The organism is Tenacibaculum sp. SG-28 (assembly GCF_002954385.1).
Taxonomy (GTDB): domain Bacteria; phylum Bacteroidota; class Bacteroidia; order Flavobacteriales; family Flavobacteriaceae; genus Polaribacter.
On the sequence record NZ_MQVY01000002.1, the window covers coordinates 571,389 to 629,059 of the forward strand.

Below are 57,671 nucleotides of genomic sequence, written 5' to 3' on the forward strand. Positions count from 1 at the left end.
TTATAAGTATTCTTTTATTTTTTAAAAATAATCGCATTAAGTTAGGTCTTGCATTCTTTATCGGTGCGGTAATTGGTTTACTTGTTGAATTGAAGGAAGAAAAGGAATTTGGCTCGAATCTTTTGGTACAAACCAACTTTGACAGCGCTAGGCAACTTTATAACAATATAGATTTTTACGATGATTTGGTGCAGCAGAAAAACTATGCAATGTTGGCAAAAATTTTCAATTTAGAGGAGGAGGCTGCTGCATCCCTTAGACGCTTTACTATTGAACCAATTAAGAATGGTAACGATATTATTACCAGTTTTGATGCCTTGGTACTATCGATAGACACTACTACGGTTAAAAGTTATTCTTTTCAAGATTTTAAACAGCAGTTTACCAAGTTTAATTACAAGGTGCATACAATAGAGGTACAAGCAACTAAAAATGATGTGTTTTCAAGTATAGACGAAGTTATAATTGCGGCGATCACAGAAAACAGCTATTTTAATAAACTGAAAGAGTTAACCAATGAAAATTTAAACAGAACCAATACACTACTTCGAAAAAATTTAGCACAAACGGATTCTTTACACCGTATTTATAAAAAAGTACTGTTAGAGGAGGCTAGAAATCAGAATCAAGGCACTAGTATTGACTTTGGAAACCAGGTAAAAACTAATAAAGAATTGGCTTTGTTTGAAACCACTTTGACGCTTAATGAAGAATTAAAATCTGTGAGTGAAGAGATCACAGAAAAGTCTGAAATAATTAATGTTATATCAAATTTTCAACCAATTGGATATGAAATCAAAGGAGTGTCGGAGAATAGAGGTGTGCAATTTGCTTTGGCTTCTTTCTTCTTAATGATTCTGTATTTACTAGTGTTAAAACTAAATGTTTATTTAGAAAATTACAGTCAGAAAAAGTAAACCCTATGAAGATTATACAAACCCCATTGGAGGGGTGTTTTATTATAGAACCCAAACTATTTGAAGACGGAAGAGGATATTTTTTTGAGAGTTTTAACCAACAACTATTTGAAAATAGCACTGGTATAAAAGTAACTTTTATACAAGACAATGAGGCATTTTCTAACCGAGGAATTATACGAGGGTTACATTATCAAAAGGGTAAATTTGCGCAAGCGAAGTTAGTTAGAGTTGTACGAGGAAAAGTAAGAGATGTTGTTGTAGATCTGCGAGTAAATTCTAAAACATTCGGACAACATTTTGCAATTGAACTATCTGGAGAAAATAAAAAACAACTCTTTATTCCACGTGGTTTTGCACACGGCTATGCCGTATTAGAAGATCATACCTACTTTGCGTATAAATGCGATAATCATTACCATAAAGCATCGGAGGCAGGAGTAGTATATAACGACAGTTCTCTAAAGATCGATTGGAAAATACCCGATGATGAGGTGGTTTTGTCGGATAAGGATAAAATACTACCTAATTTTAAAAAACTATTATAGATTTAATCGATAGACCTTTTAAGGCACCTAGTAACAAATATGGATTTATTTTTATAGGATGTTATATGTTTTGAAAATGTGTTGATAATGAATTTGAATTTTTTTTCTTTAGTAATAAAAAACGGATTCAAAACTCTGGTTTTTAAAATCACAGGTTTACTGTTGAGTTATTTAATGATTTTATTTGTTACGAATAATTTTGGTGCAGCTATATATGGTAAATTTTCAATATCCTTAATTTTTTCGCAAATAATAGCATTAGTTTTTACCTTAGGTTTTCCGAGTTTTATGGTTACCTTACTTACCAATAAACTTCACTTTGAACAACAACACAAGACTAACTTTTTTAAAAAAATTCTATTTCTTATTAGTTGTTTAGGGATCATTATATCCTTGGTTATCTATTTTTTTTCGAACGTAATTGCGAGTTATATTTTTAACGATGTAAGTTTTGTACCCTTTTTAAAAGTATTGAGTTTTTTAGTACTGCCAATAATGCTTCACGAGATATTTCTTGGATATTTAAAGGGAATGCAAAGTTTTACACTCCATAATTTATTTCTGTTTATATTACCGCCGGTATTTTTCTTTCTCGCATACTTTCTATTACATAAGGTATGCGAAACCGATGCCCTAGTTTTTATTGCTTATACCATTGGTATTTTTTGTATTGTTGTTTTGGAAATTATTCTGACAGACAGAAAATATGTTACTAGGCTAAAGGACATTCCTACTTCTTTTTTATTGAAAAGATCTTTACCAATGATGTATAGTGGTGCGTTAATATATGTAATTGGATGGACCGATGTTTTAATGTTAAAAATATTTAAATCCTCTGTTGAGGTCGGTATTTACAACGCTACTTTTAAAGTGGCGTCTTTAGGCCTTTTGGTAATTACCTCCATCAATATTGTCATAACGCCAAAAATTTCAGAATTATTTATCAAAAAGGATTTGGAATCCCTTCACAAACTTATTTTTCAAACTACTTGGTTAACCACGCTTTTGTCACTTCCGCTGTTTGTGGGATTGTTAATTTTTAACAAGGAAATTTTAAGCCTATTTGGACCTGAGTTTATTGCAGGATCAACTGCAATGGTATGTATTGTTTCCGGTATTTTTATTAACGTTTTTTCCGGTGTTGTAGACCAACTATTGAACATGACAAATAATCAGAATATTTTAAAAAGAATAGTTGTTTTTAGTCTTTTACTGAATGTAATTTTTAATTGTATATTAATCCCGAAATATGGTATAAATGGGGCCGCGTTTGCAAGTTTAGTAACCAATATTATTTTAAACTTTACTTGTGTTTTTTTTATAAAGAAAAAATTAGGATTTTACACATTTCTCCGAGGAACGTAAAAAAATAAACCAGAGAGAAAATGTACGTATGAAAAATGAGATAATATGTCTTAATTCGTAAACACTTAATGAAAGAAAGTAAAGTATATATAATTATTTTGAATTATAATTCTTATGAGGATACGATAGAGTGTTTGGAAAGTGTTATGAAATTGAAGTATTCTTCGTACGAAATAATTCTTGTAGATAATGCTAGTACAAATAATGCATTACATTACATACGAGAATGGGCTGCGGGAACATCTGGTAATACCATTTCATCTAAACATCAAGAATTAGTATATCCCTTAGTTGCTAAACCAATTCCATATAATTTGTTAGAGGAAAAAGAAATAGAACCTTCTGAGCATCCCTTCACTATTATAAAAGCAGCAAAAAATCGAGGGTTTGCAGCAGGGAATAATATTGGTATTCGGTATGCGATATCCAAAAAAGATAGCCGTTATTTTTGGTTGTTAAACAACGATACTGTAGTGGATAAAGATTCGCTTTTTTACATGGTGAAATACCACGAATCGAAGAACATTATAGGTATACTAGGCTGTAAATTGCTCTATTACGACTACCCTAATACTTTGCAAGCTGTCGGAGGAATATTTAATCCGCTGTTGTATACCTCCAAACATTTGGGGGAAGGAATGGGGGCCAATATTACCAAAAGTGATTTTAGAAAAATTGACTATGTAATAGGTGCCTCTATGTTTGTTCCATTAGGTTTTATAAAGGAAGTTGGGCTTTTAAACGAAGATTATTTCTTATACTATGAAGAGTTAGATTGGGTATTTAGAGCTAAAAATACAAAATGGGAAATAGATTGGTGTGCTGACGCAGTGGTATATCACAAAGAGGGAAAAACAATAGGGAGTTCTAGCAATTTTAAAAAAAGAAGTGACTTTTCTGAGATTGAGGTTTTTAGAAGTAGAAAGATATTCTATACTAATTTCCCAAAAAATACTTTTTCTTTTTGGGTTTCGAGTTATCTAATTATAGGTAACAGAATCAGGAGAAGACAATGTAAACTTGCCTCAACGTTTTTTAGAATATTGCATAAATAAGGGAATATGAAAGTAAAAGTAATTGTTTTATTCTTAATACTATTAGCTGCAGTATATCAAGATTTTCCAATGGTAAATTATTTTGGAGAAATTGCGAAAAGTCCAATTGTTTTTTTAGTACCTTTTTTTCTTTTTTATCTCTTGAAAGAAAGAAAAATGCCGCTCACAAATTATGTTAAAACCTATGTAGTTTATTTATTATACATAGCATTGATTTCTTTAATTTACACAATATACCTTGTTGTTAAGAACAAATCGTTTTACGTTTTTGATGAAAACCTTTTGGTAAAAAATATAAAAATGTTTTTTTATCCATTATGCTCTTTGATATTTTATCAGTTTATTTATGTATTTCTAAAAAGGACTTCCAATCTTTATTATGTGTTCCAGGCAGTTTTTTACCTGCAAATTCTCTTGGTGTTATTGTTAATTTTTGAGGTTAATGTATATAAAACTAAAGAAGTATTTTTACCATTCTTACATTCTAGTACTGAAAAATATTGGAGAATTAGACTGCTCACCTTCGAGTCAAGCTGGTCGGGTTCCGTAGTAGTTATTTTCACTTTTCTTCCCATCTTTTTGGCGGAATATTTACAAGTTTCTAAAAACAAAAGATTAGCCATTTATACATTATCTGTATTTTTCTTTTTTTATTACACGCTACACTGTGAGTCGAAAGGGTATTTATTCTTAGTTTTAATTTCTCTTTTACCAATGCTTATTCGATATGTTTATGCTAACAAAAGATTGCGATATGTACTTTTTATATTACTTGTTCCAATTGTTATTACTTTTGTATTCGTATATAATTCGTTAAAAGAGGAAGTGATTTCACAATTGTATACAAGCATCACATTTGGAACTAGATTCACAGGGTATTCAGCCGCTTTAAAAACCTTTTTATTTAATCCATTTGGTGTTGGTTTCGCACCGTATATCGAAATATATACTCATAGTATTTTAGATGTAGTCTCGTCGGATTTTATGCAGCAATTTAATCTTTTAGAAGTAAAACAGTATTTAGAGTCTCCTAAATTCTTATCATCAAAAACATATTTTTTGATCATTTAATTTATGGAGGTATTCCTTTTTCAGTGTTTTTCTATTTGTTCTTTATTAGAAGATTAAACTATTTATCGAGATTTAAAAATATTTATTTGTTAATAATTGTGCTAGTTTATATAATTTTAGCGAGTATATTTTATCTAACATTTCATATAAAATACGAAATATGGTTTTTCTTGGCTTTTTTAGATTATTTTGAAAAACATGAACTCAAAACGTAAAATTTTAATTGTTTCCGGATTTTTTCCATATCCAACTTATCACGGTGGTATGGTAGATGTTTGGCAAAGAATTATTGGTTTAAAAGAGCTTGGTTTCACCATAGATTTATTGTATACCAGTAAGTTTGTTGTTGAACAAGAACACATCGATATTGTTTCCGAATATATAAATTGTTTTTACAAGGTCGATAGAAAAAATAGAGCTATTGATTTTTTTAATTTTTCACCGCTTCAAGTTATTTCTAGAAATAATTTACAAAACGTAAGTATTAATAAAAGTTACGATTATTTAATTTTAGAGGGAGACTATGTCGGTAGTGTAGTTCATAATTATACCATCAAAGCAAATAAACTAATTGTAAGGAGTCATAATGATGAATCTCATTACTTTAAGAATCTTAGCAAAAGTTCTAAAAGTTTATTGCGCAAAGTTTTTTATACCACCGAATCGTATAAATTTAAAAGATATACAAAGAAAATATACGATAAAGCCGATAAAATTTGGTTTATCTCCAAAAAAGAAGAGTCTATTTTTAAAACAGGGAATTCCTCTACTAAAAGTATTCACTTACCTGTACCATTTTCTATTTCTGATATAAAGAGGCCAGTTTTAAAATCTAAGAGTGTTCTTTTTGTTGGATCTCTTTTTATGGATAATAACATGGAAGGGATACTTTGGTATTTAAATACAATTCACGCTAAAATTTGTAAAGAAGTAAACGAGTATAAACTTATCATAGCAGGAAGTCTTGGAGAGAAAAAAGAACAGGAATTAAGGAAGGTATTTGATGCTTATACAAATATAGATTTGCACTTTAATTGCAGTAATCTTTTGGAATTGTATGCTGGGGCTACTGTTTTTATTAACCCTATGTTACACGGTGCTGGGGTGAAAATTAAGTCGGTTAATGCCATCGTTAACGGTCTTCCATTAGTATCCACAAATGTTGGCGTAGAAGGTATAGGATTGACTCCTCGTAAGGAATTTTTGTTAGGAGACACCGCAGCTGATTTTAGGGAAGCAGTCATCATGTTATTACTTTACCCTGAAAAAGGTCATTCCCTGGTGCAATACGCACAACAGTATTTAAAAGAGAACCATTATTTAGAAATTCTTAAAAATGAATTATGTACTTAAAAAAAGCATATAATTACAGTTTTTTGGGCATTGCAACCTTCCCTTTATTCAGTATAAAAACCGCAACAAAATTTATAGCCTTATGGGTACTATTTTCTATCATTATCCTTCTAAAAGAGAAAAGTTGGCGCTCTTTAAGAAAGACGGATATTAAATCTATTTTTATATTGTCGACCTTTTATTTAGTGTTGCTTGGTAATTATTTTTTTTCTGGATTTGATGCTTCTGTTTTAAAATTTTTAGAAACAGATGCCTTGTTTATCGTTTTTCCGTTATTTATATTTATAAATCGAGAATATTTTGGAAAAGAAACACTTCAAAGAAGTCTCGTTGTGTTTTTTTTAGCAAATACCATGCTTGCTTTAATTTGTTGGGCGAAAGTATACAGTATTGGGTATACCGAATTGGCGGCAGAAAATAATTTTTATAAACCAACATTTAGAAACTTATTTTCAGATACTTCAGGCATTCATTTACCGTATCTAGGTTTACTCTTTACCTTTTCTATTTTTATTGGTATTTTTTGGGTACGTAAAGCAAAGGGGAAAGTATATGCCAAGGCTATGGTTATTTTAATTTGCTTAGTACTTTTACTATCCATTGCTACTTTTTCGGCGCGAATGTCGCTTATTTCTTTTCTAGCAATTAGTATTTATATTTTACTGTGCACTTTAAGCGGTATTAAGCAAAAAGTTTTAGGAATAGTAATAATGCTATCACTTGGTGCTTTAATCGTATTTACAACCCCTATTAAAAGTCGAATTGATGGTGCTTTAGATAATTTTTCTTTACCTAGTCTTGCACAAAATGACACCCCACATGAGGTTAATTTACGATATGGAATTTATTATTGTACCATTCAAAACATAAAAGAGAATTTCTTTTTTGGAGTAGGGAAGCAAAATTCACAAGATAAATTACAGGCGTGTTACAATACATTTACCTATTCGGGAGTTAATGATTTTACAAAAGTTACTTATAATTCCCATAATCAATATTTGGATGTATTTTTAGCATATGGATTTTTCGGTTTCCTAATTATAACGGTATCTTTTTTCTGTGGTTTTTTTGTAAGGCCAAATTTACTTTATTCCGTATTTTTACTCCTTATAGCTATGGCTTTATTAACTGAAAATATATTTGATAGACAAGTTGGTGTGATGTTTTATACACTTTTCAACACCTTGTTTTTTTTGAATCAAAATAGAATACATAATTAGATGAAAAAAGCATTGGTACACGATTGGTTTTACACTTACGGTGGCGGCGAAAAGGTGGTGGAATCTATTACCAATATTTGGGAAGATTTTGACTTTTTTTCTATTGTAGATTATCTGTCGGATTCAGATCGATTAGAAATCCTTAAAGGAAAACACAGCACCCCAAGTTTCATTCAAAAATTACCCACTGCCAAAAAGAACCATCGAAAGTTCCTTCAATTGTTCCCTTTGGCTATTGAGAGTTTTGACTTAAGCAACTATGATTTGGTAATTTCTTCCTCTTCTTCTGTTGCAAAAGGAGTTTTAACACACCAAAACCAATTGCATATTTGTTATTGTCACTCTCCAATGCGATATGCATGGAACCTTCATTTTGATTATCTCAAGAGTAAAGGACTAACCAAGGGAGTAAAAGGGTTTTATGCAAAATATGTTTTGCATAAAATGAGAAGCTGGGATTTTATGAATAGTAATAGAGTGGATTTTTTTATTGCGAACTCGGAGTATATTGCAAAAAGAATCCAAAAAATATACAATCGAGAGGCAACAGTTATATATCCACCAGTAGATACGGACGCCTTTCAATTGCACACCGAAAAGGAAGAATATTATGTCGCTGCATCCAGACTGGTTTCTTATAAAAAAACAGATGTAATTATAAGAGCTTTTAACAAAATACCAGATAAAAAGCTACTAGTTATTGGCGATGGACCAGAGATGAAATACCTAAAAAAATCGCCAAAAACAATGTTTCTTTTTTAGGAAAAACAACACGAGAAAAGATGGTTACACTTTTACAAAGAGCGAAAGCCATAGTGTACGCAGCCGATGAAGATTTTGGGATTTTACCAGTAGAGGCACAAAGTTGTGGAACTCCAGTAATTGCCTTTAAAAAAGGGGGGCTCCTAGAAACAGTAATTGAAAACAAAACTGGTGTTTTTTTTAACAAACAACACGCAGACGCTATTGTATCAGCAGTTGAGGTTTTTGAAACCAAAGAGTTTTCTCCTACATTGATACGTGAAAATGCTCTTCGGTTTAGTAAAGATCGTTTTGAAAAAGAATTGAAGGTATTCGTAGAAGAAAAAATTACTGAATTTTACCATTGAAAAAGCGCTATTCTAAATACATAAATTTACTATTCCTTCTAGCGGATATACTTACGATACTTGTTATTGGCTACAGTATCCATGAACCAGAGTATTTTAATCGCTATTTTATAAGTTACGCGATACTATTTTGGCTTATTGCTGGCTTTATTACTAAATTTTATAAAGTATTTAGGTTTACCTCCACCTTTAAAGTTATAAGTCTTTTAGCAACCCAGTTTTCTTTGTTTGCATTGGGGTATTTTTCTTATTTTACGATTTTTAGAGAAGGTGTTGTAATTAATAGCCAAACCAAGGTGCTAACCTTACTATTTACGGTAGTAAGCTCTGTAAAGTTTATCGGGTTTTTTCTTCTGAGAAGGTACCGAACTTTTGGAAATAATTATCGAAAAGTTGTTGTTTTAGGGCAGGATAGTTCTGTAAAAAAAATGACAACCATGTTTCAAGAAGACAAAGAGTTAGGTTACCAATACGAAGGCTATTTTTCAGATGAAAAAAGAAAAGTAAATTTTACTTAGGAAAGATCGCTACCGTGCCGACTTATGTTTTGGAAAAAAATATAGATGAGATCTATTGTTCCCAAAAAGAAATATCTCCGGAGCAATTAAAAAAAATAACCCGATTCGCAACAAAATACAATAGAGTTGTAAAGATAATTCCTAATGCAGATGAGCTGTTTAATAAGAATGTAAAAAACGAATATTACGGAGATACAACTTTGGTGCTTAAAGTTAAACAATTGCCTTTTGAGGTGATAGATAATAGAATTATAAAGCGCATATTCGATATCATTTTTTCTATTTTTATCTGCATATTTGTGTTGTCATGGTTATATCCTATCATATTTTTATTGGTAAAAATAGAATCTAAAGGTCCGGTAATTTTTAAGCAAGTACGGGAGGGTTTAAACGGTACTTCCTTCGTGTGTTATAAATTTAGGTCTATGTATGTAAATTCCGATCAAAATACGATGCATGCCAGTGTACATGACTCTAGAGTAACAAAAGTAGGGGCATTTATGCGTAAAACAAGTATCGATGAATTCCCGCAATTTTTGAATGTTCTTTCGGGAGCAATGAGTGTAGTGGGTCCTAGACCTCATATTGAAAAATTTGCATTAGAGTACCAGAAAGATGTCGATAACTATATCGCAAGGCACGATGTGAAACCAGGGATAACAGGTTTGGCGCAGGTGAGTGGTTACAGAGGTGAAATACAGAAAAAATCGGATATTAAAAACAGGGTTCGACTCGATATTTTTTATATTGAAAATTGGTCTTTGGCGCTAGATCTTAAAATTATATTTAAGACAATATTTAGTGTTTTTAGGGGAGATGAAAAAGCTTATTAAAAATGCAGAAGCTCAAAATAACTTGTAGTATTGTAATTTTTGAGGAAAAGTTTTCGGTTCTTGAAAAAGCAATTACTAGTTTCTTGAACCTTCCTTTTTCTAAAAAGTTATTTATTATAGACAATTCTAAAGAAGCTAAATTTGACTTCTCACATCCTTGTTTAGAGTATATAAAGAACTCGAGTAATATTGGTTTTGGAAATGGGCATAATGTAATATTAGACACCCTTAAAGATCTTTCTGAATTTCATTTAATTCTCAATCCTGATGTCGCCTTTGAACCGCGGATTTTCGAAGAATTGATTTTAAAGTTTTCTACTACAGATTCCCTCGGGATAATCGCGCCTAAAGTATTATTTCCGGATGGGAAACTACAATATACCTGTAGGAAAAACCCTACGGTAAAAGAGATGGTGTCCAGAAGATTAGGTCTTTTTAAAAACTATACGCATCAAATGGAATATAGAGATCGCGATTTGTCTCTTTCATTTCATCCAGAGTTTATTCATGGTTGTTTTCTACTTTTTAAAACCGAAGATTTTATCGGTATTAATGGTTTTGATACACGGTATTTTTTATACCTAGAGGACGCTGATATCTGTAGAGAAATGATCGCCCGAGGAAAACAAATACTCTACTATCCAAACGTTGCAATTACCCATATACACAGGAAGGGTTCTGCTACAAGTTATAAGCTCTTTTTCTACCACCTCTCCTCTGCTGTAAAATATTTTAAAAAATGGGGAATATTTTGATAGAACCGATTTTCACACCCTATATTTGTAACGACAAAACAGAACACAACAATGAATATTTTAATTTTAGGTTCAGGAGGAAGAGAGCATGCCTTTGCTAAAAAAATTGCAGAGAGCGATAAAGTTTCGCGACTATTTGTCGCACCCGGTAATGCGGGTACTGCTACAATAGCGACCAACGTAGCTATAAACCCAACAGATTTTGAATCCGTAAAGGCACTAGTTTTAGAGAATGCTATATCTATGGTAATTGTTGGCCCGGAGGCACCATTGGTGGCAGGAGTACACGATTTTTTTGTAGCAGACGAAATGTTAAAGCACGTGTCAGTTATTGGTCCCAAAAAAGATGGTGCTCTATTAGAAGGAAGTAAAGACTACTCGAAGCAGTTTATGGAGAAACATCAAATTCCAACTGCAAAGTATCAATCATTTACCGCGGAAACTTTAGAAGCAGGAAAGAAATTTTTAGAGACTTTTTCTCCTCCGTATGTTTTAAAAGCAGACGGACTAGCTGCAGGAAAAGGAGTTTTGATTATTGATGATTTAGAGGAGGCGAGAAGCGAATTAGAGGAAATGCTCAGCAATGAAAAATTTGGAGTAGCCTCTTCTACCGTCGTAATTGAAGAGTTTTTAGATGGTATAGAATTATCTGTATTTGTCTTAACAGATGGAATTAATTACAAAGTATTACCCTCAGCTAAGGATTATAAAAGAATTGGAGAAGGGGATACTGGTTTAAATACCGGAGGAATGGGAGCTATTTCACCAGTTCCTTTTGCAGATGATGATTTTCTTCAAAAAGTAGAAGAACGCGTGATTAAACCTACAATAAATGGACTACAGAAAGACGCTATAGATTATCGAGGGTTTATCTTTATTGGGTTAATGAATGTGAATGGAGACCCTTATGTCATTGAATATAACGTTAGAATGGGCGATCCTGAAACCGAGGTAGTGCTACCTAGAATTGCCTCAGATTTAGTAGACTTGTTCGAAGGAGTTGCGACACAAAAATTAGCCGATAAATCTTATGAAGTAAGCTCGCAAACTGCTGCAACAGTAATGTTAGTTTCGGGTGGATATCCGGAGGCATATGAGAAAGGAAAATTAATAACAGGCGCAGATACTATTGAAGATTCCATTGTATACCATGCAGGTACCGCGTTACAAGGTAATCAAGTAGTTACCAATGGCGGTAGGGTGATGGCTATAACTTCTTTAGGGGATACCATACAAGAGGCCTTGAATAAAACATATGCAAACATCGAAACTATTTCTTTTGAAAAGATGAATTTCAGAAAAGATATCGGTTTTGACTTAGTGTAAAAAATAGATGTGAAGATAAAAAAACCCTTTCTTTTATAGAAAGGGTTTTTTATTTCATAATAAGATTAAACCTTACTTACTTTTAGGTTTTTTAAAATAAAACTTATACTGTAAGTATTGGTAGGCATCTCGAGGTAATATTTTAATCCACTTTTTGTGTTTTAAGAACCATTTAAAGCGAATGGAATTTATACCATTAGTTAAATAACCAGCAATAAAAGGATGAACATTTAACGTAATGTTCTTATAGTTTTTATCACTATTTATAATGCGCTCTAGTTCCGCTTCCATTTTGTCTAACAATACAACAGGAGCTTCAACTTCTCCATTTTTATTTGGATTTGGTTCTCTTGTTTTGATGTGTAATTCAGGTCGTACACGCTGTCTTGTAATCTGCACTAATCCAAATTTACTTGGAGGCAGAATTTTGTGTTTTGTGCGATCAAACGACATAGCTTCTTTTAAAAACTGAAAGAGTTTTTGTCTGTTTTCGGCACTTTTCATGTCAATAAAGTCAACTACAATAATTCCTCCCATATCTCTTAATTGCAATTGTCTTGCAATCTCTGCAGCGGCAATTAGATTTACTTCAAGGGCAGTTTCTTCCTGACTCAATGCTTTATTGGAACGATTTCCGCTATTAACGTCAATAACGTGCAGTGCTTCGGTATGTTCAATTACCAAATATGCTCCTTTACTCATAGAAACCGTTTTTCCGAACGATGTTTTTATCTGTCTTTCGATACCATATTTTTCAAATATTGGTGTTTGTGCCTTGTGTAGTTTCACTATTTTTTCTTTTTCAGGATAAATTTCTTGTAAGTATTCTTTAATTTCTACTTTTAAGGCTTCATCGTTGGTTATAATGCTTGTAAAAGACTCATTCATTATATCTCTCAAAATAGAGGATGCTCTATTTAATTCACTGAGAATTTTTGTTGGCGTGTTTGTGTTTGCAATACTTTTACACATCGTTTTCCAACGTTCTAGCGAATTTTGAAGATCTCTATCTAGTTCTGCTACTTTCTTACCTTCAGCAACTGTTCGAAGAATAAGTCCAAAACCCTTTGGTTTTATACTTTTTGCTAATCTCTTTAAGCGTTCTTTTTCTTTGTTATCTTCTATTTTTTGAGAAACTGAAACTCGGTTAGAAAAAGGAACTAGGACTAAATATCTACCAGCAATGGAGAGCTCGGAACTTATTCGAGGTCCTTTGGTAGAAATGGGTTCTTTTACAACTTGTACTAATAAATTTTGACCTGATTTTAGTACGTCTTTGATTCCTCCGTTTTTATTGATATCTTCTTCAAAACGGAAGTTTTTTAAAGTGAATTCTTTGTATTTACCTGTGCTTACCTTTTTAATGAATTTGTTTAAAGACTGCACTTGTGGTCCTAAATCGTGGTAGTGTAAAAAACCATCTTTAGGATATCCAACGTTTACAAAAGCAGCATTAAGACCAGTCATTACCTTTCCTATTTTAGCAAGAAAAATATCTCCAACTGAAAAATTATTGTCGCTTGTTTCTTTGTTTAATTCAATAAGTTTACCATCTCTTAGTAAGGCAAAATCAATATCAGAAGAATTGGAACGAATTATTAATTCTGTTTTCATCTGAAAATAGTTTTTGTGCCTGCGTATTTGAATACGAAGACGGATTAAAATTTGTAAACAGGTATTTTAATACCATGTAAAAGGTGTTTAAACCTTTTTGTCAATGAACTTTTTAGCGTTTTAAGCAAACGAAAAAGTAAGCAATTGCTTACTTTTTCTTATGACGGTTTGCTCTAGCTCTTTTCTTTCTTTTGTGTGTAGAGATTTTAGCTCTCTTTCTTTTTTTACCACTTGGCATAATTATCGTATTTTAAAGAAAGTCGGTTGTAACGACTTTCACATTAATATTTGTTTTTATTATTTTACAGCTACCTTAGTTTTAACTCCTTCTGTGAAAACTTTTGAAGGTTTAAAAGCTGGAATGTTGTGTGCAGGAATTTTAATAGTAGTATTTTTAGAAATATTTCTACCAGTTTTTTCTGCTCTTTTCTTAATGATGAAGCTTCCAAAACCTCTCAAATATACATTATCACCGCTTTCTAAAGAGTCTTTAACCTCTTCCATAAATGCTTCAACAATTGCTAAAACATCTCCCTTTTCAATCCCACTCTTATCCGAAATCTTGGATACAATATCTGCTTTTGTCATTATAAATATGTTTTTTGTTTTCTTTAAAATTTGAGCATGCAAATATATGATAATTAATCTATTCCGGAAAAGTTAAATAGTTAAATCTTGAAAATTTTAATAAATCTCATTTGCTTCATAATCATTAGGTTATCTATTTTGTGCATTTTGATACCGCAAACCATAGTAAGCTATTCCTGTTGTTGCTACCAATGGTTTTTCCTGAATTTTAATTTGAATAGCCAAACTGTATTCTTTCAGGAATGGTTTATACCAACAGTTTGGACGTATTGTATATTACAACAAAGAGTAATATTTTCGCATTATTATTTACAGTAATGATATTTAATAGAGAATTAACAAAATGGTATGTATCACACCAAAGAAATTTACCGTGGCGAAGCACTAAAAACCCATATTTCGTTTGGTTGAGTGAAATTATGCTGCAGCAAACTAAAGTTTCTCAGGGGTTACCATACTATCTTAAGTTTGTTGCTGTTTTTCCTACTGTATTTGATTTAGCAGATGCTTCAGAAAGTGAGGTTCTCAAGCTATGGCAAGGTCTAGGATACTATTCAAGAGCAAGAAACCTGCACCATACCGCCAAGTATGTTGCCACAGAATTAAATGGCGTTTTTCCAAATAATTACAAGGGTTTGTTGCAGTTAAAAGGAGTGGGAGAGTATACAGCATCTGCCATTGCTTCTATATGTTATAAGGAACCTGTTGCAGTGGTTGATGGAAATGTCTACCGCGTACTTGCCAGGGTTTTCGGGGTACATACCGCTACAAATTCTACTCAGGGTATTAAAGAATTTAAGCAGTTAGCTAATAGCCTTTTAGACGTAAATGCTCCCGGTAATTACAACCAAGCAATCATGGACTTCGGCGCCATCCAATGCACACCGAAAAAACCAAAATGTACCACGTGTATTTATACACGAGATTGCTTTGCCTACCTAAATAATCAAATAGATGTTTTGCCCTTCAAAGAAAAAAAAGTAAAGGTTAAAAAGAGATATTTTAATTATTTAGTTACCGTTACACAAGACAATACAACTATTATCGAAGAACGAAAGGGAAACGGTATTTGGCAAGGGTTATACCAATTTCCATTAGTAGAAGGATCGATGAAAATGTCACGACAAATGATAGCCGAGTCTAGTGTGTATAGATCGTTGTTTCCAACCACTGCAGAAATTTCCTTATTTAACACAAAAGAAATTATACACAAACTTTCCCACCAACATCTGCACACCCAATTCTGGATAGTCAAAACAAATACATTATCGGCTGCAAACCAATCTTGGCTTCACATACAGGAAAAACCTGTGCCTGTTTTGATTGCTAACTTTTTAAGTGAATTTCTAAAAGAACGGCAGTAATTTTGTATATTTGAGATTACACAGAAGTAAACTATGGCCGGAACAATAAATAAAGTGATTTTAATTGGACACCTCGGAGATGCAATCAAAATGCACTATTTTGAAGGTGGGAACGCAATTGGACGTTTTCCTTTGGCAACTAATGAAACCTATACAAACCGTCAAACCGGAGAAAGGATATCGAATACCGAATGGCACAATATTGTTGTCCGAAACAAATTAGCAGAAATATGTGAAAAATACCTTAGTAAAGGAGATAAGGTATACGTAGAAGGACGCATTAAAAATCGGCAATATGAAGTGGATGGACAAAAACGTTACACCACAGAAATACAGGTTCAGGATATGACATTCTTATCCACTAAAAAAGACCCCAATGCCCCTGATAAATCGCCCATAGAACCAGTTCAAAGTCACAAAGAATCTTTTCAAACAGGTCCTGACACCGCTATTAGCAGCGATGACGATTTGCCTTTTTAGATAACTAAATTTTAATCTTTTGGATCCCGAACCCAAACTTGTTCTTTTAGTACTACATTTTGATTGGATAATTGCTATGCATTGTATAGCCTTGCTCGGTTTGTTAATATGTTCCGCCTTAATCTCTGGAACAGAGGTGGCATTTTTTTCCATTTCGCAAACGGAATTGGATCATTTAGATCGAAAAAACAAAAAGGGCGATCCTGTTGTAAAATTACTAGAAAATCCAAGAAAGCTTTTAGGAACGATTTTAATCACCAACAATTTCATTAACATATTAATTGTATTGATTTTTGCAGCACTCGGAGAATTTCTATTCAAAGATTTATCTGGTGTAATAAAGTTTTTAATTGAAGTTGTTTTAGTTACCTTTCTAATTTTACTTTTTGGAGAGGTTTTACCGAAAGTTTATGCTACTAGAAGATCCTTATCTTTTGCAAAATTTATGGCTAAACCAGTTTTATTTTTAAATACTTTTCTTACGCCTTTAAGTTTTCCCCTGATTAAACTTACCAACAGTATTGAAAATAAGCTTGGAAGTAGACGCAATAGTTTGTCGGTAGAAAAGTTATCCCAGGCACTAGAACTAACTGCTCCAAGTGCAACAAGCAAAGAAGAACAAAAGATACTGCAAGGAATTGTTTCTTTTGGTACTATAGAAACAGTCCAGATTATGAAACCCCGAACAGATGTATGTGCAATAGCTGACGACACCAATTACAAAGAAGTTCTTAAAATTATTTTAAAAAATGGCTATTCTCGTAATCCTGTTTATCATGAAACCATTGATAATATTGTTGGTATTCTGTATGCTAAAGATTTGTTGAAGCATCTTAATAAAACCACTTTCCATTGGCAAAAGTTGCTTCGCGAGCCATTTTTGTTCCGGAAAATAAAAAGCTAGACGATTTATTAAAGGAGTTTCAAGAGAAAAAAAATCACCTGGCGATTGTTGTAGATGAATACGGAGGAACTAGCGGAATTGTTACCCTAGAGGATGTTATCGAAGAAATCGTTGGTGATATTAATGATGAATTTGACGATGAAGATTTGACCTATTCAAAATTGGATGAAAATAATTATATTTTTGACGGTAAAATTACCATAAAGGATTTTTGTAGAGTACTAGAGGATTCGGACGAACATATCTTTGCGGAGGAAAAAGGAGAAAGTGAAACGCTGGCAGGTTTTATTTTAGAGGTTTCAGGAAAATTTCCGAAGATAGGAGAGAAAATAAACTTTAGTAAATATACGTTTATCGTGGAGGCAATAGATAAAAAAAGAATAAAACAAATTAAAGTAACAAGAAATGCGTAATGTCATATGGTGTATTACCTTATTAATTATATTGGGCTGTTCTGAGGAATACATTCCAAAACCAAAAGCTATTTAAGTTTAGAGTATCCGGAACAAAGTTTTATTTCTTTGCCTGTAAAACGGCCTTATAATTTTGATATTCCAACGAATGCAGTCACTGTTCCATTACCCCAAGAGTGGTTGAAAATCACCTATCCAGAATTAAAAGCATCCGTAGATATTACCTACCGTCCTATACACAATAATTTGAAGGAGTTATTTTTAGAAGCTGAAAAATTAGTTTTAGAACATACCATTAAAGCAGACTTTATTTCTTGGAGAGATTTTGAAAGACCGGAAGCAAAAGTATATGGAAAGATGTGCGAAATTGGAGGGAATGCAGCATCGCAAGTTCAATTTCACGTAACCGATAGTTCGAAACATTTCCTAAAAGGTTCGTTATTTTTCTATGCTAAACCAAACTATGATTCTATTTATCCTGCCGTAGAATACATCAAAAAAGATATGATTCGGATTATGGAAACTTTAGCCTGGGAAAATTAGATCCGTAGTACTCATACTGATAAAACACTATTCTTTCAGATTGGAGTTAGCCTTAATTTTGTTTGTGGTTACGTCCCTACTTTGCAACCACAAATAAAATTGTAGTCCAAACAAGATAGATCCAGCGAGTAAATGCGTTGCTTGTGTTCCTATGGGAAATTCTGCATAATACATCAAAATTCCTGTAATGGTTTCTAGGAGAATTAAAAACACAATCCAGTTTACGAGGGAATACCCTAAATTTTTCATTTGGTTTAGATAAAACATTCCAAAATTAACCAAAACGATAGCGATAGTAAAAGATCGATGAAAGTAGAATTTAAAACTAGGATTCATTAAACTGTATTGTTTGTTTTCAAATCCGTAGAGCTTTACTTGTTCATCGATAAATTGTCTTACTTGAGTACCCATAGCAATTTGAATTATAGAAAACACTACCGAAAACAGTAATAGTCTATGGAAAAGCGCATGGTATTTAAAGGAAGAACTTTTGGGTTTTTGAACGATAAAATTAAGCCATAATAAAAGACCGATTATTACTAAACCAACTACCATATGAATGGTAATAGCTGTTGGTTTTAGGTTGGTATCTACTACTGTTTTTCCAAGCCATGCCTCAAAAAGCATCAAAAAGAATGCACCAAATGCCAGAAGAGGAATTGTTTTATTTTCTGTCCAAAATTTTCTCGCAACAAATACAAGAATCAAAAAACAAATCCGGAAAGCACAGAGGCAAGTCTGTTAATGTATTCGGTCCAGGTGTGGTATTTGTTAAACTTTGCATAATCGTGTTTGGTGTATGGACTCCAGTTCGAGGGTTCAAATACAGCGGTGGTAGTAAGGTCTTTTTCTGCTACAAAAAGTGTCTCCTCTTTAACGATAATCATTCCTTTTTGGTAGGCAGTATTAGCATGCCATGTAATTTGTTCTTCAGAGGTGGGAGGAATATAATATCCAAAACATTTCGGCCAGTCAGGACAACCCATTCCGGATCCGGTCATGCGCACTATCGAACCTGCTAAAAATATCAAATACACCGATATTATGGCAATTTTAACGATAAGTGGAAAATGTTTTTTCATGGAGTAGAAATTTTTACAAAGTTACACAAAACCGCAAAAAAATCTATTTATACCCATTCTAATTAACAATAAAATCGCCTAGTATTCCTAGACGATTTTACAATTGTAGTGCTGTAGCGTCAATTAAAGTTTAAACTTTAATTTTTCGGATCTGCCTTTTTTAAATATTTTATTGCTTGCATGCTTACCTTTTCGAAGTTCCTTTTGTTCTTCATAAGGAAGGTGAATTATTTCTTTGCATTCGTCGGAACAGGTATTTTCCATTTTTTCAGCACATTCATCGCATTGGATGAATAACAAATGACAGCCTTCATTGGCGCAGTTTGTGTGAGTGTCGCATGGTTTACCACATTGATGGCATTTAGATATTACATCGTCTGATATTCGTTCTGCACGGCGATGATCAAAAACAAAGTTTTTACCTAAAAATTTATTTTCAATTCCCTCTTCCTTAACCTGTCTTGTATATTCAATGATTCCTCCCTCCAGTTGGAAAACATTTTTAAATCCTTTGTGTTTGTAGTAAGCAGACGCTTTTTCGCAACGAATACCTCCTGTGCAATACATTAAAAGATTTTTATCTTCTTTATTGTCTTTTAAATCTTCTTCAATAATGTCTAAAGAGTCTCTAAAAGTATCTACATCCGGAGTTATTGCTCCTTTGAAATGCCCAATTTCACTTTCATAATGGTTTCGCATATCCACACAAATCGTATCGGGATTCTCTAACATTTTATTGAACTCTTTTGCAGAGAGGTGTACCCCTTTGTCGGTAACATCAAAAGTTTCATCTTTTAGTCCATCCGCAACTATTTTATCTCTTACCTTAATCTTTAGTTTTAAAAAGGATTTGTTATCGTGTTCGACAGCGACGTTTAATCGAATTCCTTCTAAAAATGAAATCGAATCTAGTTGTGCTTTTAAATCTAAAAAGTTTTCTGCCGGAACAGAAATTTGAGCATTGATACCTTCGTAGGATACGTAGGTTCTTCCTAGGACATCTAGAGCATTCCATTCTAGAAACAGTTTATTTCGAAATAAAGTAGGATTATCTATCTTGTGGTATTGATAGAAAGAAATAGTCATACGGTCTTTTCCCGCCTCGTCTATTAATGTAGCGCGTTCTTTTGCGCTTAACTTGTTGTACAGTTGCATGCTATACTTTTTAAGTTAAACAATTCTAATTTTGTTTTCTAAAAAACGATGCAAAGCTACTGATTTTTTGTGGTTTACTGTTCAAAATGATACTTTTTCTAAAAAATTGACAAGAATTAAACTTTAACTAAAAAAATGATACTTTTAAGATACAAGGAAACATTATTTTTTAAACCTTTGTATTTCAGAAATTAAATATTAAAAGAAAAAAGTATGAAAGTAGCAGTTGTTGGAGCTACCGGTATGGTAGGAAAAGTAATGTTACAAGTGTTAGAGGAACGTAATTTTCCGGTTACAGAATTAATCCCTGTTGCCTCAGAACGCTCTGTGGGTAATGCAATACAATTTAAGAATTCAGAATATACCGTTGTAGGGCTGGAAACAGCTGTTGCAATGCAACCAGATATTGCCTTATTTTCTGCTGGAGGAGCAACCTCTTTAGAATGGGCGCCAAAGTTTGCAGCAAAAGGAACTATCGTAATTGATAATTCTTCTGCTTGGAGAATGGATCCAACTAAAAAGTTAATCGTTCCTGAAATTAATGCTGCAGAATTAACAGCTAACGATAAAATTATAGCGAATCCGAACTGTTCTACTATTCAAATGGTTTTGGCCTTAGCACCATTGCACAAGAAGTATGGAATAGACAGGGTGGTTGTTTCTACCTACCAATCGATAACGGGAACTGGAGTAAAAGCGGTACAACAACTAGAAAATGAAGCAAAAGGAGTGGAGGGCGAAGTTGCATATCCACATCAAATCCATAAAAATGCCTTACCACATTGCGATATTTTTGAAGAGGCAGGATACACCAAAGAGGAGTTGAAATTAGTAAGAGAAACGCATAAAATTTTAAATGATGCATCCATAGGTGTTACCGCTACTGCCGTTCGAATACCTGTTGTAGGAGGCCATTCAGAAGCCGTAAACATCGAGTTTAGAAATCCATATGAAGTGGAAGATGTAAGGGAAATTTTAGGCCAAACTGAAGGAGTAATAGTACAGGATGATATTAACAACAACCACTATCCAATGCCTTTTTATGCAGAGGGTAAAGATGAAGTGTTTGTGGGAAGAATTCGTAGAGATTTATCTAGAGAGAATACACTTAATATGTGGATTGTTGCAGATAATTTACGAAAGGGTGCTGCTACAAATACGATTCAGATTGCCGAATATTTAATGGCAAAGAACCTAGTTGGTAAAGCCTTAGGAGTTTAGTATAGCAAAATATAATTACTGTAAAGTCTTAGGCCAACCGCTTAAGACTTTTTTTATTTTTGTACTTATGGATCAAGATAAAATTATACAAGAGACGATAGCATTTGTAAAATCAACATTACACCAGGCCGAGGGAGGACATGACTTTTTTCATGTGGAACGGGTTTATAAAAACGCATTAAAAATAGCTGAAAACGAACAGGTAGATACGTTTATTGTAGCCATTGGTGCCTTACTTCATGATATTGCAGATAGCAAATTTCATAATGGAGATGAAACTGTTGGTCCTAAAAAAGCTAGAGAATTTTTAGCGTCTTTTTCCGTTCCAGAAACGAATATCCTCGCGGTAGAAAATATAATTAAGCACATATCTTTTAAAGGAGGGAATTTTGAGAAAACGTATACCTCTCTAGAGTTACAAGTTATTCAAGATGCAGACCGCTTGGATGCAATAGGAGCAATTGGCATAGCGCGATGTTTTAATTACGGTGGGTATAAAAACAGAAAAATTTACGACCCGGCTATTCCGCCTAATTTAACCATGACAAAAGAAGAATATAAAAAAGCAACTGCTCCTTCTATTAATCATTTTTACGAAAAGCTTTTATTGTTAAAAGATAAAATGAATACCAAAACAGGAAGAATTCTCGCTGCGGAAAGACATGAATTTATGGAACAATTTTTACTGCAGTTTTACAAAGAATGGGATTCTTAATTTACATAGAATCTAAATATTCAAGTATTTTTTGTTATCCATAAAAAAATAAGTATGTTTGAGGAGTTGTTTTTCCAAACAATTATTTTATTTAGTTCCCCTTAAGTAAAAAATAGCATTTAATAAATTTAAATGCTATTTTTATTTGTGATTATTTTATTTACCGCTACTCTTTAAGCACCAGGAAAATTCGGTTTTCTCTTTTCTAAAAATGCAGTGGTACCCTCTTTAAAATCCTTTGTGCCAAAACAATTTCCAAATTCTGTAATCTCGGTATCATAGCCATTAACTCCCTCTTTAAAGTTAGCATTTACTGCGCTTATAGCCGCACCTATAGCCACTGGTGAATTTTTCATGATTTTACTCGCTAATTTTTCGGCCGTACTATGCAACTCCTCTGAAGAAGTAACATAATTAACAAGTTTGTACTCTTTTGCCTCTTGTGCATCAATCATGCTTGCGGTCATGATTAATTCCATCGCTTTTCCTTTTCCTATCAGTTGCGATAATCGTTGTGTTCCACCATACCCGGGAATTACACCAAGAGATACTTCTGGTAATCCCATTTTTGCATTCGCAGCAGCAATTCTAAAATGACAAGCCATTGCTAACTCTAATCCACCTCCTAATGCAAAACCATTAATTAAGGCGATAACAGGCGTGTTTAGATTTTCAATAAAATTAAAAAGTATTTCTTGTCCTTTTCTTGCTAAAGTAGCACCTTCCTCTTCAGAGAAATGAGCAAATTCAGAAATATCTGCACCGGCGACAAAAGCTTTTTCACCACTACCGGTTAGAAGTATTACTTGTACTTCTGCATCGGCATTAAGCTCTTTGAAAGCAGTGTGAAGTTCCGATATAGTAGCCTTATTGAGCGCATTTAATTTTTTAGGACGATTGATAACGACTTTTGCCAAACCATTATCTTTTTCTATTACAATATTTTCAAAGTCCATGTGATTATGTTTTACTAAAATTATTTTTTTGGTAAAGTTACGGTAAAAACGGTGCCTTTTCCTTTGTTGCTTTTAAATTCTATGGAACCATCATAGGTTTCTATTATTTTTTTAATCATGGGTAATCCCAAGCCCATGCCACTTGTTTTTGTGGTAAATTTAGGTTCGAAAATTAAATCGATATTTTCTTCACCTATTCCCATTCCATTGTCTCGAACCTCTATTACGACATTATCGCTAATTTCATTAACCGTAACTTCTACTCGGGGTTTAGGATTACTTTTATCAATAGCTTGTATTGCATTTTTCACAAGGTTTGTGACGATGCGAATCAGTTGTGATTTGTCGAGATATGCTACTAGTTCTTCTTGTTTAGGGTGGTATATAATATACTCTTCTACAAAAATATCTAAGGCGTGTTTTACTACTTGTATAACGTCTATTTTCTCGCGTTTTTGTCTTGGCATTTTGGCGAAGTCAGAAAATGCCGAAGCGATAGAACTCATTACATCAATTTGCTGAATGAGCGTGCTGCTATACTCCGCTAACTTTTCTTTAATATTAGGGTCATGTGCATCAAATTTTCTTTCAAAACTTTGCACGGAAAGTCGCATAGGCGTTAAAGGATTTTTAATTTCATGAGCTACTTGTTTTGCCATTTCTTTCCAGGCCTGCTCTCGTTCACTTCTCGCTAATTTTACGGCACTCTCTTCCAACTGATCGATCATGTTGTTATACGATTCGATTAGCGAATTAATCTCCGAACTAGCCGATTCTAACGTTATTTTTTCATTGCGCTTATTTAATCGTGTCTCCTTAATTTTTTCAGAAATGGTCTGTATAGATCGCGTAATGTAACTAGACAAAAAGTAAGCTAGTAAAATGGCAATGACAAACATCAGCATATATACCAGAGATAAGTTAGACATAAAATCTTCTAGTTCTCTTTTTTGATCTAGATTATTTTGCGCTATTCGCAGCTCTAAGACACCAATTCTTTTGAACCTATTGTCGTTGATATACGTGAAGGACGACAGATGTGTAATACCACCTTCTTTTTTATCCTCTGTTACCCTGTGATTTGAATTTACAGCAAGTTTTTCAAGTGTTTCCTTCGACAGGGAGATAGTTTGGTCTTTTTCGAAATCAAATGGAATGGAAGATTTTAAAAGTTTTCCATCCATGTCATAAATGGATATGGTTAGTTTGTGAATTAGCGCAACTTCATAGATTCTATCTTGAAAAATTTTAGAGAGATTACCACTAGTAAGTGGATACGTGGTTTTGTCTAATATAATATCAATATTTTGTTTTGTTGCTTCCTCTTTTCTTCCAAAACGCTGTATGTTGTATTCTTCTGTATGTACTTCGTATTGACGATAGGTTACGATAGCGATGAGTATCGAGGTTAAAAGAATTAGAAGTATCATAGACAGAAATATTCTAATCCTCAGGGAAATGTTGGCTGGTGAGATCATTTTTTTAAAGTATCATCTTTTTGGTGAAGCAGTCTGGTTAACTTTATCGATAAATCTAGTAAAATATTTTTAGCATTTCCATTTCTTTCAATGTGATATTGTGCAGTACTAACTTCTTCTGCTATCTGAACAATGTTGGCACCGTGAATATAAGGAGCAAATTTTTCTATGGAAAATTTGCTGTTGTCGTTTCGAGAAATACTAATTCAGGAGTTCCATAGTTCGTAAGTAAAGCTTGTCTAAAAAAGTGTAAGCAATATTGCAAGAACTGTTTTTGTGTTTCTCTCCCAGATGCCGCAATATTTTCCGACCAACCAATTAAATCTTGAATAACAGCAGCATTTCCTTTTGCCCGAAATGCACTGCGTACCCAGATTATGAACCATTCTTCAAAAATGGAATCTTTGTTGCTGTGGTGTAAAATTTCAAGCGCTTTATTGTAGCTACCCTCCGACTGGTGTGCAATATTAATGGCTTCATTTTTGGAAACATTCTCCATTTGCTGCAAGTGTTCTGCTATTGCAGCTTCGCTTAAAACAGGAAAATGTAAGGCTTGGCATCTAGATTTTATCGTATTAATAAGCTGTTCCTCGTCTTCAGTGACTAGTATAAATATAGTCTTACTTGGAGGCTCTTCAATCAATTTTAATAACTTGTTAGAGGCTTGTACATTCATTTTTTCGGCCATCCAAATTAGCATTACCTTAAATCCCCCTTCGTATGATTTTAATTGTAATTTTTTAACAATTGACTCTGCTTCTTCTACTCCAATTAGACCTTGTTTGTTTTCGACCCCAATATGCTGGAGCCAGTTAAATAGATTTCCATAAGGCTTTTCGGCTCTAAAAGTTCTCCAGTTTTCTAGAAATAAATCGCTTATTGGATGTTTTTTTACAGAATCTGTGGTAGTTACTGGAAATGCAAAATGCATGTCCGGATGTTGTAGTTTACTACATTTTAAGGCACTTGCATCTGGGTTTTTAGAGAATTTACACAAAATGTAGTTTGCGTAGGCAATTGCGGTAGATAATGTTCCTGCTCCGGGTTTACCTATAAATAGTTGTGCATGCGGAATCCTACCATTATCTGTCGATTTTATAAGGTGATTTTTAATGTGTTCTTGTCCAATTATAGCATCAAATGTCATGATACAAATATACTATTTCAAGTTGCGATAACAATAGCAAATGACAAATAGAAAGCAAAGCCTTACATCGAAAAATAACAGCCAATCTATTTTAGTATATTTGTAGCTAAATTTTACTTTTTGAATACAATTTTATCGTTACAAATTGGAGAAAAAGGGATTATATCAGAAAATTGTTTAGATCAAATTCCTTTAAAGCTTTTAGAGATGGGTTTTCTGCCAGGGACAGAGGTTGAGCTTCTGCAACTCGCTCCTCTCAAAGATCCCTTATACCTTCGAGTAAATGGGAGCTATCTTGCTATTAGAAAAGAAACTGCCTGTAAAATAACTATTTCTAAAATCGAACAATGAGTAAAACGATACATGTTGCATTAGTTGGTAACCCGAATACTGGTAAAACGTCATTGTTTAATGCACTTACAGGTTTAACTCAAAAAGTTGGAAACTATCCTGGTATAACGGTAGAGAAAAAACAAGGATGGTGTACCTTATCCTCCCAAATTTCGGCCCATATTACAGACTTGCCAGGAACTTACAGTATAAATCCAACTTCACTAGACGAAAGTATTGTTCTGGAAACGTTGTTACTTCCCGCAGATCAGAAAGCTATTGATGTTCTTCTTGTCGTTGCTGAGGTTGAGAATTTAAAGCGAAACCTATTGTTTTTTTCTCAGGTAAGAGATCTAGATATTCCGACGATTTTGGTTATTAATATGGCAGACCAAATGGAAGAGAAAGGCATATCGATTGACGTAGCTAAAATTGAAAAAGAGTTGCATACCAAAGTTGTTTTAACTTCGGTTCGCAAAAATACTGGCCTAGAATCTCTAAAAGCCGAAATTGAAAAGTACGAGGAATTACCTAAGCACTCTGATTTTACATTACTTTCTGATAGAATTGATGCTAACTATTTTTCTTCCTTACAAAAAGTATCTAGTCGATATGGCCGATACCAATTATGGCTAATAGCAACGAGAAATACATCTATCCCATTTTCTAAAGAAGAAAAAGATTTTTTCGATGGTTTGGGAAAGGATGCTGCAACTTACAAAAAATACCAGCACAAAGAGACAATTTATCGCTATCAGCGAATTAATACCTTGTTGGGTGAAGCCTACGATCAGGATTTTTCAAAAGCCAGAAATTTGCGTGGAAAATTAGATCGCATTTTTACGCATAAAATATTCGGATATCTTATATTTTTTGGAATTTTACTTCTAATTTTTAATTCAATTTTCGAGTGGGCGACGGTTCCAATGGATTATATAGATGGGCTATTCGCTGACATTTCAGAATATGTAAAAGGAGTGTTACCCGATGGTAAAATTTCGAATTTAATTGTCGATGGCATTATTCCCGGTCTTGGAGGAGTGGTGATTTTTGTGCCGCAAATAGCTATTCTATTTTTATTTATAGCAATTTTAGAAGAAACGGGTTACATGAGCAGGGTTGTGTTTTTAATGGATAAAATAATGCGACGGTTTGGAATGAGTGGAAAAAGTATTATACCCCTCATATCAGGAACTGCGTGTGCTATTCCTGCAGTTATGTCTACAAGAACCATTTCTGGTTGGAAAGAGCGACTAATTACAATTTTAGTGGTGCCTTTTACAACCTGCTCCGCAAGATTACCTGTGTACACAATTTTAATAGCAATGGTAATTCCCGATACAAAAGTTCTTGGATTTTTAAACCTTCAAGGCTTAACACTTTTAGGAATGTATTTACTAGGATTTTTTATGGCCATACTTGCGGCGTATATTTTACACAAAATCCTTGCTATTAAAACAAGTTCTTTATTTGTTGCTGAAATGCCGCAGTACAAATTGCCTTCTCCAAAGAATGTACTTTTAGAGGTATATCAAAAGACAAAATCTTTTGTTTTCGGTGCGGGAAAAATTATTCTTTCTATCTCTGTAATTTTATGGTTTTTAGCAACAAACGGACCTGGAGATTACGCAAATATAGAGCAAAATCTAACGGAAAAATGGCAAGAAAAGTCGATATCTGAAAAGGATTTGGAACAAAAAGTAGCAGCCGTTCAATTAGAAAAATCTTACATAGGAATCATGGGAAAAACCATAGAACCTATAGTGAAACCATTAGGATACGATTGGAAAATTGGAATTGGAATAATTACGTCTTTTGCTGCGCGTGAAGTTTTTGTAGGAACACTAGCTACTATTTACAGCGTTGGAAGTGATGCTGAGGATACAGAAACCATAAAAGAAAAAATGGCGGCAGAGATAAACCCAGATACCGGAGAGAAACAATTTAATTTTCCCACGGGGGTATCTTTGTTACTTTTTTACGCATTCGCCATGCAATGTATTGCTACCCTTGCTATTGTTAAGCGAGAGACAAATAGCTGGAAATGGCCCATATTACAACTTGTGGGTATGGGCATACTAGCATATGTTGCAGCATTAATTTCGTATCAAATTTTAAAGTAATGGAAGATTTTTTTCTTTATATAATTGTTGGTTTTGCAGCCTATTTTTTGATAAAAAGATTTTTTATTAAAAAAGGCAACAAGAAGAATTGTGATTCGGATTGTAATTGCGGGTCATAAACTATTTTAACAGATACTTCGTTATTAAAATATGATCCGTATTCTAGGTGTTGTCGTTTGTTTTCTGGTTGTACTGCATGCACGCGCACAATTAAAACCATCTACGTTTCAAAATAAAAACATCACCATAGTTAAGGATACGATTTCCTTGGATAGTATTAGTATAAGTCCTGTCGATTTTAAAGTGTTCACTTCTAAAAACATCCGCATTCCACCGAGTGAATATGCTGTAGACTTCGCCAACGCTACGCTTGTTATTTTTTCAAAAAAACACAGTAAAATACGCGTTGAATATCATAGATATCCAGAATTTGTAACCAAAGTATATTCTCCATTTGACAAACGATTAGTGGTAGAAAACACGAAAAATACTCAAAAACTATATAGTCAAACAACCAATAAAAGTACCTCTAATCTTTCATTTTTTAACGGTTTAGAAACTAAAGGTTTTATAGTGAGAGGTCTTACAGGTGGAAATAATCAAAATGCAGTAACCAACGCCTCTTTAGATTTATCAATACAAGGTAAACTCTCCGAGAAAATAGGAATTCGTGCTAATATTTTTGACACAAATTTTCCACTACAGCAAGGAGGATATTCACAAAATATTACCGATTTTGATAGGATATTTGTAGAATTATTTACCGATACATGGAATCTTAATGGAGGGGATATCCGTTTGGAAAATAGAAAAAGTTATTTTTTGAACTTTAACAAGCAAATTTCTGGTGTTGCTGTAACCACTTCTATTGGCAATAATATGAACGCATTCGCTTCTGGGGCAATAGTTAGAGGAAAATTTTCATCGTTTAATTTTATTGGTGTCGAAAACAATCAAGGACCCTATAAGATTCTCGGACCAAATAACGAACCTGCCATTGTTATTATTGATGGAAGTGATCAGGTCTTTGTGAATGGCATTCTTTTAGAGCGAGGGGAAAATAAGGATTACATCATAGATTACAACCTGGCTGAAATTCGATTTACCACTACCTTTCCTATAACTAATGATATGCGTATTCGCGTAGAATTTCAGTATTCAGACAGAAATTATACACGATTTATTACCTATGACAATGCAACTTACACTACCGATAAATTTTCAGTTTCTGGATATTTTTACAACGAAAATGACGCAAAAAATCAACCCATTCAACAAAGTTTAACAGAGGAGCAAAAACAAATTTTAGCCGATGCAGGAAATGATCCAAGTAAAATGGTTAGTCCTAGCGCATATCCAGATGTTTTTTCGGAAGATAGAATTCAATACAAAAAAACACAGGCAAATGGTGAAGATATTTTTGTGTACACGAACAATTCGGAGGATACCGTTTATACCGTTACTTTTTCTAATGTGGGAGCAAATAATGGAGACTATGCCGTGGAGCAAGCTACGGCAATTGGCACCATTTATTCTTATGTCGGAAAAAAACAAGGAGGTTTTAGTCCGGTAGTGCAATTAATTGCTCCCGACAAACTTCAAGTTGCCGTAATACAATCCTCTTTTCAACCTTCCGAACATACAACTTTACAGGCAGAAATTGCATACAGCAACAAGGACGCTAACTTGTTTTCAACCATTGGAGATGCCGAGAATCATAAAATGGCCACTAAAATAGGGTGGAAACAATCTTTAGCAACCAAAGCATGGGAAATATCTAATCGTATGAATTATAAATTTATTGAGGATAATTTTCAATCTGTACAAAGATTTCAAGCAGTAGAATTTGCAAGAGATTGGAACTTGAATAACCCATTAGGAAATCAGCAAGAATTCAGTAATTTAATAACTGCACAAAATAAAATAGCATGGATAACTTACGGTTTCGAGCACCTTTCTTTTTCCGATAGTTTCAAAGGAAATAAGCACCGTATTACAACTACAGTAGATTTAGATAATTCTAAAATTTGGATGACTGGAAGTTGGCTTCAGAATACGAATAATCAATCGGATGATTCTTTTTTTAGACTTCAGAGTGGAGCTAAAAAAGGTTTCCAAAAATCGTGGTTTGGTGCCATGGTTGCATTGGAGGCCAATGTAAAAAAAAACAATGCTACCAAAGCATACGATTCTTTAAGTCATAAATTTAAAGATTACGAAATTTTTTATGGCTTAGGTGATTCTACAAAAGTCTTTGCAAAATTTGGTGTTAATTTTAGAGAAAACGACAGTGTTAGAGGTAGTGATTTTACCACCATTAATTCAAGGAAAACTATTTACATAGACAGTAAACTAATTCAGAATAAAACAACTAATCTCGGGTTATACGCTAACTTCAGGAGAACTAATAATGTGTTTTCTGATAACGAATCTTCTCTACATTCTAGGTTGCATTACCAACAACTATTCTTTGCTGATTTTTTACGCTTAGCAACCAATTACGAAACGACATCTGGTTCGATTCCTGTGCAAGATTTTATCTATGTAAAAACAGAGCCAGGACAAGGGTATTATACCTGGATAGACTACAACAACGATGGTTTGGAACAATTCAACGAGTTTGAGATTGCACAATTTCAAGACCAAGCATTGTATCTGCGATTAGCACTGCCAAACACCAGATTTCAGCCAACCCAAAAAGTAAAATGGCGCCAATCTTTAACGTTAAATCCAAAAAATTGGAAAGACAAAAATGGCCGTAGTACATTTATTTCAAATTTTTATAACCAAACGAATCTAAACATAACAAATGAACGTTCACGAACCCAAGCTACTTTTCATTGGAATCCTTTTCAAAATTCTAGGGAACTTTTGAGCATTGACTTCAATTTTAGGAATAATTTATATTTTAATAGAAATAAAGAAAACTATAGTTGGGTTTATACGTATGGAAAAACTAGAAAGAAACAACAATATGCTATCGGTATTCAGGAAAATAAAAACTTTATTCACCAAGTAGATTTTCAACATAGATTTTATAACCATTGGTTATTTGACGCTCTAGGGGCTTTCTCAGAAAATAGCTTTATTCCGAAAACTTACGCAATAGAAATTTCAATATTAGTACCATAGAAATAAGACCGGAATTGCAATATAGGTATCGAAAAAATCACAAGATAACTTTGTTTTATCATTTCAAAGAGAAAGAAAACACAATCGCATCCTTTGAAAAGCTAACCCAACAAAAATATGGGTTTTCTTATTTTTATTTGGATAAAAAAAACAATCAATTAAGTGCCGATTTCACCATGTTTTTTAATGCTTTTTTAGGAGATTCAAATTCTCCTGTAGCATACCAAATGTTGGAGGGTTTACAAAAAGGCAAAAATTATACTTGGAATTTTCAGTGGAATAAAAAATTATCTTCTCTTTTAAACCTATCGCTAAATTATTTCGGAAGAAAAAGTGAAAACACCTCCACAATACATACAGGAATGGTACAATTGAAAGCCGATTTTTAATTATGTTTGCACTACTAGAATACAGATATTTTTTAAACAAAATAGATATGAAAAAAATACTTTTTACACTATCCCTATTACTTGCTTTTTATGCAAATGCCCAACAAGAAGTTAAAGTAGATATTGCAGACGCTTTGGTAATGAAGTCTCTCGAAATATCTTATGAATATTATATCAGCGATCAATCTTCGGTAGGAATATCAGCATTGTTCAATTTTGAAAAAGAAAGTTCCGATTTTAGATATAATGAAGAGCAGATGATTTCCCCATATTTCCGTCATTATTTTACGGCAAATAGGAATTGGAATCATTTTGGAGAAATTTTTCTAGGAATAAATACAGGAAGTAAAAGGGTAAATCAAGAGGGTACCGATACTAGCGTAAAAAAAGATTATACGGACGGAGCATTAGGAGTAGCAGTAGGATCAAAATACGTGTCTAATGGTGGTTTTGTAGTAGGAGTTTATGCAGGTGTAGGTAGAAATATGTTTACCACGGATTCCTATGCAGTAGTTCCAAGGCTGGTGTTAACGTGGGTTTTAGATTTTAACCTTAAAAATGTAGAAACACCAAGCCCGCTATTGTTTCTGTTTTCGGTGTTGTTTAGAGGCTAATTAGCGTTTTTTATTCTTGATATATTAACTGTTATAAAGACCAATATTGATGGTAATACCCAACTTAAATGGTAACTGCTCAACGGTAATATCAATAGTGTTTTGGTAAATTTTGCGTTTGGAAGCACATAGTGCAGAAAATCGGGCATACTAAAAATAAATGCGGTTAAAACCACTGCTCTAAAAACTAGTGGGGCGCTTAATTTTTCGGGAAGACTGTTTAACAGTATCAATACGATGGTTATGGGATAGATAAAAATTAAAATTGGAAACGCTATGTTGATAATATAATTCACGTCAAATTGTCCTATAATTACACCCAACAAGCAAGCAATAAAAGCGGTCGCTACATATGCTTTTTTAGAGTTTTTCAACCTTCCTTTAAAATAATCTGCAGTTCCAGTAACTATTCCTACAGCGGTTGTAAAACAAGCCAAAGCAACTAAGAAACTCAGAATTTGAGTACCAATTTTACCCAATGTGGCACTACTGAGAGTATTTAAAATTTCTGCTCTACTAGCATTTTCAGAAAATACCGTTTTAAAGCTAGCACCAATGTAGATTAAACCCGCATAAATTAGTAACAATCCAGTGCCTGCGATTAATCCTGCTTTGGTAATTAGTTGTTTCTTTGTTTGGAATGAGTTTTCTTTGGTGTAATTCATTGAAATTACCAAGACACCTCCAATTACCACGGCGCCAATAGCATCAAAGGTTTGATAGCCTTCTAACATTCCTTTTGTAAAAGGATTTTCAAAATTTCCAATTGCAATACTTTCTGTATCTGAAAAGATTCCTATTAGTATTACACAAACTAAAATAAAGATAATCAGAGGAGTTAAAAACTTGCCGAGTATTCCAAGTATTTTAGCTCTATTTATTACAAATAAAAACACGAAGATAAAATAGATACTACTCGTGGTTATGGAACTTACAGAGAAATATGGTTGTATTGCCATTTCATGGGCCACAGAGGCCGTTCTAGGACCGGGTAGGGTTACTGAAATAGCATAGATAGTAAAACAATAGATGGCGCTAAACAACGGAGACACTTTTGATGCAAAATCATACATGGTTCCTTGGATTTTTGCGTAGGCATAAATACCTAATATCGGAATGAATACAGCAGTAATAAAAAAACCTACACTAACCATTAACCAGGAAGTTCCTGCCTCTTTTCCTAAGAATGGTGGAAGAATTAAGTTTCCTGCTCCAAAAAACATAGAAAATAAGGCAAAGCCTCCTATTAATACCTCTTTATTTTTATTCATTCTCTAACAAGTTTATCTTTGTCGAAGATACATTAAATATGATTTTTACCTATAAAAACAGTAGTGTTTTTTACTGCGATCAGGGCAAAGGAAGTGCAGTTGTTTTGCTGCATGGATTTTTAGAAAATTCTTCGATGTGGAATACCATTGCACCAATTTTAGCAAGAAGGAACAGAGTAATTTGTATTGATTTATTGGGGCACGGGAAAACCGACACGATCGGATACTTGCATACCATGGAAGAAATGGCAGATATGGTAAGTTGTGTATTAAAAAGCCTTAGAATTCGGAGGTCGTTTTTTATTGGTCATTCAATGGGTGGTTATGTCTCTCTTGCCTTTGCCAAAAAATTCCCAGAAAATACCAAAGGACTTTGTTTGTTAAATTCAACTGCACAAGCAGATACCCAAACACGAAAAAACCAAAGACTTCATGCCAATAAAATAGCCGTTACAAATTACATTTCTTTGGTGCGAGCCTCGATAAATAATCTCTTTGCACTTTCCTCTAAAAAAATATTTTCCAAAGAGATTATTGCCATAACAGAAGATGCTTTACAAACTTCTATAACAGGATATATTGCATCTAATGAAGGCATGAGACTTCGAGAAAACACTGAAAGTGTTTTACAAGGAATCTCTAAACGACTTATTATCGCCGGAGAGAAGGACGCTGTTCTCTCCATTGAAAGTATCCAACAAGAAGCTCTGCGAACTAACACGAAATTGGTGCTGCTTCCTAATGGCCACATGAGTCATATAGAAGATTTGGAAGTATTAGTAAAGGTTTTAAAAAGTTTTATTTCTTAAATTTAGCATAAATTTATAAAGGATATGCTATGCAAATACACAATATATCTAAACAAGATTCGATACTGAACACATTTATTGCTGAAATAAGAGATGTTACTGTACAAAGAGATGCGATGCGTTTTCGAAGAAATATCGAGAGAATTGGTGAAATTTTAGGGTACGAGTTGAGTAAATCTTTGCGATATACACCAAAAGTTACCAAGACCCCTCTTGGGCAAAGCACGGATAATATCCTAGATAACGACATAGTACTTTGTTCTATTTTAAGAGCAGGACTTCCTTTACATAATGGTTTGTTACACTATTTTGATAAAGCAGAAAATGCTTTTATTTCTGCATATCGTTCCCCTAAAGCAAACACGAATTCATTTACGATTGTAACCGAGTATTTTGCAGCTCCTAGTTTAGAAAAAAAGACACTTTTACTGATAGATCCAATGCTAGCTACAGGAAAGTCATTAGTTGCAGTATATGATGCTATAAAGAATAATGGTGCTCCAGAGGAAATTCATATCGTATCTGTTCTAGGCACAACTGAAGGAATCGACTTTGTAGAAAAGCACTTTCCAGAAAACACTCACTTGTGGATCGCAGCTATCGACGCAACATTAAATGAAAAAGGTTATATCATTCCAGGACTAGGAGATGCAGGAGATTTAGCATTTGGTACAAAGCAGTGATTTTAAATAAAAAAGTTTACAATGGAGGCGATAACAAAAACTAAAATAAAAATATCTGCAAACCATTTTTTTTGAAATAATTCTAGAGCATTGGCTAGAATAATAGCAGCGGGAAAACCCACAAATATTAGTTCTGCTCCAGTTTTATTTGGAACTAAAAAAGCCACTAGCAGAGCGATTGTAAAATGGCTTAAAATTAAAATCCAATTTTTTCTGAATTGATTTAGAACAGCTAGCGTTTTTGGTGTTTTAAGAAGAATCGATAGTACCGTAAAAACTCCAACAAATCCAAGGGTGAAAATATAGGAAGCCTCCTTTAGAATTTGGATGTCAATAATAGTAGATACATCCCATAATCTAAAAAAATTATCCGTAGTATCCGTCCAAAAGCAGTAGGTGTAATACAAAAAAACAGGGGCTACAAATCCTAAAAAAGGAATGAGAAGTGTTTGGTAGTTTTGTTGTTTGTTAAGGAAAATAGAAATGTAGAGCAATACCGTAAATAAAATAGTTGTTGGTTCTATTAAGAAAGAAATAGCAAGCCACATACCACCGTCAAAAAGTTTATGTGATATTTTATTTAGCGTTTGCAAACTGTATACTTTTCTCAAAAATAAGAGAATGGTTAGGTTTGCGTAAAAAACAGAATTTAATTCTATTTTTTTGTATCAAAAAACCTACTAGAATAACATAAAATAAAAAGGCAAAAGAATTGTCAAAGGTGACTTTGTTTTTTATGACTATAAAGTTGTAAATAGAAAATATAATTACGAAAACCAATACTAAATTACTGTAGTTTAAAAGCAAAAAATTTTCAGAAAAAAATAAACTTATGGTGTAGCATAAAAAAAGAAGAAAGAGCACCACGAAATTAACAGGTTTAGATTTGCTTAAAAAATTGGTTAACATGGATTCTTTTTATATTTTTGCTGCCGTAAAGATAATCAAGTTATGTTAGCATTAAATATTTTTAGAGTAATTGGTGATATATTCGAAGTACTATTTACACCTTTTAAGTGGTTGCGACTTGTTGTTGCTAAGGCAGACTTAGATGGTGGACTTCTAATGGATTAAATTGGTTCTTTTTACTAGTGCTTATTGTTTTGCTTGGTTACTGGATGAAAGAATCTGCTCGTTTTATCAAAGAGGGTACCGAGGATAGAGCTTAAAATTCCATATTGCTTTGGGAAGTAAAAATAAATTAAAACGTTTTAAAGAAAACGAATCCTTTTCCAACGTTATTCAACCTACAAGAGAAGAAGTTACAACTAATTTTAAGTATAAAGGGAAATGGGCTTCTTTTTTGGTAATGATAATCCTATCGTTTTAGAGTTAGGTTGTGGCAAAGGAGAATATACAATCGCCCTTGCAGAAAAAAACCCGAATAAAAATTTTATTGGCATAGACATTAAGGGTGCTCGATTTTGGAGAGGCGCTAAAACAGCTATCGAAAACGACCTACAAAATGTTGCTTTCATAAGAACCCAAATTGAACTTGTGGAGTATGTTTTTGCCGAAAATGAAGTCAGTGAAATATGGATTACATTTCCAGATCCACAGATTAAATATAAAAGGACAAAACACCGTCTTACAAATTCTAGCTTTCTAAGAAAATACTATGGTATCTTAAATGTTGAAGGTACGGTTAATTTAAAAACAGATAGCGAGTTCATGCATGGGTATACCCTTGGATTACTTCACGGAGAGGGGCATGAAATATTGCACGCAAACCACGATGTTTATAAAAATTACTATTCTCCCGAAGAAGTCACGCAAACCCAAACTTTTTATGAAAAACAGTATTTGGAAATAGGCAAGCCAATTACTTTTATAAAATTTAAGATCAAATACTGATTTTTGAGAAATTCCGAGTAGTTTGCGGTGTTTGAATCGGCTACAATGCTTTTAATTTTTGCACATGAGTACATCCGATAATTTTTTTCATAAAGTATATGAGATCGCTAGGTTAATTCCCTTCGGAAGAGTGACTAGTTACGGTGCTATAGCATCTTATTTAGGAGCTGCAAAGTCGGCGAGAATGGTTGGTTGGGCTATGACAAAATCAAGAACACAAACAGAGGAGGTACCTGCACATCGCGTAGTAAATAGAAATGGAATACTCACCGGTAAACACCATTTTGAAGGAAGTGATTTAATGCAACAATTACTCGAAAATGAAGGGGTAAAAGTAGTAGATGATCAAATTCAAAACTTTGAAAAAATATTTTGGAATCCAGCTGAGGAACTGTGATATTTAAGTATAAATGCTCCTTATAAACCGATAGATTTTACCAATTCAAACACTTTATTTTCTGCATGCTATGACGTATCTTTGCTCTAGAAATTAACGATATTATATCGTATTCGAACTAATATAGCACAGCAATAAATGAGTTTTAAGAAACAAGACATATACAAAGCTTTAGAAACGTTAACGGCACCAGGTGAAGGAAAAAGCCTCGTGGAAAATGGTAATGTTAAAAATGTAGTAACCTTCGGCGACGAGGTTATCGTGGATGTTGTTATTAACAATCCAACACTACAAGCTAAGAAAAAAGTAGAGGTAGATATCATGAAGCGATTCACCAGCATGTGGCCCCTAAAATTGTCGTAAAAGTTAATGTAAAAGTTGAAGCTGCTCCTAAAGAAGACAGCAGTCAAATTAGGGGTAAAGAAATCCCAAATATTCAAAATATAATTGCTGTAGCCTCAGGAAAAGGAGGGGTAGGGAAATCTACCATAACCTCCAATATGGCAATTTCTTTGTCTAAAATGGGCTTCAAGGTAGGTGTTTTAGATGCCGATGTATACGGTCCTTCGCAACACATAATGTTTGATGTGGATAAAGTAAAACCACAAGCAGTGAATGTAAACGGTAGGTCTAAAATGAAACCCGTTGAAAACTACGGAGTAAAATTATTGTCTCTTGGTTTTTTTACCAATCCGGATCAAGCGGTTATTTGGAGAGGTCCAATGGCATCCAAAGCCTTAAATCAGCTTATTTTTGATGCTGATTGGGGTGAATTAGATTTCTTACTAATAGATTTGCCTCCGGGAACGGGAGACGTACATTTATCAATTGTGCAAGCACTACCAATTAATGGTGCGGTTGTGGTAAGTACGCCACAAAATATTGCCCTAGCAGATGCCAAAAAAGGCGTTGCAATGTTTCAACAGGATAGCATTAATGTACCTGTATTAGGAATCGTTGAAAACATGGCTTATTTTACGCCAGCCGAGTTGCCAGACAATAAATATTATATTTTTGGTCAGGGAGGAGCAAGACATTTAGCAGAAGATATTGCTACTAGTTTCTTAGGAGAAATACCTCTAGTGCAAAGCATACGAGAAGCAGGAGATGTAGGGCATCCTGTGGCGTTACAGGAAAACACACCTTTATCTGATGCGTTTACCGAAATGACCAAAGAGATGGTTACGCAATTATTAAAGCGAAATGCGAACCTTCCACCAACAGAAGTTGTAAGAATTACAACAATGAGTGGATGCAGCACAAAATAAAGATTTTATCACTATTTTTGGTAGTGAAAATTAATGAAATTGTTTAACAACAAAACTCAAACTCCCAATTTGAGTTTCTTCTCATAAGAGGAGATTAAGTAGGGAATGTTATGACTGCGTCAGAAACGAGAAATAATGTAGAAAAAGCTTTAGAAGAAATACGTCCTTTTTTGATTAGTGATGGAGGAAACATCAAATTATTATCTATAGAAGATACTACCGTTAAAGTGCAACTAGAGGGTGCATGTACTGGTTGTTCGGTTAACCAAATGACACTAAAAAATGGTGTAGAGGCGACCATAAAAAAATATGCTCCTGAAATTAAAGAAGTAATTAACGTAGCCTAACACTAAAGTAATTTAGTGTATGTCGTGTCTTTTCAATTTAGAAATTAATTAAGTTGCCAATGGCTTAAAGTTGAGATGCCTTTTTAAGCACGGTAAAAGCATTTTCTAATTAGCGAAAAAATAATTTAATTCCTGTCTTTATGCTCTAAGACAGGAATTACAGTATAAAAAAGATTTACAAAGTAAATGATACAAACAGATATATTAATAATTGGTGCTGGTCCAACAGGACTTTTTACCGTTTTTGAGGCGGGGCTTCTAAAATTACGTTGCCATTTAATTGATGCTTTACCGCAACCAGGAGGGCAGTGTTCGGAAATATACCCTAAAAAACCTATTTATGATATCCCTGCATATCCAGAGATTTTAGCTGGAGACTTAACCGAAAGGTTATTAGAGCAAATCAAACAATTTGAACCAGGCTTTACTTTAGGGGAACGAGCAGATACTATTGAGAAACAAGAAGATGGGACGTTTATCGTGACTACCAATAAAGGAACAAAACACGCTGCTCCGGTTGTTGCTATAGCAGGAGGTTTAGGTAGTTTTGAGCCTAGAAAACCACCAATCCCGAATATTGCTGAATTTGAGGATAAAGGTGTAGAGTACATGATAAAAGAACCAGAATTATATCGTGATAAGGATGTAGTAATTGCAGGTGGAGGAGATTCTGCCTTAGACTGGTCTATTTTTTTAACCGATGTAGCAAAATCGGTTACCTTAATTCACAGGAGAAATGAGTTCAGAGGTGCTTTAGACTCTGTTGATAAGGTACAAGAACTGAAAAATGAAGGTAAAATAATGCTCATTACACCTGCAGAAGTTAAGGGAATTGTTGGAAAAGACTATGTGGAGGGAGTTCTTGTGGAGCAAAAAGATAAAGAACCATTTACGCTGAAAACAGACCATTTTATTCCGTTATTTGGATTGTCACCTAAGCTAGGACCAATTGCAAATTGGGGATTGGAAATTGAAAAAAATGCCATAAAAGTAAATAATGCCCTCGATTATCAAACCAACGTTCCTGGTATTTATGCCATTGGTGATGTAAATACCTATCCAGGGAAGTTAAAATTGATTTTATGTGGTTTTCACGAGGCTACTCTTATGTGTCAGAGTGCATACCAGAGAATCTATCCCGATAAAAAGTATGTAATGAAGTATACAACTGTGGGTGGCGTACAGGGATTTGACGGAACTAAGAAAGAAGCACCAAAAGCGGTAGTTAAAGCAATAAATTAAAAATGATTTTTAGTGACTATATAAAACAACTCTCTCAAGATAACTTATTATATTTTGCACTACCCATTTTTTTTATATGTATTCTGGTAGAATACCAATTTGCTAAACAAAATTACCAAAGACAAGACACAAGAGTATCGTTGTTCATGATGGTATTTGCAGCCATAGTGGAGTTTATTCCGAAGGTTCTTGCTTTTGTTGCCTTTGTCTATTTACATGCACTAAGTCCATGGAAAGATATTGTTCAACGCCAATGGTGGGCTTGGCTATTGTTACTTTTTCTAGACGATTTCTCGTACTATTGGTTCCATCGCCTAAATCACGAAGTACGCTTGTTTTGGGCAGGTCATGTTACGCATCATTCTTCAACCAAAATGAATTTTGGAACTGCCCTACGACAGGGAGTTGGCGAACGAGTACATAAATTTTTTTACTGGTTATGGATTCCGTTATTAGGTTTTGATCCATTGATGATGTTTACCATGATGAGCATTAGTTTGATATATCAATTTTTCGTGCATACAGAGGTAGTACAAAAGCTTCCAAATTGGGTGGAATATATTTTTAATACACCGTCCCATCACCGCGTGCATCACGCTTCCAATATTCGGTATTTAGATTGCAATCATGCAGGTGTGTTTATTCTTTGGGATCGACTTTTTGGAACCTTTTCAGAAGAGTGCTGTGAGGAAGACAAGCCCATATACGGTCTAACTGTCAATATAAACTCCTATGATCCTATGCTTGTAGCAACTCACGAATATGTAGCTATTTGGAAAGATGTTAAACGAGCAAAGCATTGGAAAGATAAGCTTCAGTATATTTTTAATGCTCCTGGATGGAGCCATGATGGCATTGATAAGCGAGCAAAAACCTTACGAAAGAAAATAACTAAATTACAAAACCATTCTGAGTAGCTTATGGATAACAATGATATAACGATAAAGATCACAGACAGAGAAGGTATTTTACACGAAGTAGTTGCCCCGACCGATATGGCGATGAATTTAATGGAAGTAGTCCGTTCCTATGAGCTGGCTCCAGAGGGAACCATTGGTATATGCGGAGGAATGGCAATGTGTGCTTCTTGCCAATGTTATGTCAAATCAGAACATGAAATTCCTGAAATGACTGACGATGAAGATGCTATGCTAGCAGAAGCTTTTTACGTAGAAGACAATAGCCGTCTTGGATGCCAAATTCAAATGACTCCAGACCTAGATGGTCTCGAGGTAGAGTTGGCTCCCGAGAGTTAATAGAGTTCTATTTATGGTAAAGAAGGTTTATAACTCTGCCTCTTTTTTAATTTGTAAGAGCCATTTTTCGATGCGCTCTTGGGTTAATTCAGGTTCGTTATCCTCGTCTAATGCCAATCCATAAAAAAGGCCTTCGTCCGCAAGTTCTGCTTTAGATTCTGTAAAGTCATATTTAGCAGTTGGCCATTTTCCAATAATGGTGCCCCCATTTTCTAATACAACTTTTGCCAATATTCCAACGCCATCGATAAAATATTCTCCATAACCATATTGATCTCCTAGTCCAAAAAGAGCTACTTTTTTACCAGAAAAAGAAATACTTTTAAACTCGTCAAAGTAACTTTCCCAGTCGCTCTGTAAATCTCCATCATACCAAGTAGAAAGCCCTAAAATAATAAAATCGAATTTTTCAAAATCAGAGGAACTTACATTTGTCACTTCAATTACCTCAATATCCATTTCTTTCCATTCGTCAACAATACTATGCGTAACCTCCTCTGTCATTCCGGTATCAGAACCGTAAATTAACCCTATTTTTGTATTCATCATTTCTTAATTAATGTTGCAGTTGTATATATTCTTTCTACCAAATCGCCAGATTTGCTAGTCACATTTTCTTTAGTGTTTGTTAGTTCAGAGATAATAAAGGGTGTTTCCTTTACTAGGTTTTTAAAATCGTTTTCACTAAATAAATTAAACCTTTCGTTTACAAAAGGAAGTTTTTGCATACAACTCTTTTGTACATAACCAATTACACAGATTCCTTCCTTTTTGAGAATGCGATACATTTCTTTGAGTAGTGCTTTTGGTTTTTTCCAAAAATAAATAGTGTTAACGCTAAAAACTTTATCCATACTGTTTGGAGGATACGGTAAATTTTCACCGTCATAAAGCGAAAAACGAATCTTACACTCCTTTTTTAAGGGGACACTATTAGCTATGGCCTCAGCATTCATAATTTTAGAGATTTCTATACCATAATAGGATATGTTTTTAGCTGTTGCAAACAAAGAGCTTAAATGTCCTCCGTTACCGTGTCCTAGCTCAAGAATTTGTTCTTTGGGTTGAATTTTTAAGGTGTTAATAGCATTCATCGTCATCGAAAAATTTGTTGCGTTCATCAAGACACCAATTTTTTTCCCAGCTCTCCCTCCGGACAAGCTAACTGTCGTTCTAATTCCTTAAGCTCCTCTTTATTCATGAAGGTATACTTTCATCGCCATTAGTACTATCTTTTCGCCACTCATTTAAGGCCTTTATTAATAGGATACTCGCAACAACTAACAGGATTAAAATGAATATTTCCGAAATATTGGATGGTTCATAAATTACAGCAGTTATTACATGGTATAGGTTAAATATGCCAAGTATAATAGCCCAAATGAATGAAGATAGGACAAACCATTTTTTGGTAATTTCTAAAGACAGTAATCCAAAGGTCAACGCTAACCCCTCTAATAAAATTCGCCATTGATGTGCCCAAAATGGCGTTTCTCCGGTTGCATCATCCAATAAAATTGATTCCTGAAAGTAGACATTTGCTAAACCATAAACATGGTGAAATATAAATCCTATTGCAATGAATATCCATAATAGTGAAATTTTTATTCTCATTGGTAGGTGGTATTTTTTATTGGTTAGTGTATTTTGTTTTTTATTTTCTTTTGTATTGGTGTATGAGATTGGTGTTTTATTAAAGGAGCTTTTTTCTTTAATACTAGGTTTAACTTTGAAGTAAAAAAGTAGTGCCAAAGAGGCAATTAGTAACCATAGAACATCTACAGTTAGAATTTCATATTGTTTATCTGCATAAGTTTTCCAAATCCAGTTGCCAGACACTAGTCCATTACTAATAGGTATCAAAAAGCCAAATATTGCTCCTAATAATAAGCTTGATTTATTGGTGTAGTAGTTGTCTCTTTTACATCTGTAAAAAATAGCAAAGGCAAACCATGATAAAAAGTAAAAAGAGTAAATGGCGGTTTGCTTATTTAAAAAATTACCAATACCAAACTTTACAAATAGAAAAGACAATGCGGTAGCAGGCAACATCGATAAGCATATTGCTAGGTAGATATGCCCTATTTTAGCTGTAAACATTCGTTGCTCTAGTTGCATACTCTTTTTATTTCTTGCTTCAACCCAAATAAGTACTCCAGTCAGTATTACAAAACAAGTTATTAAAGCGAGTATGAAGTAAATTATTTTTATGAAAGAACCACCAAAATCAGCAAAATGTAAACGACCAACCGTCCTTTGTACATCTTGTACATAGTTTGGTTCCCTTGGATTTGTAATGCTTTCTATCCTTCCTGAGTATGCGTCATAAGTTATGTTTCCGCTTCCAACAAAACGTTCTTTATCCGAAATATCTCCAATAATAGTATATTTCATATTAACGCCTTTATAGTTTTTGATAAAAGCTCGTGTTAGGTGAAAATCATCCCACTCTGATGCAGTTTGCTTGGCAAAAGTATTAAAGCTTGGTACTTCCTTATCGGAAGGTTTTATCCATTCGAAGGTTTTTCGTTCTGGACGCAGATCTTCAATTAATTTGGTTTGATTGTTATTGTAAAGGAAGTTTGCAGGGATTAATACTAGTACACTAGTTGCAAAATACGCACCCGTAACGGCAAAAACAAATTGAAAAGGTAATCCTATAATTCCAAGCGCTGTGTGGGCATCTGTCCATAATTTCTTTAGGATGGATTTTGGATTAAAAGTAAAAAAGTTACTGCCAATTTTTTTCCAATGTACTATGGTACCGGTAATTATTGCAAATAAAAAAAACAAGGATATTAAACCTGCGAGATAGACACCAATGCTGGGTATTTGTTGTAAAAAGTGCAATCGGTACAAAAACTCACCGAGACTGTATTGCTCCTCATATGTTTTGGTATCTTTTGTAATAATATCGGTGTAAAAATAGTGTGGTGTTTTACTTGCCTCAGAGGCTAAGGAATCCTTACTAGGCCCCAAGTAAACATATATAGCATCACTCTTCCCACCAAAATTAAGTTGCATATCTCTGCCTAGTAAATCATACTTCGCATCTAAATTTCTCAATATTTCGTCGTAGTCAATGTGTTCTCGTTTTACATGACTTATAAACCTACCCTCTTCCCAAATTTGGATTTCTTCTCTGAATAATGAAAATGCACCTGCAAAAAATATTACATAAAGGGCAACACTGATTATAATGCCACTAACCGTATGGGTGTTGAAAAACACATTGTAATTTCTTTTTGGCATTAGATAAAGGGATTATTTTGGTTATTAAAATAATACGACACGAGTAAAAGAAGTATACTTAAACCGTATAATCCCCATACTTTCCAACCATTCTTAAACAAATAAGGAATGATTAAAAGAGCGCACCAAACAATATAAAAAGTAACGATGGTGGTAACCAAAACCTCATGATGCTTGGGGATTAGAAGCGCAATATTCATATGAAGTAAAGCATCTATAAAATATCCACCTATAATGCCAGCAGAAAGTTTAGCAAATTTTTGCCATGGTGATTTAGTTAGGTATTTTGAATTAGCAGGCATACTTAAGAAATAAATTCAATAATGAAAGTTAACATAAAAAATATAACAATATGTTTGTAGGTTACAGCACGCATTGGGTAGAATAATATGGTCATGCTAAAAACAACCATAATTGTTCCTAACCAAACTATAAGCCCAGACATACTTCCAAATGTCTTTACAGAAAGTATTAACGGTATAACCAAGGCAATAAATCCAATAACTTTCGATAGAAATTGATGTTTTTGAAACCATTTTTCAATTGGAGAACCTTCTTTTATTTGGGTACTTTTTGCACCGTTATACAGTGCAAAACTGGCCATACAAATTAAAATAATAATTAGGTTTACCATATTTGTATATTTTAATCCATAAAACTCTGAGTAATATGATTACTCAGAGTTTTATAGAAGTTTTTTTGTTTTTTTCTTAGAACTTATAGGTAATTGTACCTAAAAATGCTCTTGGTGCTTGCGGATTTATAGTACTCCATCCCTTGTAATACGTTTCATCTGTAAAATTATTTACTTTTACACCAATTCTAAATTTTTGTGAGTTGTAATAAATTGCACTGTTAAAAACAACATAACTTGGTAGCTCAAATTGTCCACTAATACCGTTGTCCATGGTATTGTATGAGGAAGCTCCGTTAAACCCTATTCCAATTCCGAATTTTTCTAATCCTGATCCTTGTTTAAATTTATAGTCTGCCCAAAAATTGTATACAGATTCAGGCCCTGCTTCTTCCGGTCTTTTATGTAAAAGCTCTGCAATTGTAACCTTTGTAATCTCACTATCATTGTAAGCATAGGAAGCTCTAAGGTTTAATCCTACAAAAGGATTCGCATTTACCTCTAGTTCTACTCCTTGACTTACAATTTCATCAATTGGCACACTTACAGGTAACAGTAAGCTACTAGGGTCTGTACCTATTCTGTCTTCAGCTTTGATATTGTAGTAGCTTGCACTAATATTCAATTTACCGTTAATTAAATTTGTTTTGACACCAGCTTCAAATTGGTTTGCTTTCGTAGGCTCCCATGTATCATAATCTCCTGTTGCTGGATTGAATACAGGATCATTATTGATAAAACCTGTCTGGTAGTTTGTAAATAAGCTCAACTTATCTTTAATTGGTTGATAGATAATTCCTGCATTAGGAGAGAATGTTGTTTTGGTAAATCCGTCATCTGGATTTTTTACATCTCCCTTTTGGTTAAAATAATCCAAACGCAATCCAACATTAACGGTTAATTTGTCTGTTAGGTTAATAACATCAGAAACATACGCTGCAAAAGTACTAGATTTAAAATCGTCATTTCTTCCAGGTACTTGATTGAAAATTTCCTCCAAACTAGCATTTGTGATATTCGTTGTTGCTCCTGGCGTAAAAGATGTAGGTATTACGTTTCCTTGTGCGTCAAAAAATGCATCGAAATAGGGTAAACTAGAATAAAAAGCTTCTAGATATTCTGCTGTTGGTACCAATTCTGGAATACTGTTTAACGTACCTAATAATTGTGGGAAATTAGAGGTTGACGTAATTACAGGGTTGCCACTTTTATTTTTGTAGTTATACTTGCTTACCACATAATCTAATCCGATAACCATGCGATTACGCATATTACCTAATTTGAAGTCTCCTGTAAAATTTTGTTGAAAGTTAATGTGGTTTGCAAGAGCATCACGTTTATCAAAAATTCTAGTAAATGCCTCTGTTTGCAATAAAGAACCTGCTTCTTGTAACATTGGAGCTACTATCGGTGATAATATTGGTTGTAATGGAGCAAGAGCTGGGTCGGTAAGTAATTCCTGTAATGATAAAATTGCCACAGCTCCACCATCTATATTGTACTGGTAAAATCCTTTAGATTCTCCAAAATTTCCTGCAAAAATTGTTTGCGAGGTCCAATTATCGGATAACTTATAATCAGCAATTGCTCTTGTTGTTACACTTGGGCTTGTTAAGTACACATCATCCGAAGTAAATGATTTTTTGGGTCGACGTTCAGTTCTTCAATACTTGTTGAAACTAATGGTAACCCTCTACGTAAGAATAACATTGAGGGATTCGTTTGTCTCGTCCATGAGTACTCTAGCCCAGCAGATAAATTTAATCTGTTATTAACTCTATACATTAAAGAAGGAGCTACGAAGAATGTTTTTCTAAATCCTGCATCTTGAAAACTATCTTGAGTCAAGTAAGAAGAATTTAATCTGAAATACATGTTTTCTTTTTTGTTCAATGCTGTATTAACATCTAAGGAAACACGATGTGTTCCAAAGCTACCTCCTGTATAAGAAACGCTTCCTCCGGTTCCTTTATACGGTTTTTTAGTAACTACATTGATCAGCCCTCCAAGAGAAGTAAATGTGCTTCCAAATAAAGTAGCTGAAGGTCCTTTTATCACTTCAATTCTCTCGATATAGGAAGGATCAATAGCACTTAAAGTTACCCCAGGTAAACCATTTACCATTTGCGGTTGCGTTGAAAAACCTCTTGTAGAAAAATATCCAGTCCCTCTTAACGGATCTCTTCCTGTAGCTTCCCAAAGTTTAGAAACGCCCGTAGCATTTACAAGAGCATCATCTATACTTGTAACCACTTGAGATTCTAATAATTCTGTAGTAACAGTAGAATATACATGAGAATTATCTAAATCTTTCAAAGGTAGTTTTGAAACATAGGCAGATTCTTTTCGTGAAAATTTATTTTTTCTATCAGTATCGATAGCAACTTCCTGAAGTAATTCATTTCCTTCAAAAAGAACTACAGTTAAATTTTCAGACTGTTGGTTGTTTAATGTATATGTCTTGGTTTTATATCCTACATAAGATACTACCAATGTTTTTCCATCTTTTGCAATAGTGTTTAATTCAAAATTACCATTATAATCGGTTTGTGTACCGGTTTTAGTCCCTTTTATAATAATATTTACTCCCATTAATGGGACTCCGTCAGCATCACTAACAGAACCACTAACAACATTATTTTGTGCCATTGTTGCCACGACACTTAGAAGTAGCAATAGGGCAGTTGATAAGCCTTTCATTATTTTTATTAAGTTTTGATTAAAATTTAGCCACAAAAATATTTCTTAAAATTTTAATATCAAAGCTTATTTAGAATAAATTAAAATAAAACATTCGTAGTTTTCATTTTTTCAAACCTTACCAAACACAATTTTATATTCTGTATATTTGTATTACAAAAGCATAATTATGGTTACTTGTAAACCTTTTTTTGGCTTACTCGCACACCTCAAATTTCTAATGAAACGAAATCCTGAGTGACAATGATTTAAAGAAGACGAAATAACTTAATAACTTTAAATCAAAAAAATATGCCTTTTTATCATAAATTAGGAAAAATTCCACCGAAGCGCCATACGCAATTCAGAAAAGATAATGGCGATTTGTATTATGAGCAGTTATTTGGCACCATTGGTTTTGATGGTATGTCAACTAATATGTATCATGAATACAGACCTACTATGGTCAAAAAAATACAAAAGCAATATACTATTGCGCCCAAAATAGCCAAAGAAAATAATATACAATCGTATCGTCTACGAGGTTTTCAGGTACCTCAAGAAAACGATTATTTAGATAGTAGAAAAGTAGTGCTAACAAACTCAGATTGTAATATTATTCTGGCAGCGCCAAAAAATTCAACTACTGATTATTTTTATAAAAACACTGATGCTGACGAAGTAATTTTCATTCATAAGGGTTCTGGTAAGTTACGTACTATGTTAGGTAATTTAGACTTTTCATATGGGGATTATCTGGTAGTTCCTAGAGGAACTATATACCAATTAAATTTTGATAGCGAAGACAATAGACTTTTTATCGTGGAGTCCTACTCACCGATATATACGCCAAAACGATACAGAAATTGGTTTGGGCAGTTGTTGGAGCATTCGCCTTATTGTGAGCGCGATTTGCGACAACCAAACGAATTGGAAACGCACAACGAAAAAGGTGACTTTTTAATGAAGATTAAAAAGAAAAATGAAATCATAGAAATGGTGTATGCTTCGCATCCTTTTGATGTTGTTGGTTACGATGGATTTAATTATCCCTACGCCTTTTCAATTCATGATTTTGAACCAATAACCGGTAGAATTCACCAACCACCACCTGTACATCAAACTTTTGAAAGTTCTGGTTTTGTGATTTGTAGCTTTGTACCTAGGTTGTACGATTACCATCCAGATTCTATACCAGCTCCATACAACCATAGTAATATAGATTCCGATGAGGTTCTTTATTATGTAGATGGTGATTTTATGAGTAGAAACGATATCGAAGCAGGACATATTTCCCTCCACCCAGCGGGTATTCCACACGGGCCGCACCCAGGAGCAACCGAGAGAAGTATCGGGAAAACAGAAACGGAAGAGTTAGCCGTTATGGTAGATACCTTTAAACCATTAATGGTTACTGAGGAAGCTATGAAAATAGCAGACGAAGATTATTACAAATCTTGGATGGAATAGCATTAGTTAAATTACAAATTAGAAAGAAATGTCAAAAGAAATAAAATCCGTAAACTACGGTTTAGAAAAAATATTTGAAGGAGCACAAGATTTCCTTCCCCTTTTAGGAACAGATTATGTAGAGTTTTACGTTGGAAATGCCAAGCAATCGGCGCATTTTTATAAAACCGCATTCGGTTTTCAATCGCATGCTTATAAAGGATTAGAAACGGGTTCAAAAGACTCGGTTAGTTATGTGTTAAAGCAAGACAAAATTCGTCTGGTATTAACGACGCCATTGACCAGTAAGTCACCGATTAATGATCATATCGTAAAACACGGAGATGGTGTTAAAATAGTCGCTTTATGGGTTGAAGATGCAAAATCTGCTTGGGAAGAAACTACTTCAAGAGGCGCCAGGTCATACATGGAGCCAACGGTAGAGAAAGATGAACATGGAGAAGTAGTTCGATCGGGTATTTATACCTATGGAGAAACTGTTCACATGTTTGTGGAAAGGAAAAATTACAATGGAGCATTTTTACCAGGGTTTAAAGAATGGAATCCGGATTACAATCCACCAAGTGCTGGTCTCAAGTATATCGATCATATGGTTGGTAATGTAGGTTGGAACCAAATGAATAAATGGGTAAAGTGGTACGAAGACGTCATGGGATTTGAGAATTTTTTGTCGTTTGATGACAAGCAAATCCATACAGAATATTCCGCCCTAATGAGTAAAGTAATGAGCAATGGGAATGGAAGAGTAAAATTCCCTATCAATGAACCAGCTGAGGCAGCAAAAAGATCGCAGATAGAGGAATATCTCGATTTTTATGAAGGTGAAGGAGTACAACATATTGCTGTTGCCACGGACGATATTATTAAAACAGTGGCACAATTAAAAGCAAATGGTGTAGAGTTTTTACCACCACCGCCACAAGCATATTACGATATGATTCCAGAACGATTAGGAGTACACAGAGACATGATGAAAGAAGATATCGCTAAATTACAAGAGTTATCTATTTTGGTAGATGCTGATGAGGAAGGTTACTTATTACAAATTTTCACTAAGCCAGTGGAAGACAGACCAACGTTATTTTTTGAAATTATTCAAAGAATGGGAGCAAGAGGCTTTGGTGCTGGTAACTTTAAGGCTTTGTTTGAGTCTATCGAACGAGAACAACAACTTAGAGGAACCCTGTAAAAATTTTTACTAAAAAGGATATGTAAAACCAAGAAAAAGCTACATTTGTTTTCTCTTGGTTTTCTTTTTGAAATTATGGAAGGCAAACTAAGCAACAATTCACGCGATTTAAATACAATGTTTCCCTTCTAGTAGTTGCTTTTCAAATTCGGTAATTGAAAGGAGTACAATTAGTAAACAATATACAATGAGCAAAGAAAAACTATTACAATCTATAGAAGAAAAATACGAGGAACTGGGGGTTCCAGTGGAGGCCATGTTAGAGGGTCTACTCTGGAGTAAGCCAATTACCTATTGGGATTATATACAAACAGATGCCCTTTTAGGCTTACAAATTCCGAGAACTACGCAGCCCGATGAGATGGTATTTATCATGTATCATCAGGTAAATGAACTTTTGTTCAAAATGGTCTTGTGGGAAATCGATCAAGTTGCAAAAGCAAATACAATTACTGCGGAAAAATTCGCGAAGCATTTAATGCGCATCAGTCGCTATTTTGACATGCTTAGCAGTTCCTTTTCTGTAATGGCAGATGGAATGGATGTTGAACAATACCTTAAATTTAGAAATACCTTAACCCCTGCTAGTGGTTTTCAAAGTGCACAATATCGTAAAGTAGAATTCGCATCTACAGAGTTAATAAATCTCATAGATGCTCGATTTAGAGATACTATTGACAGGTCTTCATCTTTTAAGCACGCCTATGACCATTTGTATTGGCAGGCAGCAGGTAAAAATTATACTACTGGTCAAAAAACCACTTTATTGTCTTTATTTGAGAAAAAATACATGGGAGAGTTTATTGATTTTATGGAAGATTATAATGATTGTAATTTGTCTTCTAAGTTTAAGCAGCTTCCTGAATCGGTGCAAAAAAGTGAGGAGCTCGTAAAAGCAATGCGTCACTATGATTACACTGTGAATGTAAAATGGGTAATGGCCCATTATGATGCTGCTGGAAAATATTTGGGAGGGGATGATACTGCCTTAGAAGCAACAGGTGGCAGTAATTGGCGAAAATACCTACATCCAAAATACCAAAGGAGAATTTTCTTTCCTTATTTGTGGAGTGCCGATGAACTAAAAAACTGGGGAACCTTTTAAAAACACACAAAAACCCATCATTTAGTGCCTATTTGATGGGTTTTTCTTTTTTGGAATAGTAATTGATTGTTTTATTTCATAAGTTTGACATCGATGAAGAAAATTTTTGCACTCCTTTTTTGTTGTTACCTTACCACCGCACTAACTGCTCAAGAAGAAAAAGTGGCTTTTAAAGATGGGGAATGGTTGCGTTATAAAATGAGTTACAGTGGTTTTCTTAGAGCAGGAACAGCAGTTCTGGAACTAAAAGAAGAAACGCTTAACGAAAAAGAGTCATACATGCCACTGGAAAAGGATGGACCTCCGGAATGATTAGTTGGTTTTTTAAATTAAATGACACCTACGAAAGTTATTTTAGTGCCTCTGATGTTAAGCCTTATTTATTCAAGAGAGATATCGATGAGGGGGGGCACAAAAAAAGAAGAGACGTAACCTTCGACCATGATAAAAATACGGCATTTGTAAAAGATTACCTTAAGAAAAAAGATACTGTTATCACTGTAAATGGTCCGCAAGACATGATTTCTACCTTTTATTTCCTCAGAAATTATGACACTAAAAACATGAAGGCAGGTGAGGAAATTAGTGTGGATATGTTTTTTGATTTTGAAACGTATTCTTTTAAACTTCAATTTTTAGGATATGAAACCTTAAAAACAAAATTTGGTAAGGTTAAAACACAAAAATTTCGTCCAATAGTTCAGGCAGGGCGTGTTTTTAAGGCTAAAGAAAGTGTAACTGTGTGGATCACTGCAGACGAAAATAAAATCCCTATTCGAATGAAAGCGTCTCTTGCTGTAGGTTCTCTTAGGCTGAATTGGAGGCCTACAAAGGTTTGGCAAATTCTTTCCGTATCATAGTAGACTAATTGTAAGATGTTTAAGTATTGTTAAAGTCTATCGAACAATTGTATATATTTGTACTTTTGTAGTATTAGGCCATTTAAATTACCATCCCTTTGAAAAATATATTTATCGTATTGCTAACATTGCTAGCATTTTATTCTTGCAAAGAAGCGAAAAAAGAAGCAAAGATTCCCATTCAACTAGAAAAACCGAAACCTGTGTTTTTGTTTGGCTATAATCTTGACGACTACAATGTCGTACACGATACCATTGAAAGTGGTGAAAGTTTCGGAGTTATTCTAGATAGGCACCACATAATGTACCCTAAAATAAATAAAATAGCCACGCTTGTGAAAGATACTTTTGATGTGCGAAAAGTGCGTTACGGAAAACCGTATACCATTTTAACCTCCAAAGATTCCTTACCAAAAGCAAAGGTTTTTATTTACAAGCACAATAAAGTTACTGCTACAGTAATTGATTTCAAAGATTCTACGATATCGGCTTATAAACACAGAAAGAAGATTAAAACAGTAGAAAAAGAAGTGGCTGGTAAAATATACTCTAGCTTATCTGTTACCATGGACAGTCTCGGTTTACAACCGTCTTTAACCAATAGAGTGGCCGATATTTATGGTTGGACTTTAGATTTTTATAAGTTACAAAAAGGCGATAAGTTTAAATTAGTGTATGAGGAAAAATTTATCAACGACACCACTTTTGTGGGTTATGGTAAGCTTAAAGCTGCAGTTTTTAAACATAAAGGAAAAGATTTATACGCGTACAGATACGTCGCAGATTCTCTAAAGAACGAGGCAGAGTACTACAATGAAAAAGGAAACATGCTGCGAAGAGCCTTTCTTGTGTCTCCTATTAAATTCCAATATCGAATTTCATCTCGGTATAATTTACGAAGACGTATTAAACTTTATGGTAATAAGGTACGTCCTCACAAAGGAACTGATTTTGCAGCAAAAAAAGGAACCCCCATTATGACTACTGCTAGTGGAACCGTAATCGAGTCGAGAAGAAAAGGTGGGAATGGAAATTACGTCAAAGTAAAACACAATAGTACCTATACTACCCAATACTTACATATGAAAAAAAGAAATGTTAAGGTTGGCGATTACGTCAAGCAAGGTGATATTATTGGATGGGTTGGAATGACAGGAAATACCAGTGGACCTCATGTTTGTTATCGCTTTTGGAAAAATGGAAGGCAAGTAGATCCATTTAAACAAAAATTACCAACGGCCAAGCCTTTGGAAGAAAAATACAAACCAGCTTATTTTGATTATATTTCGAATCTTAAGACACAGTTGGATGGGATTCCATATCCGGAGCCACAAGAAATGCAATTACAAGATTCGATACCATCGAGCATACAAGTCATAGCGCATAATTAAATATGGCTTTAAAAAAAATAAATCCAACCAAAACTACATCTTGGAGAGCTCTTGAAAAACATTTCGCAGAGGCCAAACATTTTCAGCTTCCCAAGTTATTTCAAACAAATAAGCAAAGAGCAAAAGAATTTGCGGTCACTTTTGAAGAATTACATTTTGATTTTTCTAATAACCTCATAAATGAGGAAACTTTACACTTACTTGTCAATTTTGCAGAGGAGGTAGATGTAAAAGATGCCATTGAAAAATATTTTTCAGGAGCTCCGATTAATGAAACAGAAGGTAGGAGTGTGTTGCATACTGCCTTGAGAAGTTCGTCAGAAGAGGCGGTATTTGTTGCGGGAAAGGATGTAAAACCAAAAATCAAACAGCCTTGAGAAAAATCAAGGCGTTATCTAATAAAGTGATTTCTGGAAAATGGAAGGGGTATACCGGAAAACCAATTACAGATGTTGTAAATATTGGTATTGGAGGTTCCGATTTGGGCCCTAGTATGGTAATAGAAGCACTTCAATTTTACAGCAATAAATTGCGTACGCATTTTATCTCTAATGTAGACGGCGATCACGTACAGGAGGTTTTACAAATAATCAATCCTGAAACAACATTATTTGTTATCGTTTCGAAGTCTTTTACCACACAAGAAACCATAGCAAATGCAAACACCATTAGAGATTGGTTTTTGAAAAAGGCAACCATATTTGATGTTGCCAAACATTTTATAGCCGTATCCTCTAATCTTCAGGCAGTGGAAAACTTTGGAATCGATAAGAAAATATTTTTCCGATGTGGGATTGGGTAGGTGGACGCTTCTCTTTATGGTCTTCCGTTGGAATTACCATAAGTTTGGCATTGGGTTATGAGCACTTTAAGGCCTTATTAGACGGAGCAGAAAAGATGGATAACCATTTTAGAAACTCCGAATTTTCTAAAAATATACCTGTCTTAACAGCTTTACTTAGTATTTGGTACAATAATTTCTTTGATTCTGAAACCGAGGCTGTGTTGAGTTATTCTAATTATTTGGCGAAGTTTCCAAGTTACTTACAACAAGCTCTATGGAGAGTAACGGGAAAAGTTTCGATAGAAATGGAGAACCTGTTGTTTACCAAACCGGTGGTATTGTTTGGGGCGGTGTAGGAACAAATATGCAGCATTCTTTTATGCAATTAGTACACCAAGGTACAAAACTTATTCCTGCAGATTTTATCGGGTTTTCCGAGCCACTGTTTCAAGATAAACAGCATCATGACATCCTAATGGCTAATTTTTATGCCCAAATTAAGGCCTTGGCCTTTGGACGTTCTAAGGAAGATGTACATCTTAATTTAAAAATGAACGGAGAATTAGACCAACTTTCTAAATTATTACCCTATAAAGTTTTCTCAGGAAGCAAGCCCTCCAACACTTTTCTGTTACAAAAATTGACGCCGAGTTCCCTCGGAATGTTAATTGCAATGTACGAGCACAAAGTGTTTACACAAGGAATTTTATGGAATATCTATTCTTTTGATCAATTTGGTGTGGAATTAGGGAAAGAAATCGCCAAAAAAATGTTAAAATCGTAAAAAAACAAGCCATTAGTTTCTAAATAAAATGTTAAAAACCTTAACATTAAGTTAATATTAGACTTGTATAAATGTTGGAATTTTGCTAAACTAAATTGATAACAAATTAGATTAGAAAATGAAAAAAATTACAAATCTTTTACTAGTAGCCATGTTTATGATAACTGCTACGGTTTTAGGACAAACCCAAATTACCGGTATTGTGGTCGACGAAACAGGAGAACCACTTCCAGGAGCCAATGTTGTTGAAAAAGGAACAACTAATGGAACCTCTACGGATTTTAATGGGAAATTCGAATTAAAAACGAAAGCAAATGAAGGTATAGCGGTAATAACTTTTGTCGGGTATACAACAAATGAAGTTACGTTTTCTTCATCAAAAACAGACTTAGGGACGATTCAGCTTAAAGAAGACGGATCTGTTTTAGAAGAAATAGTAATAACTGCTACTTCTTTTGCAATTGATAGAAAAACACCAGTGGCAGTGTCAACAGTTAAAGCCTCTGATATTGAAAGAAAATTAGGTTCTCAAGAATTTCCTGAAATATTAAAGTCTACTCCTGGGGTATATGCAACAAAATCAGGGGGTGGTTTTGGAGACGGACGTATTAACTTGCGTGGTTTCAATTCAGAAAATGTTGCCGTTATGATTAATGGAGTTCCTGTGAATGATATGGAAAACGGAAGAGTTTATTGGTCTAATTGGGCTGGTTTATCTGATGTTACTTCTGCAATGCAGGTTCAAAGAGGGTTAGGTGCGGCAAAAGTAGCAGTTCCTTCTATTGGAGGAACCATCAATATTTTATCGAAAACCTCTGACGTTCAAAAAGGTGGAAATATTATTGCTTCAACAGGGAATGATGGGTATCAAAAATACGGTTTTACCCTATCTACTGGTCTTATGGATAATGGTTTTGCTGCTACAGTATCTTTTGCAAAAGTTTCTGGTGAAGGCTATGTAGACGGAACTCAATTTGATGGATACAATTATTTTGTTAATTTGACGAAAGAATTTAATGAACAACATAAATTATCTTTTACCACTTTTGGAGCACCACAGAGACATGGGCAAAGACAAAATAGAAGTACTATTGCAACATACAGAAACGCGCAATCTGGAAATCGTTTTAATCCAGATTGGGGATATAAAAATGGTCAACTTGTTAGTATAGAAGATAATTTTTATCACAAGTCTCAATCTTCATTAAACCATTATTGGACAATTAGTGATAAGTCTAGCCTATCAACTGCTTTATACGCTTCCTTTGGTAGAGGAGGTGGTGGTGGAACTGCAGGGTCGAATACCGATTTATTCAATAATAGACTCGGTGGAGACGATCAGCCAGTAGACTTGGATAGTATTGTAGAAATTAATTCTGCGAATGGTGCATTGGGCGCTGAAGCTATTTTAAGAGCATCCAGAAATGACCATGAATGGTATGGGTTGTTATCTACTTTTAAGACAGAGTTGTCTGATAATCTTGATTTAGTTGCAGGTATAGACTGGAGAACTTATGTAGGTACTCACTACAGAGAAATTACTGATTTATTGGGTGGTCAATATTTCCTAGATAACAATAATGTTAATAATCCTAATGCAGCTTTAAAAGTTGGAGATAAATTTTCATACCACGATGATGGTAAAGTTGGTTGGCTAGGTGGTTTTGCTCAGTTGGAATATACCAAAGATAGATTATCTGCCTTTATATCTACTTCAGTTCAAAGATCTACTTACCAAAGAGTTGATTATTTTCAATATACTCCAGATAGCGAAAACAGAGTGTCAGATAAGTTTGATTTTGTTGGATTTGGTACAAAAGGAGGGGCAAACTATCGATTGAATGATGTGCATAATGTTTTTGCCAACATTGGATATTTTGAAAGGCCAGCTAATTTTGATGCAGTATTTGAAAACTTTAATAATGTGGATGTTAATCCAGATGCAGAAAATCAAAAGATTTTCAGTGTAGAATTAGGATATGGTATCAGAAGTGAAAAGTTTGCAGCCAATTTAAACGCTTATTACACAGAGTGGAATGATAGAACTTTTACAAGAAGAATTCAAAATAGAAATCCTG

54 protein-coding genes and 6 pseudogenes (2 of these 60 cut by a window edge) are annotated in these 57,671 nt (G+C 34.0%); 43 read left to right on the top strand and 17 right to left on the bottom strand.

The window, feature by feature from the left end; genetic code table 11:
- From BSU00_RS07505 to purD, 13 genes are all read left to right on the top strand, one after another.
- Nucleotides 1-917 carry the 3' portion of a hypothetical protein gene (locus tag BSU00_RS07505; protein WP_105003803.1) on the top strand. Its footprint begins 121 nt before the window's first position, so the window shows 917 of its 1,038 coding nt (coding positions 122-1,038); the start codon falls outside the window, past its left edge; it ends in the stop codon at nt 915-917.
- A 5-nt stretch (nt 918-922) separates the two neighbouring features.
- The gene (gene rfbC / locus BSU00_RS07510) at nt 923-1,465 is read left to right on the top strand and encodes a dTDP-4-dehydrorhamnose 3,5-epimerase (protein ID WP_105003804.1); all 543 of its coding nucleotides are present in this window, start codon (nt 923-925) and stop codon (nt 1,463-1,465) included.
- Nucleotides 1,466-1,552: 87 nt separating this feature from the next.
- Nucleotides 1,553-2,830 (top strand): polysaccharide biosynthesis C-terminal domain-containing protein, encoded by a 1,278-nt coding sequence (locus BSU00_RS07515; RefSeq protein ID WP_105003805.1) that lies wholly within the window; start codon nt 1,553-1,555, stop codon nt 2,828-2,830.
- Between the two features lie 68 nt (nt 2,831-2,898).
- The gene (locus tag BSU00_RS07520) at nt 2,899-3,885 is read left to right on the top strand and encodes a glycosyltransferase family 2 protein (protein WP_105003806.1); all 987 of its coding nucleotides are present in this window, start codon (nt 2,899-2,901) and stop codon (nt 3,883-3,885) included.
- 6 nt (nt 3,886-3,891) lie between these two features.
- Nucleotides 3,892-4,956, top strand: coding sequence for a hypothetical protein (locus tag BSU00_RS12915; RefSeq protein WP_105003807.1), 1,065 nt, complete (start codon nt 3,892-3,894; stop codon nt 4,954-4,956).
- A 198-nt stretch (nt 4,957-5,154) separates the two neighbouring features.
- Nucleotides 5,155-6,309 carry a glycosyltransferase family 4 protein gene (locus tag BSU00_RS07530; RefSeq protein WP_105003808.1) on the top strand — a complete coding sequence of 385 codons (1,155 nt, stop codon included), beginning with the start codon at nt 5,155-5,157 and terminating at the stop codon, nt 6,307-6,309.
- Nucleotides 6,300-7,529 carry an O-antigen ligase gene (locus BSU00_RS07535; protein ID WP_105003809.1) on the top strand — a complete coding sequence of 410 codons (1,230 nt, stop codon included), beginning with the start codon at nt 6,300-6,302 and terminating at the stop codon, nt 7,527-7,529. The genes BSU00_RS07530 and BSU00_RS07535 overlap by 10 nt, the downstream gene beginning before the upstream one ends.
- Entirely contained in the window at nt 7,530-8,291 is a 762-nt protein-coding gene (locus tag BSU00_RS07540) for a glycosyltransferase (RefSeq protein ID WP_233188646.1), read from the top strand.
- Complete coding sequence (locus BSU00_RS13330) at nt 8,264-8,638, top strand: glycosyltransferase (protein WP_369820304.1); 375 nt, start codon at nt 8,264-8,266, stop codon at nt 8,636-8,638. Before BSU00_RS07540 ends, BSU00_RS13330 begins: the two co-directional genes overlap by 28 nt.
- The gene (locus BSU00_RS13335) at nt 8,635-9,156 is read left to right on the top strand and encodes a nucleoside-diphosphate sugar epimerase/dehydratase (protein WP_233188648.1); all 522 of its coding nucleotides are present in this window, start codon (nt 8,635-8,637) and stop codon (nt 9,154-9,156) included. Before BSU00_RS13330 ends, BSU00_RS13335 begins: the two co-directional genes overlap by 4 nt.
- Nucleotides 9,157-9,185: 29 nt before the next feature.
- Nucleotides 9,186-9,989, top strand: coding sequence for an exopolysaccharide biosynthesis polyprenyl glycosylphosphotransferase (locus BSU00_RS13340; RefSeq protein WP_233188649.1), 804 nt, complete (start codon nt 9,186-9,188; stop codon nt 9,987-9,989).
- Between the two features lie 2 nt (nt 9,990-9,991).
- On the top strand, nt 9,992-10,744 hold the full coding sequence (locus tag BSU00_RS07550) for a galactosyltransferase-related protein (RefSeq protein ID WP_105003810.1): 753 nt from the start codon (nt 9,992-9,994) through the stop codon (nt 10,742-10,744).
- Nucleotides 10,745-10,795: 51 nt separating this feature from the next.
- Complete coding sequence (gene purD, locus BSU00_RS07555; protein WP_105003811.1) at nt 10,796-12,070, top strand: phosphoribosylamine--glycine ligase; 1,275 nt, start codon at nt 10,796-10,798, stop codon at nt 12,068-12,070.
- Nucleotides 12,071-12,142: 72 nt separating this feature from the next.
- Here the strand turns inward: purD and BSU00_RS07560 are convergent, their stop codons facing one another.
- Both BSU00_RS07560 and BSU00_RS07565 read right to left on the bottom strand, forming a co-directional pair.
- Complete coding sequence (locus tag BSU00_RS07560) at nt 12,143-13,684, bottom strand: ribonuclease E/G (RefSeq protein ID WP_105003812.1); 1,542 nt, start codon at nt 13,682-13,684, stop codon at nt 12,143-12,145.
- A gap of 297 nt (nt 13,685-13,981) precedes the next feature.
- On the bottom strand, nt 13,982-14,272 hold the full coding sequence (locus tag BSU00_RS07565; RefSeq protein WP_105003942.1) for an HU family DNA-binding protein: 291 nt from the start codon (nt 14,270-14,272) through the stop codon (nt 13,982-13,984).
- 317 nt (nt 14,273-14,589) lie between these two features.
- On the opposite strand from BSU00_RS07565, the gene mutY reads away from it, so the two are divergent.
- The 4 genes and pseudogenes from mutY (at nt 14,590) to BSU00_RS07585 (ending at nt 17,976) form a co-directional block, all read left to right on the top strand.
- Nucleotides 14,590-15,636, top strand: coding sequence for an A/G-specific adenine glycosylase (gene mutY / locus BSU00_RS07570; protein WP_105003943.1), 1,047 nt, complete (start codon nt 14,590-14,592; stop codon nt 15,634-15,636).
- A gap of 33 nt (nt 15,637-15,669) precedes the next feature.
- Nucleotides 15,670-16,116: a single-stranded DNA-binding protein gene (locus BSU00_RS07575; protein WP_105003813.1), complete on the top strand. Its 447-nt coding sequence runs from the start codon at nt 15,670-15,672 to the stop codon at nt 16,114-16,116.
- A gap of 19 nt (nt 16,117-16,135) precedes the next feature.
- A pseudogene (gene gldE, locus BSU00_RS07580) lies at nt 16,136-17,433 on the top strand (gliding motility-associated protein GldE).
- A gap of 108 nt (nt 17,434-17,541) precedes the next feature.
- On the top strand, nt 17,542-17,976 hold the full coding sequence (locus BSU00_RS07585) for a gliding motility lipoprotein GldD (protein ID WP_233188650.1): 435 nt from the start codon (nt 17,542-17,544) through the stop codon (nt 17,974-17,976).
- Between the two features lie 27 nt (nt 17,977-18,003).
- Here the strand turns inward: BSU00_RS07585 and BSU00_RS13990 are convergent, their stop codons facing one another.
- From BSU00_RS13990 to BSU00_RS07595, 3 genes are all read right to left on the bottom strand, one after another.
- Nucleotides 18,004-18,684, bottom strand: coding sequence for a heme A synthase (locus tag BSU00_RS13990; protein WP_369820291.1), 681 nt, complete (start codon nt 18,682-18,684; stop codon nt 18,004-18,006).
- The gene (locus BSU00_RS13995) at nt 18,681-19,058 is read right to left on the bottom strand and encodes a heme A synthase (protein WP_369820292.1); all 378 of its coding nucleotides are present in this window, start codon (nt 19,056-19,058) and stop codon (nt 18,681-18,683) included. Before BSU00_RS13995 ends, BSU00_RS13990 begins: the two co-directional genes overlap by 4 nt.
- A 123-nt stretch (nt 19,059-19,181) precedes the next feature.
- A complete protein-coding gene (locus BSU00_RS07595; RefSeq protein ID WP_105003814.1) occupies nt 19,182-20,213 on the bottom strand; it encodes a rhodanese-related sulfurtransferase in 1,032 nt (343 codons plus the stop codon).
- A 213-nt stretch (nt 20,214-20,426) separates the two neighbouring features.
- Between BSU00_RS07595 and BSU00_RS07600 the strand changes: the two genes are divergently transcribed.
- Nucleotides 20,427-21,434: an aspartate-semialdehyde dehydrogenase gene (locus BSU00_RS07600; RefSeq protein WP_105003815.1), complete on the top strand. Its 1,008-nt coding sequence runs from the start codon at nt 20,427-20,429 to the stop codon at nt 21,432-21,434.
- 67 nt (nt 21,435-21,501) lie between these two features.
- Nucleotides 21,502-22,149, top strand: a complete 648-nt coding sequence (locus BSU00_RS07605) for an HD domain-containing protein (protein WP_105003816.1) — start codon at nt 21,502-21,504, stop codon at nt 22,147-22,149.
- A 173-nt stretch (nt 22,150-22,322) separates the two neighbouring features.
- Here BSU00_RS07605 and BSU00_RS07610 read toward each other — a convergent pair whose 3' ends face one another.
- The 3 genes and pseudogenes from BSU00_RS07610 to BSU00_RS07620 all read right to left on the bottom strand — a co-directional run bounded on the left by BSU00_RS07610 (nt 22,323) and on the right by BSU00_RS07620 (nt 25,730).
- Nucleotides 22,323-23,105 (bottom strand): enoyl-CoA hydratase/isomerase family protein, encoded by a 783-nt coding sequence (locus BSU00_RS07610; protein ID WP_105003817.1) that lies wholly within the window; start codon nt 23,103-23,105, stop codon nt 22,323-22,325.
- A gap of 20 nt (nt 23,106-23,125) precedes the next feature.
- Entirely contained in the window at nt 23,126-24,535 is a 1,410-nt protein-coding gene (locus BSU00_RS07615; protein WP_105003818.1) for a PAS domain-containing sensor histidine kinase, read from the bottom strand.
- A gap of 44 nt (nt 24,536-24,579) precedes the next feature.
- Nucleotides 24,580-25,730: pseudogene (locus BSU00_RS07620) on the bottom strand (ATP-binding protein).
- Nucleotides 25,731-25,850: 120 nt separating this feature from the next.
- Here BSU00_RS07620 and BSU00_RS07625 point away from each other — a divergent pair.
- From BSU00_RS07625 to BSU00_RS07650, 5 genes are all read left to right on the top strand, one after another.
- Nucleotides 25,851-26,081: a FeoA family protein gene (locus tag BSU00_RS07625; protein WP_105003819.1), complete on the top strand. Its 231-nt coding sequence runs from the start codon at nt 25,851-25,853 to the stop codon at nt 26,079-26,081.
- Nucleotides 26,078-28,183 carry a ferrous iron transport protein B gene (feoB, locus tag BSU00_RS07630; protein WP_105003820.1) on the top strand — a complete coding sequence of 702 codons (2,106 nt, stop codon included), beginning with the start codon at nt 26,078-26,080 and terminating at the stop codon, nt 28,181-28,183. Before BSU00_RS07625 ends, feoB begins: the two co-directional genes overlap by 4 nt.
- Nucleotides 28,184-28,333: 150 nt before the next feature.
- A complete protein-coding gene (locus BSU00_RS07640) occupies nt 28,334-31,315 on the top strand; it encodes a hypothetical protein (protein WP_105003822.1) in 2,982 nt (993 codons plus the stop codon).
- A 50-nt stretch (nt 31,316-31,365) separates the two neighbouring features.
- Nucleotides 31,366-31,704, top strand: coding sequence for a hypothetical protein (locus tag BSU00_RS07645; RefSeq protein ID WP_233188651.1), 339 nt, complete (start codon nt 31,366-31,368; stop codon nt 31,702-31,704).
- A 47-nt stretch (nt 31,705-31,751) separates the two neighbouring features.
- The gene (locus BSU00_RS07650) at nt 31,752-32,318 is read left to right on the top strand and encodes a DUF3575 domain-containing protein (RefSeq protein WP_105003944.1); all 567 of its coding nucleotides are present in this window, start codon (nt 31,752-31,754) and stop codon (nt 32,316-32,318) included.
- Here BSU00_RS07650 and brnQ read toward each other — a convergent pair.
- Nucleotides 32,315-33,589, bottom strand: coding sequence for a branched-chain amino acid transport system II carrier protein (gene brnQ / locus BSU00_RS07655; RefSeq protein ID WP_105003824.1), 1,275 nt, complete (start codon nt 33,587-33,589; stop codon nt 32,315-32,317). The genes BSU00_RS07650 and brnQ overlap by 4 nt on opposite strands.
- Before the next feature lie 38 nt (nt 33,590-33,627).
- On the opposite strand from brnQ, the gene BSU00_RS07660 reads away from it, so the two are divergent.
- Both BSU00_RS07660 and upp read left to right on the top strand, forming a co-directional pair.
- Entirely contained in the window at nt 33,628-34,398 is a 771-nt protein-coding gene (locus tag BSU00_RS07660; protein WP_105003825.1) for an alpha/beta fold hydrolase, read from the top strand.
- Between the two features lie 29 nt (nt 34,399-34,427).
- On the top strand, nt 34,428-35,081 hold the full coding sequence (gene upp / locus BSU00_RS07665) for a uracil phosphoribosyltransferase (RefSeq protein WP_105003826.1): 654 nt from the start codon (nt 34,428-34,430) through the stop codon (nt 35,079-35,081).
- Nucleotides 35,082-35,083: 2 nt separating this feature from the next.
- Here the strand turns inward: upp and BSU00_RS07670 are convergent, their stop codons facing one another.
- Entirely contained in the window at nt 35,084-35,740 is a 657-nt protein-coding gene (locus tag BSU00_RS07670; protein ID WP_255402318.1) for a DUF6427 family protein, read from the bottom strand.
- 292 nt (nt 35,741-36,032) lie between these two features.
- On the opposite strand from BSU00_RS07670, the gene BSU00_RS13695 reads away from it, so the two are divergent.
- The 9 genes and pseudogenes from BSU00_RS13695 (at nt 36,033) to BSU00_RS07715 (ending at nt 41,445) form a co-directional block, all read left to right on the top strand.
- Nucleotides 36,033-36,155 (top strand): hypothetical protein, encoded by a 123-nt coding sequence (locus tag BSU00_RS13695; RefSeq protein WP_255402312.1) that lies wholly within the window; start codon nt 36,033-36,035, stop codon nt 36,153-36,155.
- A 17-nt stretch (nt 36,156-36,172) separates the two neighbouring features.
- Nucleotides 36,173-36,250: a hypothetical protein gene (locus tag BSU00_RS13345; RefSeq protein ID WP_233188666.1), complete on the top strand. Its 78-nt coding sequence runs from the start codon at nt 36,173-36,175 to the stop codon at nt 36,248-36,250.
- A gap of 14 nt (nt 36,251-36,264) precedes the next feature.
- Nucleotides 36,265-36,935, top strand: a pseudogene (gene trmB, locus BSU00_RS07685) (tRNA (guanosine(46)-N7)-methyltransferase TrmB).
- Between the two features lie 64 nt (nt 36,936-36,999).
- A complete protein-coding gene (locus BSU00_RS07690; RefSeq protein ID WP_105003829.1) occupies nt 37,000-37,332 on the top strand; it encodes an MGMT family protein in 333 nt (110 codons plus the stop codon).
- Nucleotides 37,333-37,470: 138 nt separating this feature from the next.
- Nucleotides 37,471-38,600: pseudogene (locus BSU00_RS07695) on the top strand (P-loop NTPase).
- Nucleotides 38,601-38,710: 110 nt separating this feature from the next.
- Complete coding sequence (locus tag BSU00_RS07700) at nt 38,711-38,947, top strand: NifU family protein (protein WP_105003830.1); 237 nt, start codon at nt 38,711-38,713, stop codon at nt 38,945-38,947.
- 186 nt (nt 38,948-39,133) lie between these two features.
- Complete coding sequence (locus BSU00_RS07705) at nt 39,134-40,189, top strand: NAD(P)/FAD-dependent oxidoreductase (RefSeq protein WP_105003831.1); 1,056 nt, start codon at nt 39,134-39,136, stop codon at nt 40,187-40,189.
- A gap of 2 nt (nt 40,190-40,191) precedes the next feature.
- The gene (locus BSU00_RS07710; protein ID WP_105003832.1) at nt 40,192-41,106 is read left to right on the top strand and encodes a sterol desaturase family protein; all 915 of its coding nucleotides are present in this window, start codon (nt 40,192-40,194) and stop codon (nt 41,104-41,106) included.
- A gap of 3 nt (nt 41,107-41,109) precedes the next feature.
- Nucleotides 41,110-41,445, top strand: coding sequence for a 2Fe-2S iron-sulfur cluster-binding protein (locus tag BSU00_RS07715; RefSeq protein WP_105003833.1), 336 nt, complete (start codon nt 41,110-41,112; stop codon nt 41,443-41,445).
- 27 nt (nt 41,446-41,472) lie between these two features.
- Here the strand turns inward: BSU00_RS07715 and BSU00_RS07720 are convergent, their stop codons facing one another.
- From BSU00_RS07720 to BSU00_RS07750, 7 genes are all read right to left on the bottom strand, one after another.
- A complete protein-coding gene (locus BSU00_RS07720) occupies nt 41,473-41,994 on the bottom strand; it encodes a flavodoxin (RefSeq protein WP_233188652.1) in 522 nt (173 codons plus the stop codon).
- Entirely contained in the window at nt 41,991-42,566 is a 576-nt protein-coding gene (locus BSU00_RS07725) for a class I SAM-dependent methyltransferase (protein ID WP_233188667.1), read from the bottom strand. The genes BSU00_RS07720 and BSU00_RS07725 overlap by 4 nt, the downstream gene beginning before the upstream one ends.
- 76 nt (nt 42,567-42,642) lie before the next feature.
- Complete coding sequence (locus tag BSU00_RS07730; protein WP_105003835.1) at nt 42,643-44,697, bottom strand: PepSY domain-containing protein; 2,055 nt, start codon at nt 44,695-44,697, stop codon at nt 42,643-42,645.
- A complete protein-coding gene (locus BSU00_RS07735; protein WP_105003836.1) occupies nt 44,697-44,999 on the bottom strand; it encodes a hypothetical protein in 303 nt (100 codons plus the stop codon). The genes BSU00_RS07730 and BSU00_RS07735 overlap by 1 nt, the downstream gene beginning before the upstream one ends.
- Before the next feature lie 2 nt (nt 45,000-45,001).
- Nucleotides 45,002-45,331 carry a hypothetical protein gene (locus BSU00_RS07740; protein ID WP_146104824.1) on the bottom strand — a complete coding sequence of 110 codons (330 nt, stop codon included), beginning with the start codon at nt 45,329-45,331 and terminating at the stop codon, nt 45,002-45,004.
- A gap of 76 nt (nt 45,332-45,407) precedes the next feature.
- A complete protein-coding gene (locus BSU00_RS07745) occupies nt 45,408-46,952 on the bottom strand; it encodes a TonB-dependent siderophore receptor (RefSeq protein ID WP_105003838.1) in 1,545 nt (514 codons plus the stop codon).
- Nucleotides 46,943-48,031: a carboxypeptidase-like regulatory domain-containing protein gene (locus tag BSU00_RS07750; protein WP_105003839.1), complete on the bottom strand. Its 1,089-nt coding sequence runs from the start codon at nt 48,029-48,031 to the stop codon at nt 46,943-46,945. Before BSU00_RS07750 ends, BSU00_RS07745 begins: the two co-directional genes overlap by 10 nt.
- A gap of 291 nt (nt 48,032-48,322) precedes the next feature.
- On the opposite strand from BSU00_RS07750, the gene BSU00_RS07755 reads away from it, so the two are divergent.
- The 8 genes and pseudogenes from BSU00_RS07755 to BSU00_RS07785 all read left to right on the top strand — a co-directional run.
- Nucleotides 48,323-49,480 (top strand): homogentisate 1,2-dioxygenase, encoded by a 1,158-nt coding sequence (locus BSU00_RS07755; protein WP_105003840.1) that lies wholly within the window; start codon nt 48,323-48,325, stop codon nt 49,478-49,480.
- A gap of 28 nt (nt 49,481-49,508) precedes the next feature.
- Complete coding sequence (gene hppD / locus BSU00_RS07760) at nt 49,509-50,669, top strand: 4-hydroxyphenylpyruvate dioxygenase (protein ID WP_105003841.1); 1,161 nt, start codon at nt 49,509-49,511, stop codon at nt 50,667-50,669.
- A gap of 187 nt (nt 50,670-50,856) precedes the next feature.
- On the top strand, nt 50,857-51,774 hold the full coding sequence (locus BSU00_RS07765) for a tryptophan 2,3-dioxygenase family protein (protein WP_105003842.1): 918 nt from the start codon (nt 50,857-50,859) through the stop codon (nt 51,772-51,774).
- 93 nt (nt 51,775-51,867) lie between these two features.
- Nucleotides 51,868-52,634 (top strand): annotated as a pseudogene (locus BSU00_RS07770) (DUF3108 domain-containing protein).
- A gap of 98 nt (nt 52,635-52,732) precedes the next feature.
- Nucleotides 52,733-54,025 (top strand): peptidoglycan DD-metalloendopeptidase family protein, encoded by a 1,293-nt coding sequence (locus BSU00_RS07775; protein WP_105003843.1) that lies wholly within the window; start codon nt 52,733-52,735, stop codon nt 54,023-54,025.
- Between the two features lie 2 nt (nt 54,026-54,027).
- Nucleotides 54,028-55,165 (top strand): annotated as a pseudogene (locus BSU00_RS07780) (hypothetical protein).
- Nucleotides 55,084-55,593 carry a hypothetical protein gene (locus BSU00_RS13700; protein ID WP_255402314.1) on the top strand — a complete coding sequence of 170 codons (510 nt, stop codon included), beginning with the start codon at nt 55,084-55,086 and terminating at the stop codon, nt 55,591-55,593. Before BSU00_RS07780 ends, BSU00_RS13700 begins: the two are co-directional and overlap by 82 nt.
- Before the next feature lie 118 nt (nt 55,594-55,711).
- Nucleotides 55,712-57,671: the 5' portion of a carboxypeptidase-like regulatory domain-containing protein gene (locus tag BSU00_RS07785; RefSeq protein ID WP_105003844.1), read on the top strand. The gene runs 605 nt beyond the window's last position; 1,960 of the gene's 2,565 nt are visible here — the first part of the coding sequence; the start codon lies at nt 55,712-55,714; its stop codon lies beyond the right edge, outside the window.

Bases quoted from the DNA above. Each gene is read 5' to 3' on its own strand.
- BSU00_RS07640 (WP_105003822.1), top strand. From the start codon at position 28,334: ATGATCCGTATTCTAGGTGTTGTCGTTTGTTTTCTGGTTGTACTGCAT.
- upp (WP_105003826.1), top strand. From the start codon at position 34,428: ATGCAAATACACAATATATCTAAACAAGATTCGATACTGAACACATTT.
- BSU00_RS07690 (WP_105003829.1), top strand. From the start codon at position 37,000: ATGAGTACATCCGATAATTTTTTTCATAAAGTATATGAGATCGCTAGG.
- BSU00_RS07575 (WP_105003813.1), top strand. From the start codon at position 15,670: ATGGCCGGAACAATAAATAAAGTGATTTTAATTGGACACCTCGGAGAT.
- BSU00_RS13695 (WP_255402312.1), top strand. From the start codon at position 36,033: ATGTTAGCATTAAATATTTTTAGAGTAATTGGTGATATATTCGAAGTA.
- BSU00_RS07735 (WP_105003836.1), bottom strand. From the start codon at position 44,999: ATGCCTGCTAATTCAAAATACCTAACTAAATCACCATGGCAAAAATTT.
- BSU00_RS07740 (WP_146104824.1), bottom strand. From the start codon at position 45,331: ATGGTAAACCTAATTATTATTTTAATTTGTATGGCCAGTTTTGCACTG.
- BSU00_RS07550 (WP_105003810.1), top strand. From the start codon at position 9,992: ATGCAGAAGCTCAAAATAACTTGTAGTATTGTAATTTTTGAGGAAAAG.
- BSU00_RS07565 (WP_105003942.1), bottom strand. From the start codon at position 14,272: ATGACAAAAGCAGATATTGTATCCAAGATTTCGGATAAGAGTGGGATT.
- BSU00_RS07560 (WP_105003812.1), bottom strand. From the start codon at position 13,684: ATGAAAACAGAATTAATAATTCGTTCCAATTCTTCTGATATTGATTTT.
- BSU00_RS07660 (WP_105003825.1), top strand. From the start codon at position 33,628: ATGATTTTTACCTATAAAAACAGTAGTGTTTTTTACTGCGATCAGGGC.
- BSU00_RS07720 (WP_233188652.1), bottom strand. From the start codon at position 41,994: ATGATGAATACAAAAATAGGGTTAATTTACGGTTCTGATACCGGAATG.
- BSU00_RS07755 (WP_105003840.1), top strand. From the start codon at position 48,323: ATGCCTTTTTATCATAAATTAGGAAAAATTCCACCGAAGCGCCATACG.
- BSU00_RS07535 (WP_105003809.1), top strand. From the start codon at position 6,300: ATGTACTTAAAAAAAGCATATAATTACAGTTTTTTGGGCATTGCAACC.
- BSU00_RS07725 (WP_233188667.1), bottom strand. From the start codon at position 42,566: ATGAACGCAACAAATTTTTCGATGACGATGAATGCTATTAACACCTTA.
- BSU00_RS07515 (WP_105003805.1), top strand. From the start codon at position 1,553: ATGAATTTGAATTTTTTTTCTTTAGTAATAAAAAACGGATTCAAAACT.
- BSU00_RS07705 (WP_105003831.1), top strand. From the start codon at position 39,134: ATGATACAAACAGATATATTAATAATTGGTGCTGGTCCAACAGGACTT.
- BSU00_RS07530 (WP_105003808.1), top strand. From the start codon at position 5,155: ATGAACTCAAAACGTAAAATTTTAATTGTTTCCGGATTTTTTCCATAT.
- BSU00_RS07750 (WP_105003839.1), bottom strand. From the start codon at position 48,031: ATGAAAGGCTTATCAACTGCCCTATTGCTACTTCTAAGTGTCGTGGCA.
- BSU00_RS07600 (WP_105003815.1), top strand. From the start codon at position 20,427: ATGAAAGTAGCAGTTGTTGGAGCTACCGGTATGGTAGGAAAAGTAATG.
- hppD (WP_105003841.1), top strand. From the start codon at position 49,509: ATGTCAAAAGAAATAAAATCCGTAAACTACGGTTTAGAAAAAATATTT.
- BSU00_RS12915 (WP_105003807.1), top strand. From the start codon at position 3,892: ATGAAAGTAAAAGTAATTGTTTTATTCTTAATACTATTAGCTGCAGTA.
- BSU00_RS07715 (WP_105003833.1), top strand. From the start codon at position 41,110: ATGGATAACAATGATATAACGATAAAGATCACAGACAGAGAAGGTATT.
- purD (WP_105003811.1), top strand. From the start codon at position 10,796: ATGAATATTTTAATTTTAGGTTCAGGAGGAAGAGAGCATGCCTTTGCT.
- BSU00_RS07650 (WP_105003944.1), top strand. From the start codon at position 31,752: ATGAAAAAAATACTTTTTACACTATCCCTATTACTTGCTTTTTATGCA.
- BSU00_RS07605 (WP_105003816.1), top strand. From the start codon at position 21,502: ATGGATCAAGATAAAATTATACAAGAGACGATAGCATTTGTAAAATCA.
- BSU00_RS07615 (WP_105003818.1), bottom strand. From the start codon at position 24,535: ATGATACTTCTAATTCTTTTAACCTCGATACTCATCGCTATCGTAACC.
- mutY (WP_105003943.1), top strand. From the start codon at position 14,590: ATGATATTTAATAGAGAATTAACAAAATGGTATGTATCACACCAAAGA.
- BSU00_RS07700 (WP_105003830.1), top strand. From the start codon at position 38,711: ATGACTGCGTCAGAAACGAGAAATAATGTAGAAAAAGCTTTAGAAGAA.
- BSU00_RS07730 (WP_105003835.1), bottom strand. From the start codon at position 44,697: ATGCCAAAAAGAAATTACAATGTGTTTTTCAACACCCATACGGTTAGT.
- BSU00_RS13700 (WP_255402314.1), top strand. From the start codon at position 55,084: ATGGAGAGTAACGGGAAAAGTTTCGATAGAAATGGAGAACCTGTTGTT.
- BSU00_RS07765 (WP_105003842.1), top strand. From the start codon at position 50,857: ATGAGCAAAGAAAAACTATTACAATCTATAGAAGAAAAATACGAGGAA.
- feoB (WP_105003820.1), top strand. From the start codon at position 26,078: ATGAGTAAAACGATACATGTTGCATTAGTTGGTAACCCGAATACTGGT.
- BSU00_RS07540 (WP_233188646.1), top strand. From the start codon at position 7,530: ATGAAAAAAGCATTGGTACACGATTGGTTTTACACTTACGGTGGCGGC.
- rfbC (WP_105003804.1), top strand. From the start codon at position 923: ATGAAGATTATACAAACCCCATTGGAGGGGTGTTTTATTATAGAACCC.
- BSU00_RS07610 (WP_105003817.1), bottom strand. From the start codon at position 23,105: ATGGACTTTGAAAATATTGTAATAGAAAAAGATAATGGTTTGGCAAAA.
- BSU00_RS07595 (WP_105003814.1), bottom strand. From the start codon at position 20,213: ATGCAACTGTACAACAAGTTAAGCGCAAAAGAACGCGCTACATTAATA.
- brnQ (WP_105003824.1), bottom strand. From the start codon at position 33,589: ATGAATAAAAATAAAGAGGTATTAATAGGAGGCTTTGCCTTATTTTCT.
- BSU00_RS13995 (WP_369820292.1), bottom strand. From the start codon at position 19,058: ATGAAAAAACATTTTCCACTTATCGTTAAAATTGCCATAATATCGGTG.
- BSU00_RS07520 (WP_105003806.1), top strand. From the start codon at position 2,899: ATGAAAGAAAGTAAAGTATATATAATTATTTTGAATTATAATTCTTAT.
- BSU00_RS07710 (WP_105003832.1), top strand. From the start codon at position 40,192: ATGATTTTTAGTGACTATATAAAACAACTCTCTCAAGATAACTTATTA.